We start from the raw sequence: 56499 nt of genomic DNA, 5'->3' as shown, positions 1-56499 counted from the left end.
GTGTCGAAGAAGATGCCGAGTTCCGCCTCCTGCTGCGCGACCTCGTCGGCCCAGTTGGCGAAGCCGAGCCCGCCCAGCCGGTGGTCCGACGCACCGGCCGGGATCGCGTACGGCACCCCGCCGGCGGACCGGATCTCCTCGAGCGCGTTCTCCCAGCTCTCCTTGAAGCCGATGCCGAAGCCGGCCTGCACCAGCTCGACCTCCGCGCCCATGATGCGCGACAGCAGGATGTTGCCGACGCGGTCGTTGACCGAGTCGGGCCAGTCGACCCAGCTCTCCTGCACGAGTCGCGCCTTGAGTCCCAGCTTCGCGGCCACCGCCGCGACCTGACGCGTGTGGTTGGACTGCACCCCGCCGATCGACACCAGGTGCGTCGCGCCCTGCGCCAGCGCATCCGGGACGAGGTACTCGAGCTTGCGGGTCTTGTTGCCGCCGAAGGCGAGACCGGAGTTGCAGTCCTCCCGCTTGGCCCAGATACGAGCCCCGCCGAGGTGCTCGGTGAGCCGCTCGAGCGGGTGCACGGGGCTCGGGCCGAACAGCAACGGGTAGCGGGAGAAATCGCTGAGCGCCACGGCGGGCTCCTGTCCTCGACGACGTGCGGGTCGACGCCGTCACGCTACTGCCCCGCCGCGCGCGGACCGGTGCCCTCACTCGTTCATGCCCGGGCGCCCCCGGCCGACAGTAAGGCGAATCGGACCCGGACGGAGAACTGATGACGGCAGCGCCCGAAGCTCGGTGGCGCCGCCGACCGACCCTTCGGACCGGCTCCTCCACACCGGCACATCCGGACAAACACCCGCGAACCCTCGGCTGGTTCGGCACCGCCGCGATCGCGATGGGCGGCAGCAACCAGAGCCTGTTCCTGATCTCGGCCCTCGTCCTCACCCAGGGCAGCGCGGCCGTGCCGCTGCTGATCGTCGGGCTGCTGCTCGCCTGGGCGGCCGCACCGGGCTGGACCGAGCTCACCCTGATGTGGCCCGAACGGGTCGGCGGCATCGCCGCCACCTGCGCCGAGGCGTTCCGGCGTTACAACCCGGTGCTCGCGAACCTCACCGGCGTCTGTTACTGGTGGGGGTGGGTGCCGACCTGCGGGCTCACGGCGATCCTCTCGGCGACCGCCCTGCACGACTGGTACCTGCCCGGCGTCCCGATCACCGCCCTGGCGATCGTGATCGTGACGGTCTTCGCGGCGCTCAACCTGTCCGGCATCACCCGCACCACGCGGATCGTCACCGTGATCGCCGTCGGCTCGGGCGCGCTCGCGTTCCTGTCCGCGCTCGTGCCGATCCTGCACGGCGACGTCCACACCCACCAGGCGCTGAGCTGGACCCTGCTGCAACCGTTCCGCGGCGCCTTCGGCAGCGTGTCCAGCGCGATGGCCGGTCTCTACCTGATCGGCTTCGCCGCGCCCGCGTTCGAGGCCGCGACCTGCCATGTCGGCGAGATGCGCGACCCGGCGAAGTCGCTACCGAAAGCGATGAAGGCCAGCGCCGGCATGGCCGGGCTCTACTTCCTCGTCCTGCCCCTCGTCTGGCTGGGCATGTTCGGCGCCGGCCCGCTGGGCGCGGCCGACGGCAACGGCGGACTGGCCCACCTGCTCGGCCCGACCTTCACCCCGTTGTTCGGCGCGGCCGGCCAGAGCGTCGCGGTCTGGTTCATGGTGCTCAACATGTTCCACGGGACGGCGCAGCCGCTGGCCGGCGCCTCCCGGACGCTGTCCCAGCTCTCCGACGACGGCCTGCTGCCGCGCCTGGTCGGGCGGCGCAACCGGCACGACGCGCCGCACATGGCGATCGTCCTGACCGCAGGCTTCGCGATCGTGTTCCTTGTCGCCGGTGATCCGGTCTGGCTCATCGCCGCCGCCAACTTCACCTACCTGATCGGCATCGCGCTGCCGAGCATCGCGGTCTTCCTGTTGCGCCGCGACTTCCCCGACTGGCCCCGGCCCTGGCGCGCGCCGCGCGGGACGGTCGGGCTCGGCGTGGCCGCGGCGGTCGTCTGGCTGGCCAGCACGGTGCTCGGCTTCCGCCAGTTCGGCCTGCCGGTGGTGCTGTTCGGGCTCGCGCTCGCCTACTCCGGCTGCGCCTTCTACGCGTGGCGCTGGCACACCGACCGCGTCGCCGAGGGGCGACCCGGAACCAAGCGCAGCCTGCACTTCAAGCTGACCGGATCGATGCTGGCCGTCATGGTGCTCGACGGCGCCGGCTACCTGCTCGCGGTGACGACCGGCTCGCACGTCAGCCCCGACCGGGTCGCGCTGCTCGAGGACATCTTCGTCGCCGTGGCCATCCTGACCATCAGCGTCGGGCTGATCCTGCCCGGCATGGTGGCGCACTCCGTCACCGAGGTGGCCGAGGCGGCCCGCACGCTCTCCACCGGCACGCTCGCCGACCTCAGCCGGGCAATGGATGCCCTCGGCCGCGGTGACCTGGACGAGGCCTGGGTGTCGCCGACCGCGCGCCCGGTGCAGATCACCTCGCGCGACGAGGTCGGCGCGATGGGCATCGCGTTCAACCAGATGCTGGCCGAGATCGGCCGCTCGGCCGCCGCCCTCGAAGGCGCCCGACGCGCGCTGCGCCGTTCCCGGGGCGACCTCGAGTACCTCGCCACGCACGACTCGCTGACCACGCTGCCGAACCGCCGGCACATCGAGCACGAGGCCCAGCGCATCGTCGACGCGTGCATCGCCGACGGGCGGCGCTGCGCCGTCGTCGCGCTCGACCTCGACGGGTTCAAGTACATCAACGACAGCCGCGGCCACGCCACGGGCGACCTGGTGCTCGCGCGAGTGGCCGAGCTGTTCCGGGCCCACCTGCGTCCGGACGACTTCGTCGGACGTCTGGGAGGCGACGAGTTCGCCGCGGTCCTGCCCGACATCTCGCAGGACGAGGCGCGGGCGACGATCACGCGGCTGCTCGACGCCCTGCGCCACGAGACCATCGACGTCGAGCACGGCCGCGGCCTGCAGGTCACCTGCAGCGCCGGGCTGGCCGTGCTCGCTCCGGGCGATCCGCAGACGGCCCAGGACCTGCTCGTCGAGGCCGACGTCGCGCTGTACCAGGCGAAGAACTCCGGCCGTGACCGCGTCGCGCTGTACTCCACGCTCGACCCGCGGCAGGCCGATGCGATCGGCCGCCACCCCTGGGTCGAGCGCATCCAGGACGCGCTCGAGAGCGACCGCTTCGTGCTGCACGCCCAGCCGATCCTGAACCTGCGCAGCGACAGCGTCGACCGCTACGAGGTGCTGCTGCGCATGATCGACATCGACGGGACGATCGTCATGCCCGGCCAGTTCCTCGGCGCCGCCGAGCGCTCGGGGCTCATCACCCGCATCGACCAGTGGGTGCTCACCGAGGCCTGCCGGATGCTGACGTGGGAGCAGCAGCGCGGGCGCGCGGTGCACATCGAGGTCAACCTGTCGGGCAGTTCGATGGGCGACCCGTCCGTCTGCGAGTTCATCGAGCAGCGCCTCGCCGACGTGCCCGACCCGCGCGGGCTGATCATCGAGGTCACCGAGACCGAGGCGATCACCGACCTCTACCGCGCCCGCACGTTCGCCCAGCGGCTCGCCGAGATCGGCTGCCAGTTCGCGCTGGACGACTTCGGCGCCGGCTACGGGTCGTTCTTCTACCTCAAGCACCTGCCGTTCGACTACCTGAAGATCGACGGCACGTTCATCCGCGACCTGCTCAGCGGCGGGGCGGACGAGGTGGTGGTGCGTTCGCTGGTGCAGATCGCCCACGAACTCGGCAAGGCCACGGTCGCCGAGTTCGTCGAGGACGCGGCCACGCTGGCCAAGCTGCGCGAGCTCGGCGTCGACTTCGCGCAGGGGCATCAGATCGGCCGGCCCGGACCGTTACCGGGATACGGGGCGGTGGCCGCGCGCCGTCGCACCCCTCCGGTGGTGCGGGTCGAGCACCGCACCCGACGGACCCTGGCCGATCGCGTGGATCCGGGCGCCTGAGGGCCCCAAGCAGCAGACGAGGACGCGATCCCGGGTGCTCTCCGGGTTCGCGTCCTCGTCCGGTCGATGCGATGTTCCGCCCCCCGCGGACGGAGCATCGTCGCCGTTGCCCATAGCTTTCCACGGAAGATTCTTTCGGTCAAGCGTCTTGCCCTGGACCGTTCCATTCCTCGAATCACTCACCTCCGGCGCCGGCCGGTCGATGAGATTCGTGAGCTGTGCCCCGTCGGCCCGGCCGAACGCGCGAACCGGAGGACCGAGCATGTCGTCTCAGCTGCAGCCCGAGGCCGGCAGAGGGCGTCGCGCCCCCCGCTCGGTGCTGTCCGGGATCACCGTCCTCGCCGCTGGGGCCGCTGTGCTCCTGGGACTTCCCTCGGCCGCCGGTGCTCGACCCGCCCCGGCCTGCGCGGCCGCCCCGCACGCCCGCGGCCCCGTCGACGTCGTCGTCGTGGGCCGCCCCGGCGGGAGCCGGGCGGTCGCGGCCGCGGTGCGCGCCGCCGGTGGCCGCGTCGTGCAGGACCTCGACCTGGTGGACGGTGTGCGGGCGACCGGACCGGCCCGCCTCCTCGACCGCCTCGCCTGCTCGTCCGCGGTGCGCTCGGTGGCGCCCAACGCGGCCGTGCGCTTCCAGGGCCGCCCCACCGATGCAGCCGACGCCGTGACGACGGCGTCCGACTTCGTCAAGGACACCGGCGCGAGTTCCATGTGGCGCCAAGGCGTCACCGGTCGGGGCGTAGGGGTCGCGGTCATCGACACCGGCGTCTCGCCGATGCAGGACCTCGCGGGCCGGGTCGTCCACGGGCCCGATCTCTCCGGTGAGGACACCTACCTCGACTCGTACGGCCACGGCACGGTCATGGCCGGCATCATCGGCGGCGACGGGGCGGCCGACCCCGCCGCCGGGCACACCGGCATCGCTCCCGACGCGACGCTCGTGTCGGTGAAGGTGGCCGGACGCAACGGCGCCACCGATGTCTCCACGATGCTCGCCGCCATGCACTGGGTGTCGGCCTACGCGTCGGAGTTCAACATCCGCGTGCTGAACCTCTCGTGGGGCACGCCGTCGACCCAGTCGGCGACCGTCGACCCGCTCGACTATGCCGTCGAGCGGCTGTGGCGCCAGGGCATCGTCGTCGTGACGGCCGCGGGCAACTCGGGACCGGCCGCGGGCACCGTGCTGAAGCCGGCCGACGACCCGATGGTGCTCACCGTCGGCGCGTACCAGCAGGATGCGCCCGGCCGGTCCGGCGCCTCGGTTCCGGACTGGAGCTCGAGCGGCCCGACCGTCGACGGCTACCCCAAGCCCGACGTCGTCGCCCCGGGGCGCACCCTCGTCGCGCTGCGCGCGTTCGGCTCGCAGGTCGAGCAGGACAACCCGTCGGCCCTCATCGCGCCGAGCTACATCAAGGGCAGCGGCACCTCGGAGGCCACGGCCGTCACCTCCGGTGCGGTCGCCCTGCTGCTGCAGGCCCGACCCGACCTGACGCCGGACCAGGTGAAGACGATCCTCACCCGCGCGGCCAAGCCGATCGCCGGCACCGCAGCCGACCGCCAGGGCGCGGGCCGGCTCTCGCTCGCCGGCGCGCTCGGCCGCCCGGCCGGGCCTGCGGCCACCCAGACCCCGATCGCCACCGGCCTCGGCTCGCTCGAGGCGAGCCGCGGCGGCCACCACGTGCAGACCGACTGCAACGGCGTCACCACCGTCATCCAGGGCGAGATCGACGTGCGGTGCCAGCCGTGGGACGGCGCGTCCTGGACCGGGGCCTCGTGGACCGGCGCCTCGTGGACGGGCGCATCCTGGACCGGCGCCTCGTGGACCGGCGCGTCCTGGACCGGCGGTTCCTGGACGGGTGCCTCGTGGACCGGCGCATCCTGGACCGGCGCGAGCTGGACCGGCGGGTCGTGGTTCGGCGCGTCGTGGACCGGGGCCTCGTGGACCGGCGCCTCGTGGACCGGCGCGTCCTGGACCGGCGCGTCCTGGACCGGCGCGTCCTGGACCGGCGGCAGCTGGACCGGCGGCAGCTGGAGCAGCGGCCTCGGGGGCACCCCCTTCCTCACCGCATGGTGGGGCGACGAGCCGGCGGCCGACCAGCACATCGCGGGCGAACCGACCCCCTGACCGCACCTGCGGCCGACTGAGGAATCAACTCCATGACCGAGAACAGCGCTGCGCCGTCGGCTCGCCCGTCGCCGTCGAAGCGACGCCTGTACTCGGTCGTCGTCACCGTCATCGCGCTGGGCGCGGTGAGCATCGGGGCGACGTGGTTGCTGCCCGAAGGCCGGCACCAGATCCCGAGCCTGTGGGCGATCGCGCTGACGGTCGGGCTGACCGCGCTGAGCGACACGGCCGTCATGCACCTGCGCTACGGCCGGGAGAACTACACGCTCACCTGGTCGGAGGCGGCGATCGTCGTCGGCCTCGTGCTGACCCCGTGGCCATGGATCGGGCTGGCCTGCCCGCTGGGCGTGATGATCGCGCAGCTCGCCGCCCGCCGTGACGCGCTGAAGATCGCGTTCAACGCGGCCACGGTGGCGATCGAGGCGGTGGTCGCCTCGGCGTGCGTGTCGTTCATCGCCGGCAGCGACGACCGGGACGCGGCGGGGAACGTCCGCTTCGGCATCGCCCTCGCCGTCGCGTCCGTCGCCGTGTTCGTCTGCAACACCGTCTCGGTCTCGGCCGTCATCGCGGCCGTGCAGGGCCTGCCCGTCCTCGCCGTGGTGCGTGCGGGTTTCGCGCTCAAGGTCGGGCTGCTGCTCGGCAACACCACCGTCGCGCTGCTGCTGGTCTACGCGTCGTGGCAGGGCAGCGCCGTCGTACTCATCCCGTTCTGCATCGTGGTGCTCTTCCTCGCCTACCGCGGCTACCACGGCGCGCTCGAGGAGGGCGACGTGTGGCGCCAGCTCGACGCCGCGGCCAAGGAACTCACCCATCTCGACGCCGCGACGGTGGCAGCCGCCGCGGTCGCCCGGGCGGTGCCGCTGTTCAACGTCGAGTTCGCCGAGCTCGCGCTCAGCCACCAGTCGCTCGACACCGCACGGGTGTTCCGGCACCACCGTGACGGCACCACCACCGTCGCCCACGACCTCGGGTCCTTCGCGACCCGCGACCTGCCCGCCGACACCGTCGTGGACGTGCCGCTCGACGTGCTGACCGGCAGCCGGACGACCACGATCGGGCTGCTGCGCCTGGGTCTGCTCGACGGGCAGCCGCTCTCGGCCCGGCACGAGCGAGTCGTGCCGACCTTCGCGCACAGCGTCGCGGCCAGCCTGCAGAACGCGCGCCTGTACTCCGAGATGCGCTACCAGGCCGATCGCAGCGCCTACGAGGCGACCCGCGACAGCCTGACCGGCATCGCCAACCGCAAGGTGCTGCACACCCGGGCCGAGATGGCCCTCGCCGCCGCGGCGAAGACCGACGAGGTCGTCGGCCTGCTGCTCGTCGACCTCGACCACTTCAAGGAGATCAACGACACCCTCGGTCACCACGCGGGCGACATGGTGCTGTGCAAGGTCGCCGAACGCCTGAGCGACCTGATCGGCGACGACGACCTGCTGGCCCGTCTCGGCGGCGACGAGTTCGCTGTCCTGCTGCGCGGTCTCACCGAGCCGGCCGAGGCCGAGCCGATCGCCGCCCGCGTGCTCGCCGCCGTCGGCGAGATCGTCGACTACGAGGGCCTCGGCCTGACCATCGGCGGCAGCGTCGGCATCGCCTGCTACCCGGACGACGGCGCGACCGCCGAGGACCTGCTGCGCCGCGCCGACATGGCGATGTACCAGGCGAAGGCCGCGCGCGGCTCGATCGCCCGCTACCGCAGCGATCTCGACGACCACAGTGTCCGGCGCATCACCCTCGCCGCCGAGCTGCGCAACGCCATCGCCGAGCGGCAGTTCCTGCTGCACTACCAGCCGCAGGTCGACCTCGCGACGTACCGCGTGATCGGCGCCGAGGCGCTCGCCCGCTGGAACCACCCGACCCGAGGCCTGCTCGCACCGGGCGAGTTCATCGACCTCGTCGACCGCTCGGGACTCACGCAGCGCTTCGCCCACACCGTGCTGGAGCAGGCGATCGAGCAGGCGGCCGCCTGGTACGCCGACGGGTTGACCGTCCCGGTATCGGTGAACCTCTCCGCCCGCAACCTGCTCGACCTCGAACTCGCCGACGAGATCGCCGAGCTGCTGGCCCGCTTCGGCCTGCCGGCCGACCGGCTGGTCGTCGAACTCACCGAGACGACGATGATCACCGACGCGGAGGCGGTCGAGACGGTGCTCGGCCAGCTGCGCCGCATCGGCGTCCAGCTCTCGGTCGACGACTTCGGAACGGGCTACTCGTCGCTCGCGTTCCTGCAGCGCATCGCGGTCAACGAGATCAAGATCGACAAGTCGTTCGTGATCGCGATGACGCGGGCCGAGAGCGACGCCGCCATCGTGCGCGCGACCATCGAGCTCGCCCACGGACTGGGTATCCGCGTGGTCGCCGAGGGCGTCGAGACGCAGACCCATGTCGACGCCCTGCAGGCCTTCGGCTGCGACGTCGCGCAGGGCTGGCACTTCGGCCGGCCGGGCTCGGGCACGCTCATCGCCGAGGCGGTGCGGCGCCAGGCCGCCCGGGCCACGCGTCCGGGCCGGCGCTCGCCGCACCCGCTCGCGCTGGGCCACCGATCGTCCGAGTCGACCGACCAGACGTTGCCCGCCCGCTGAGCTCTGGCAGCATCACCCCGCGTGGGCTTGTCGGTGCTCGTCGTGTGCAGCGCGAACATCTGCCGCTCGCCGATGGCCGAGCACCTGCTGCGGGCCCGTTCGGGTCTCGACGTCGCCAGCGCCGGCACCGCCGCCCTGGTCGGGCGGCCGATCGACTCCGCCTCGGCCCACGCGCTGCGCGAGCTCGGCATCGACGCGGGTGACCACGTAGCGCGTCAGCTCGGGCCGGCGCTCGTCGACGCCGCCGACCTCGTGCTGACCGCGACCCTGCGGCACCGCGCCGAGGTGATCGCCGACTCACCCACGGCCACGTCGAAGACGTTCACGATCCGCGAGTTCGCCCGCCTCGCGGCGTCGACCCGGCTCACCCGTCCGGCGCTGATCGCGGCGCTCCACTCGCGCCGGGAGCCGCCGCGCCCGGCGCTCGACGACATCGGCGATCCGTTCGCCGCGCCCTACACCCAGATGCGGGCGTGCGCCGCCCAGCTCAGCGCAGCGGTCGACGACATCGTCAAGGCGCTTGACCGCTGACCGGTGGAGGTCAGCCGACCGCGGTGCCGAACAGGTGACCGATCCCGTAGGTCAGGGCGAGGCCGGCCGCCCCGCCGATCACGACCCGCAGCACGGCCAGCCGGATCGAGCTGCCACCGATCCGCGCGCTCACCGCGCCGGCGAGGCCGAGCGCGATGAGCACGGCCACGACGGTGACGGCCACCCGCGCGCCCGGGGGCGGCAGCAGGATGGCCAGCAGCGGCAACGCCGCCCCGACGAGGAACGAGATCGCCGACGCCGCGGCGGCGTGCCAGGGGTTGGCGAGGTCGTGCGGGTCGACCTTGAGCTCGGCCTCGGCGTGCGCGGCCAGGGCGTTGTGCTCGGTCAGCTCGACGGCCACCTGCTGCGCGGTCTCGGGACGGAGCCCCTTCGTCTCGTAGATCGCGGCGAGCTCGGCCAGCTCGGCCTCGGGCGACTCGCGCAGCTCGGCCCGCTCCTTCTCCAGCAGGGCCGTCTCGCTGTCGCGCTGGCTGCTCACCGAGATGTACTCGCCGAGGGCCATCGACACCGCACCGGCGACGAGGCCCGCGAGCCCGGCGGTGAAGATCGGCCCGCGTTCGGAGGTCGCGCCCGCCACGCCGACGACGAGACCGGCGACCGACACGATGCCGTCGTTGGCTCCCAGCACGCCGGCCCGCAACCAGTTCAGCCGACCGGCCATCCCGGCGACGTGCGGCTCGTGCGGGTGCGTCGCGGACTCGGGCAGATCGGTCGAGGCGTCGGTCATGCCGTCAGTCTGCCCCCGAACGGGACGGCTTCATCCGGACGGTCGTTGCGACCGCTGGCATAGTGAGCAAGGTCCTGCTGCCGACGAGTCGCGGAGCCCGATGACTGACACGAAAGCGCCCCCGAGCCCGCCTGCCCTGCGGCTCTACCTCAGCGAGCCGGCGCGCGGAGCTCTGCAGGTGGGCGCGCTGCCAACCGCCGCCCCCTGGCTGCGCCGCGCCCCGAAGGGCGAACCGCACGGCGTCCTGGTGCTGCCGGGCTTCCTCACCACCGACTCGAGCACCGGGTTGCTGCGTCGCTTCCTGCACGGCCTCGGCCACACGGCGTGGGGCTGGCGCCTCGGCCGCAACCTCGGTCCGACCTCGGCGATCCTCGACGGCATGCCCCGCGCGCTCGAACAGCTGGCCGAACGCACCGGCGGCCCGGTGTCGGTCGTCGGCTGGTCGCTCGGCGGCATCTTCGCCCGCGAACTGTCCCGCAAGCGTCCCGAGCTCGTGCGGCAGGTCATCACGCTCGGCAGCCCGTTCGCGCTGAGCGACCCGCGGCAGAGCCGGGTCAACCGGCGCTTCGACAAGCACGCGCACCGGCACACCGACGGCGGGCTGAACTGGCAGTCGATCCTGCGGCCGATCCCGGTTCCGTCCACGGCCGTCTATTCCAAGCGGGACGGCATCGTGCACTGGCACTCGTGCATCGAGCCCGTCTCCGCGCGGCACGACAACGTCGAGGTCCGCTGCGCGCATCTCGGCTTCGGCGCCGACCCGGCCACGCTGTGGGTGGTCGCCGACCGGCTCGCCCAGGCCGAACCAGGGCGCACCCCGTTCCGGCCGCCGGGCCTGCTGAAGGTCATGTACCCCGGCCGGGGCTGAAGATCGAGGCGGAAAGACCCTGCCGCCCCGAGGCCACGGGCACCAATAGTGGGGCGATGGCGAAGAAGCAGCGGCACCTCGACGCGCCGGCCCGGCTGAGCGGGACGCGCTACACCGCCGAGCTCGCGCGGCTGCAGGCCGAGCTCGTCACGATGCAGGAGTGGGTACGCAGCGAGCGGGCGCGACTACTGGTGATCTTCGAGGGCCGCGACGCCGCTGGGAAGGGCAGCGCCATCAAGCGGGTGGCCGAGTACCTGAACCCCCGCATCACCCGGATCGTCGCGTTGCCGTCCCCGACCGAGCGCGAGCGCGGGCAGTGGTACTTCCAGCGCTACGTCGCCCACCTGCCGACCGCCGGCGAGATCGTCCTGCTCGACCGCTCCTGGTACAACCGCGCCGGGGTCGAGCGGGTGATGGGCTTCTGCACGCCCGACGAGTACCGCCGCTTCCTCGCCCAGTGCCCGGTGTTCGAGCGGCTGCTCGTCGACGACGGCATCCTGCTGCGCAAGTACTGGTTCTCGGTCAGCGACGAGGAGCAGGAGCGGCGCTTCCGCTCCCGCCACGACGATCCGATGCGACGGTGGAAGCTGTCACCGATGGACGTCGAGTCGATCGTGCGGTGGGAGGACTACTCGCGGGCGAAGGACGAGATGTTCGTGCACACCGACATCGCCGACGCGCCGTGGTGGACGGTCGAGGCCGACGACAAGCGCCGCGCCCGCCTGAACCTGATCAGTCACCTGCTCTCGACCGTGCCGTACCGCGCGATCGAACCGCCGCGCATCACGTTGCCGAAGCGGCCCGCGTCGACGACCTACGTGCGGCCGCCGCGCGAGCTCTACCGCTCCGTCCCGGACCACTCAGCCACCCTGGAGTGACGCCTCAGTCGCCGATCAGCCCGCCACCGGCGCCGACGGCCTCGACGAGCGTGTCGGTGTCGGCGAAGGTCTTGGCGATGACGGCGGTGCGCTTCACGTAGTGGCCCACCGGGTACTCCATCGTCATCCCGATGCCACCGTGCAGCTGGATCGCCTCCTGACCCACGTGCCGCGACGACCCGTCGACCTGGATCTTGGCCGCCTGCACCGCGCGACGGCGCCCGGCGATGTCGTCGTCGGCCAGCGCCAGCCGGGCCATGAGGGCCATGCTGCGCGCCTGCTCCAGCGACACGAACATGTCGGCCGCGCGGAACTGCAGCGCCTGGAACACCGAGATCGGCTGGCCGAACTGCTGCCGGGTCTTCAGGTAGTCGACGGTCAGCCACAGCATGCGGTCCATCGCGCCCACGGCCTCGGAGCAGAGGACCGCCGTGGCGACGTCGAGCACCGACTCGACGTGGCCGAGAGCGTCGGCCACGCTGCCCAGCGGCTCGGCCGCGGCGTCGGTGAACAGGACGTCGGCGCCCCCGAGACCGTCCTGCTGCTTGTACGCGTCGCGCGCGACGGCGTCGCCGCTCACGAGGAACAGCCCGATCGAGCCGTCGCCCGTCCTCGCCGTCACGATGAAGGTGTCGGCGACATCGCCGCCGAGCACCGCGATCTTCTCGCCCGACACCGTCCACGACCCGCTCGACTGCGTCGCGGTGGTCTCGAGGTCGGTCAGCGACCAGCGCGAATTCGCCTCGGTGGCCGCGAACGCCAGCAGCCGCTCGCCGCCGGCCACGCCGGGCAGGATCGCGGCCTTCTGCTCCGGCGTGCCGGCCGCGGCGACGAGCTGGCCGCCCAGCACCACCGTGGCGACGAAGGGTTCGAGCACGAGCGCGCGGCCGAACTGCTCCATCACCACGGCCAGCTCGCCGACGCCCATGCCGGCACCGCCGTACTGCTCGTCGAAGGTCAGCCCGAGCAGGCCGAGCTCGGCGTACTGCTTCCAGAGATCACGGCTCCAGCCCTCGTCGGACTGCAGCAGCGCGAGGCGGGCGTTGGCGTCGTATCGCTTGTCCAGCAGGGACTTCACCGCATCGGCGAGCATCCGCTGTTCGTCGGTCAGATCGAGTTCCACGGTTGCGTCTTCCCCTCAGAACTTCAGGATGGCTTTGGCGATGATGGTGCGCTGGACCTCGTTCGAGCCGCTGTAGATCGAGGCCTTGCGCCAGTTGAAGTACGTCGGCAGAGCGTCGACCGCGCCGTCACGCAGCTCGGCGAAGCCGTCCGGGACGTCGGCGGTCTCGCGGTAGCCGAGCGCGGCCGGGCCGAGCACGTCGACGAGCAGCTCGGTGGCCTCCTGCTGCAACTCCGAACCCTTGAGCTTGAGCACGGACGACACCGGGTCGGGCTTGCCCGACCCGGTGCGACCCTCGGCGTCGAGCACGCGCAGCACCGACATCTCGATGGCGGTGACCTCGACCTCGAGGCGGGTCAGCTTCGCCCGGAACAGCGGGTCGTCGAGCAGCGTCCGGTCACCGACCTTGGTCTCGGCCGCGATGCGCTTGATGCGCTTGATGCGGGCCTTGGTCTGCCCGACCGCGACGACGCCGGTGCGCTCGTTGCCGAGCAGGAACTTGGCGTAGTCCCAGCCCGCGTTCTCCTGGCCGACGAGGTTCTCGGCCGGCACCCGCACGTTCTCGAAGAAGACCTCGTTGACCTCGTGGCCGCCGTCGATCAGCTGGATCGGGCGGACGGTGACGCCGGGCGTGGCCATGTCGATGAGCAGGAACGAGATGCCGCGCTGCTTCTTGGCGTCAGGGTCGGTGCGCACGAGGCAGAAGATCCAGTCGGCCCACTGGCCGAGCGTCGTCCACGTCTTCTGGCCGTTGACGACGTACTCGTCGCCCTCGCGGACGGCGGTGGTCTTCAGCGAGGCGAGGTCCGAACCGGCGTTCGGCTCGGAGAAGCCCTGGCACCACCAGATGTCGAGGTTCGCCGTCTTGGGCAGGAAGCGTTCCTTGATCTCCTGGCTGCCGAAGGTCGCGATCACCGGGCCGACCATCTGTGTGTTGAACGCGAGCGGCGGCGGCACGTGCGCGAGCAGCATCTCCTCGGCGTGCAGGTGGCGCTGCACCGGAGTCCACCCCTGGCCGCCCCACTCGGTCGGCCAGTGGGGAACGGCCAGGCCGTGCTCGTTCATGATCCGCTGCGAGGTCACGATGTCCTCGCGCGTCGCATGCTCGCCACGGGCCAGGCGCGACCGGATGTCAGCCGGGATCTCGGTGGTGAAGAACGTGCGCATGCGCTCGGCGAACGCGCGCTCCTCCTTGCTCAGGGCGATGTCCATCTCGGCGCTGCTCCTACCTGTCGGTAACCGGTAGTGCCAGCATGCCCTCCGCCGCGGCTCCGCTCTACCCTGACCCCCATGTCCCACCTGCGCGAGCGCGACGATGCCGGGCCCACGCACGACCACGACGATCACGACGACCATCACGGCGGGCACCACCACGATCACGACCACGACCACCCGAGCACGGGTCTCGGCCGGCTGCGGCACGCGCTGTCCGAGCTCGTCGGCGGTCACTCGCACGACACGGCCGACCAGATCGACGACGCCCTGGAGGCCGATGCCGCCGGTCGGCGCGCCCTCGTCATCAGCCTCGTCGGGCTGGCCGTCACGGCGGCGATCCAGGCCGTCGTCGTCGTGCTCTCGGGCTCGGTCGCCCTGCTCGGCGACACGCTGCACAACTTCGCCGACGCGTTGACCGCCGTCCCGCTGCTGGTGGCCTTCACCCTCGCGCGGCGCGCCCCGACCAAGCGCTACACCTACGGCTACGGCCGGGCCGAGGATCTCGGCGGCCTCTTCGTCGTCGCCATGATCGCGCTGTCGAGCGGGCTCGCCGCCTACGCCGCCATCGAGCGGCTGATCCATCCGCGGGCCGTGACGCACCTGTGGGCCGTGGCCGGCGCGGCGGTCGTCGGCTTCCTCGGCAACGAGACCGTCGCCCGGTACCGCATCCGGGTCGGGCGGCAGATCGGCTCGGCCGCGCTCGTCGCCGACGGCCTGCACGCGCGCACCGACGGGTTCACCAGCCTGGCCGTGCTGTTCGGCGCCGGCGGGGTCGCGCTCGGCTGGCGCTGGGCCGACCCGGTCATCGGCCTGGTCATCACCGTCGCGATCCTCGGCGTGCTGCGCTCGGCGGTCAGCCAGGTCGGCGCCCGCCTCATGGACGCCGTCGACCCCGCGCTCGTGGACCAGGCCGTCGCCGCCATCGGCACGGTCGACGGCATCGACGCCGTCCGCGACCTGCGCATCCGCTGGATCGGGCACACGCTGCGGGCCGAGGCCGACGTGACCGTCGACGACTCGCTCACCGTCAGCGCGGCACACGACCTCGCGCACCACGCCGAGGAGCACCTGCTGGTGCACGTCCGGCGGCTCACGGCCGCGACGATCCACGTCAGCCCGGTCGGCGCCCACTCGCCTGCACCCGGGCCGGCGCGGTCGTCAGACGGGCGATGACCGGCTGCACGATGTCGGCCATGTTCCGAGCGAGGTAGGCCTCGCCGCTGCGGTCCGGATGCTCGCCGTCGGATCCCACGTAGACCGACGCGGCCGACTGGAACCACCGCAACGCCAGAGCGTCGACGAAGGACGCCGCGAACGCCGTCGCCGCAGTGTGCAGCGCGTCCGACAGCGGCTGCAACTGCGACCGCGACTGCGCCGGCGGTGCGGGCGGCCCCACCACGATGACCCGCGCCGACGGGGCGAGGGCCCGCACCCGCGACAGCGTCTGGATCGCAGCCTGGCCGACCTGCGGCTGGCCGAGGTCGTTGTCCGAGCCGAAGACGATCACGATGCGGGTTCTCGGCGACACCACGTGATCGACCTCGTCGGCGAAGGTGTCGCCGTAACTCCCGCGGGCGACGTACCCGGCACCGTTCTCCGCTGCGTTGACGAAGTACACCTCCCGGCCGTCGCGATCGAGCATGGGCAGCGCCTCGTCGGTCCACGCGTCGCCCGGTGTCATGGCACCGGTGCTCAGCGAATCGCCGATCACCGCGATCTCGACGGCCGCGGCCGCCGCGACCGGAGGAGGAGGCGGCGGGGGGGCCGCCCCGCCCAGGCCGAGGACCCCGAGCACGCCGGCCGCCGCGACGACCGGCCGCGCCCGCCGCAGCCGTGCGCCCGGCCGGCGGGGCGGCGCGGCCGGGATCGACACCATGCAGGGCTCCAGGGAGGTCGGGTGGTTACAGCCTCACCCGGCGACCCTCGCCTGAGCAAGCTCCAAGCCGCCGGGACGACCGGACTTACGCCGCCGGGACGACCAGCCGCAGGCACTCGGCGAAGCCGGGATGCCACACCCGCCACTGGTGGCCGCCCGGGTAGGTCCGCAGGACGTAGGGGTGCCCGGCGCGGCGCAGGGCCGCGATGTAGGCCAGCGTCTGCGTGCGCGTCTGGGTATCGGTCGTGCCGTAGACCAGCAGCACGACGGGCGGGGCATCCGCCGCGTGCAGCTCGGGGGTGTACGGGATCCGCTGCGACGCGGTGTAGTTCTGCGGTATCGGCGGCATGCGCGAGTCGTAGAACCCGGAGAGCCCGCACTCGCCGTACACCGGCGCCTGGGGCAACGTCGGCAGGTAGCCCGCCGCGTAGCCCCCGGTCGACAGCCCGGCGTAGGTCCAGCGGTCGGAAATGCGCAGGTGGGCCGCGGCCCAGCGACGCAGGTCCTGGGTCACCGCCGTCCCCATCGCCTGGCCGGGGATGTTCGCCCACCAGCTGTCATCGATGAGCGGGCCGCTGCCGTCGGGCATCAGGCCGATGAAGGGGCCGATGCCGGGCCCGGCCGCTGTCTCCGCGACATCGCCCTTGGTCCGGGTGAACAGGTCGAGCGGGCTGCCCGGGTGGCCGTGCAGCATCTCGACGACGGGGAACCGACTCGTCGCCCGGCGGTAGTACGCGTCGGGCAGCATGACGATCAGGCGCCGCTCGAGACGCAACGCCGGCGACCAGTAGATCGTGCTCACCAGCCGGAAATGGTGCGCGGCGGCCAGGCTGCGGTCCGCGGCCGGGATGACGATCGGGGTGACGGTCACCCGCGCCGTTGCCGTCCGCTCCGACGTGGTCGACGCGGTCGAAGACGACGCCACCCTTCGTGCCGTCGCGGTGCTACCGGCCGGCCTCGACGCCGCGGACGCCGTGCAGGCCGCGAGGGTGAGCGCGAGGCCGGCGGTGGCCGCGGCGAGCGCCCGTCGGGGGGTCAGGGTCGAAGTGGGTTTCATCGGGCTCCCTTGGTGGGGACCGGGGTCGGGGTGGCCCGGGTCGGGTCGGTGCGCGGCCAGCGCAGCACCACTTCGGTACGCCCGTCGGCGCGCGTACCGATCGACGCCGTGCCGTGGTGGGCGGTCATGATCGAGCGGACGATGGCCAGGCCGAGGCCGCTGCCGACCGGTTGGTCCGGGCCGGCCTCGGCATCCCGCCCGCGGGCCTCGTCGGCCCGGCTGAAGCGCTCGAACGCGACCGGCAGGAACGCCTGCGGGAAGCCCGGCCCCTCGTCGGATACGGCGATCCGGACGTCCGCGTCGTCGTCGTCCACCTCGACCGTGATCGACGAGGCCGGCGGCGAGTGGCGGATCGCGTTGGACAGCAGGTTGTCGACGGCCTGGCGGATCGCCTCGGCGTCACCGTCGGCGGACACCTCGGTCGCCTCGGCCGGGACCACGATCGTCACCCGCTGCGCCGCCGCGGTGGGGGTCAGCGCCCGTGCGGCCGAACGCACCACCGCGGCGACGTCGAAACTGGCGTGCGCGGGCGCGTCGGTCTCGCGTGACCGGCCGATGCGCAGCAGGTCGTCGGTGAGCCGCACCAGGCGGTCGGTCTCCTGCGCCGCCACCTCGATGGTCTCGGCCAGCTGCTCGCGCGTGCGCCCGGGCCGCCGGGCCAACTCGAGCTCGCCCTTGAGCACCGTCAGCGGCGTGCGCAGCTCGTGTCCGGCATCGGCGACGAACTCGCGCTCGCGGGCCACCGCCTGCTGCAGGCGGGCGAGCAGACGGTTCAGCGTGTGCCCGAGCCGGGCGATCTCGTCGCGGGTGTCCGGCACGCGCACGCCGGCACCGGCGTTGCGCTCGTGCAGATTCGCCGCCTCCCGGCGCATCCGCTCGACCGGTCGCAGCGCGGCACGGATCAGCAGCCACGCACCGAGACCGGAGAGCACGAGCACGACCGAACCGAAGATGACGAGCTGCTGCCGGGCGCGCCCGGCCGCCGTGTCGACCTCGGTCCGGGCGATGCCGACCGCGACGATGATGTCGGACGATCCGGCCCGGCGGGCGTAGACGCGCATGGCCACGGTGCTCCCGGCGTCGGCGTCGGTCTCGTCGCTCGCGCTCAGGTGCACGTCCTCGTCGACGAAGACCGGCTTGCGCTGGGCCACCGCGGCGACCGACGGCGAGACCAGCCGGTCGATCCGGGTGGCCCGGGTGCTGTCGAGCACGATGCCATGGACGTCGACGAGTTGGGCGACGACGCCGTTGATGGGGTTCAGGCGGATCGGCGCGCGCCGGACATCGGTCGAGGTGAGCGACCGCCCCTCCACGGTGGCGATGATCGTGCTCGCGCGGGCCTCGAGGGTCGTGTTCAGGTCGCGCTCCAGATTGGACTCGAGGCTGCGCACGAACACGAACTCCGAGAGCCCCAGCATGGCCAGGGTCGCAACCACGAACACCAGCGCGAGCCGCAGCCGGATGGTCATGACGCGTCGCCGTCGGCCGGGACGGGTGTGCTCCGCAGCCGGTACCCCGCCCCCCGGACGGTCTCGAGTTGGTCCACCCCGAACGGCCGGTCGATCTTGCGGCGCAGGGCGCTCACGTACTGGTCGACGACGTTGCTCGACACGTCGTAGCTCGAATCCCACGCGTGATCGAGGATGAACGTGCGGCTCAGCACCTCGTCGGGCCGGCGCAGCAGCAGTTCGAGCAGCGCCAGCTCCTTCGTCGACAGCTCCAGCGCGACCGTCCCCCGCCATGCCTGCCGCGTCGCCGGGTCCAGCCGCAGCGACCCGGCCTCGAGCACGGTCGGGCGGGCGGGGGCGCCGCGCCGGACGAGCGCCCGCAGCCGGGCGGACAGCTCCTCGAAGCTGAACGGCTTGGCGAGGTAGTCGTCGGCGCCGCCGTCCAGGCCCCGGACCCGGTCCGGGAGGTCGGCGCGGGCGGTAAGCATCAGGATCGGGGCCCAGCGCTCGGCGGCCCGCAGCCGCCGGCACACCTCGAAACCGTCGATACCCGGCAGCATCAGGTCGAGGACGATCGCGTCGTAGGTGTTCTCGCACGCGCGCCAGACCGCATCGAGGCCGTCACCGGAGACCTCGACGGAATAGCCGTCCTCGGTGAGCCCGCGCCGGAGCATGCTCGCCGTCCGGGCGTCGTCCTCGACCACCAGTACCCGCACGGGTCGCAAGGTAAGTCCTGAGCGTTGTGGGGCCCCTGTGAGGCCCAGGACACGCTGAGACGTACACATTCCTTACATCTTCGATCTTCCACCGTTATCTCGTACCGCCCGACCCGGGCGGTGCGAGGCGAACGGAGCTGCGATGTCCCTCGATCTTGCCGGATTCAGTCCGGCCGACACCACCGAGATACGCCGCCGGCTCGAGATCGTTCGGAGCAGCCGCGAGCGCGCCCGGTTGGCCGCTGAGCACGGGCGTACGGGAGTGGCCCCGTTCCTGGCCAGCCCGGACGTCGAGACCGTCGAACTGGTCGGTGGCGCCGGGCTCAGCGGGTACGCCCGCCGCGGCCGCTGGGCCGTCACGCCGGGCGATGTCGTCGCCCCGGAGCACTGGACCGAGGAGGCGCTCGACGAGTACCTCGACGTGCTGCGCTCCCGCCGCTTGCGCCCGGCGTTCCTCGCCGTGGCCGACGTCGAGCCGCTGCGCCGGCGCGGGTTCGACGTGACCGAGATCGCCGACGAGGCCGTCATCGACCTGGCCTCGTTCAGCCTCGCCGGCTCGAAGCGGGCGAACATCCGCCACTCGACGACCTCGGCGCGGCGCGCCGGACTGGTCGTGCGGCCGTTCGACGAGCGCGACGCCCCGCAGATCGAGGAGATCTCGCGCGAATGGCTGCGCACGAAGCGCGGGGGCGAGATGGGTTTCACGCTCTCACGCTACGAGGAGGTGTCGGACCAGGTGCACGACCACTCCGCCGATCTCTGGGTGACCGTCGACGCCTCCGACCGGGTTCAGGCGTGGTGCACGTGGCGGCACTACCTCGGCGGCCAGGGGCGGGTGCTCGACGTGATGCGTCGCCGGCCCGACGCGCCCAACCCGGCGATGGACGGGCTGATGGCGACCGTCCTCGAGAACTACCGCGACGCCGGCCTGAGCCTCGCCAGCCTGGCCAGCGTGCCCCGTGGCCACGGCGACCTCGCCGAGCGCGTGTACCCGACGCGCAGCCTGCGCGCCTACAAGCAGAAGTTCGCTCCACGATGGGAGACCCGATGGCTGGCCGTGCCGGCAGCGAGACAGCGCTTGTTCGCCCTCATGGCAGTGGGCCGGGCGTACTGCCCGGGCGGCCTGGGCCGGGCCCTGCGCCCCAACCGCTGAGCGACCGCGCCCGCGAGGCCGCCCGCGTCCTGCGCCGGCGCCTGCCCGGTGATCTCCGGACGGCGGCCGCCGCGGTGCGGGCCCGGCCGCCGCTGTTCACCATCGCGCTGATCGTCTGCGAGATCGTCACCTACCTGCGGCTCGACCCGGGTGGCAAGCTGCCGCCGCTGCTGTTCGACGCCGACGCCTACTCGCCGCGGGCGCTCGTCCAGGGCCACCTGCGGCTCCTCGCGACGTCGACCCTGCTGACCTACAACATCTTCATGGTGGTCAGCATCTGCCTGAGCCTGCTGTTCGCGGTCGGCACCTACGAGGTGATCGCCGGCCACCTGCGAGCGATCGCGCTGTCCATCGTCGCCGCCGTGCTCGGCCCGGCCCTGGTCAGCGCCGGCCTCGGGCTGCTCGTGCTGATGGGCAGCACCTGGGCCGAGACGCGACTCGGCACCCTCGACATCGGTTCGTCCGCGCTGATCGCGTGCTGCTCCGGCGGGGTCGCCGGCATCGCCCGGAACAAGTGGTTCACCACCGGGCTGGTGCTGTTCCTCGTCGGCGGGCTGATCGTGCACCACCGCATCGCCGACTGGGAGCACCTGCTGATCTTCCCCGTCGGCCTCGGCCTCGGTCGCTGGTGGGGCCGCGCCCGGCAGCGGGCGACCGCCCCGCTGCGCCGGCGCGTGACCCAGCTCGGCGGGTTCGGCGCCCTCGTCGCCATCGGCCTGCTCGGCTGCGCCTGGATCTTCCCGGCCGCCGCCGTGCAGTACGGCGCCAACGGCGTGGCGCTGAGCCCGCAGCGCGTGGTCGACACGTTCTACCCGACACCCTCGCTCGGCGGTCAGCGGCGGGTGCTGATCCTGCTGCCCCCGGGCTACGACAGCACGCACAACCACTACCCCGTGGTCGAGCTGCTGCACGGCTACCCCGGCCGTCCGGACGACATGTTCTCCCTCGGCCAGCTCCAGAACACGGCCCTCGAGTCCGGTGTCGCGCCGTTCATCGCGGTCATCCCGGACGGCAACGGCCCGCAGCACACCGACAGCTGGTTCGCGAACATCCCGAGCCAGAAGATGGGTACGGCCGCGACCAACGACCTGCGTCCCTGGATGGCGAAGAATTTCCGGATCAACTCGTCGTGGAGTTACGCCGGTCTCTCGTCGGGCGGGTTCGCAGCGGCCTACCTGCCGCTCGTCGACACCCGACCGGTGCACGCCGTCTGCGGGCTGTCCGGGTACTACACCGCGTACTCGGTGCCGTTCCCGCACGGGACGAGCCAGGCCGTGCGCAACGTCGACAGCCCGATCGCGCATCTCGGCCGCGCCCCGCACACGGTCTTCCTGGCCTACGGACGCGGTGACACCCGAACGGCGGGCGAGGCCGCCCGCTACTCCGCCGCGCTGCGCAGAGCGGGCCGGCAGGTGACGGTAGTGGGGTACCCCGGCGACCACGCGTGGTCGGTGTGGCGCCCGGCCTTCGCCGCCTGCTTCCGGACGATCCTGCCGGCGTCCGGCCACTGATCGGCGCGCGCTTCCCCGTTCCGCGCGCCGGTCAGGGTCGGACGCGACCGATCCCTGACACGATTCTGATGCGGACGAGACCCGCCCGACCCCGGCCCGCCACTACAGTTCGGACGTGTCGACCGCCCCCAGGGACAACCGGCCGCGCGGCCTGATCCTCGTCGTCGAGGACGAGCCGGCGATTGCCGAACTCATCCGCCTCAACCTCGCGCAGTCCGGCTACGGCGTGCACCTCGAGTCCGACGGCGCCCGCGCCCTCGACACGGTGCGACGGCTGCGACCGGCGGCGATCATCCTCGACGTCGGGCTGCCCGGCCTGGACGGCATCGAGATCTGCCGGACCCTGCGCGCGGCCCAGGACTGGACGCCCGTCCTGTTCGTCACCGCGCGCGACGACGAGGTCGACCGCATCGTCGGCCTCGAGCTGGGCGCCGACGACTACGTGACCAAACCCTTCTCGCCGCGCGAGCTCGTGGCCCGCGTCGGTGGCGTGCTGCGCCGCACGCACGGGGTGCCCGACGCGGCGCCGCAGACGGTCGGCGCGGTGACCCTCGACGCGACGCAGCACCGCGTGTTCGCCGGCGACGACGAGCTCGCGCTCACCGCCACCGAGTTCGACCTGCTCGCCCACCTCATGCGCCGGCCCGGGCGCGTCTTCACCCGCGAGCAGCTGCTGAGCGAGGTGTGGGGCTACTCGTCGGTGGCCGGAACCCGCACCGTCGACGTGCACGTCGCCCAACTGCGGGCCAAGCTCGGCGGGGCCAGCCCGATCCGCACCGTCCGTGGCGTCGGCTACGCCGCGGAGGGCGGCGCATGAGGTCGACGCTCGCGACGCGGATCTCGCTGCTGAGCGTCGGCATCGCCGTCGTCACCGCCCTCATCGCCGGCGCGCTGGCCACCGGGCTGATCCGCAGTTCGAGCACGAGCACGGCGCAGGCGACGCTCGCCCGGCTTGCCGACGTCAGCCAGTCGGTCGCCACGGACGCAGGTTCGGGCACCGCCCCGCTCCAGCGCCTGCGCAAGGCGCTGCAGGGGCTCAACGTGCGCAGCGGCGTCATCCGGCCGGGAGGGGGGATCGCGACGACCTACCCGCTGGTGCGCCGCGCCGTGACCATCGCCGACATCCGCACCGTGCTGGCCGGCGGCACGGTCTCGGCCGTCCGCAGCGTCGGCGGCGCGCCGGTGCTCGTCGAGGCCCGCCCGGCCGGCGCGGGCGGCATCGTCATCGTGCAGCGCCGCGCCGATGCGGTCGCGCCCAACGAGCGGGCGATCCGCCGCCTGGTCATCGCGCTGCTGATCGCGGGGGCGCTCGCCGCCGGCATCGGGCTGCTCGTCGCGGCCCGGCTGGCCCGCCCGCTGCGGCGCACCGCCGCGGCCGCTCACTCGCTCGCCGCCGGCAACCGGGATGTCACGCTGCCGGCCCAGGGACCCGCCGAGGTCGTCGCGGTCAGCGAGGCGGTGAACTCGCTCGCCGGCGCGCTGCGCCATTCCGAGGCCCGGCAGCGCGAGTTCCTGCTCTCCGTCTCGCACGACCTGCGCACGCCGCTCACCTCGCTCTCCGGTTTCGCCGAATCGCTGGCCGGCGGCGTCGTGCCCCCGGATGACACCGCGCACGTCGGCGAGGTCATGCTCGGCGAGGCACGTCGCCTCGAGCGGCTCGTCGGCGACCTGCTCGACCTCGCTCGCCTCGGCGCGCACGACTTCCGGCTCGATCTCGCGATGGTCGACGTCGCCGGCGTGGTCGACGCCGCCGCCCGCGTGTGGTCGACCCGCTGCGCGGCGGCGGGCGTCACCTTCCGGGTCGAGCGGCCGGTCTCGCCGCTGTGGGCCCGCACCGATGCCGCCCGGCTGCGTCAGGTGCTGGACGGCCTGTTCGAGAACGCGCTGCGGGTGACCCCGGCCGGGGCTCCGATCGTGCTGGCCGCGCGGCCCGAGCGGGGCACGGTCGTCACCGAGGTCCGCGACGGCGGCCCCGGGCTGACCGATGCCGACCTGCCCGTCGCGTTCGAGCAGGGCGCGCTGTTCCAGCGCTACCGCGGGGTGCGTCAGGTCGGGACGGGTCTCGGGCTGGCCATCGTGCACGGGCTCGTCACCCGGCTGGGCGGGCACGTCGAGGCCGGACACGCGAGCGAGGGAGGCGCCCGGTTCACCGTGCGCCTCCCCGCTGCCTGATCGGCTTACTTGCCGCGGTCGACGATGTGCTTCGCCGTCATCGTCGCCGTGCCGGTGCCGGTCACGAGCACGGTGTCGCCCTGCGCCACCTTGTCGATGGTCGACGGAGCGCCCTTGCCGTTTGTGCGGAGCCGCACCTTGGTGTCCGCGTTCACGACGAAGGTCTCACTCGTCTTGTCCGCGGCCTGGACGGTGATCGAGGTGGCCGACACCGCCGTCACCGTGCCGGTGATCAGGTCGTGCGTGACGAACGAGCCGTCCTTGCCCTTCGTGACGATCTGGGCGTGGACGGCGCGGCGCAGCAGCTTGCCCTCGCCGCCCCGCTTCGCCTTCCCGGCGTGACCCGGTGTCGCCGGCGCGCTCGACGACGTGGTCGGCGTGCCGGCCGTCGTGTCGGAACTGGTGGTGGCCAGCGCGGCGGTACCGGCCCCGACGATCACCGCGGCGGTCGCGCCGGCGGTGAGGACTCTGCGGTATATCAAGGTGTGCTCCTCGTGGTTGCGAACTGATCGACGCCCTCCACTGTCATCCGCCGATGTTCACGATGCGACGGATTCGTGTTCGGATCGTGTTCGGGGACCGGGACGTCTAGATCAGGACGGCCGCGATCCCGCCGGCCAGCACGCAGTACGCCCCGAACACGCCGAGCGAATCGCGCCGGAACGCCCGCGACAGCAGGGCGGCGGCGAGATAGGCCGCGACCAGCGCGACCACTCCGGCGAGCAGCGCCTGCCCGCGCACGGCGTCGAACGCGCGGCCGGTGACATCGGGCAGCTCGCGCAGGCCCCAGACCAGCAGCAGCGGCGATATCACGATGAGGGTGATGCGCACGGCCTGCTCGTGGGTCATGCCCCACAGCACGCAGGCGGTGAGCGCCAGCCCGACCCCCGAGATGCCCGGGACGAGCGCGGCGACGGGCAACAGGCCGAGCAGGACCGCCTGGAACGGCCGCACGCCCTGGGCCACCTCGACCGCGAACGACCGGCTCTCCTCGGTGCGCGTGATGCGGGCCCGGTGCGAACCCGAACGCCCGCCCGAACGGGGCGACCGGCGCCACCAGAACCACACCCCGGCGAGCACCACGCCGTTGCCGAGCAGGCCGAGCGCGGCCGGCACGGGATGGGTCAGCAGTGACCGCGCCCGGGGCACGAGCACGGCGACGGCGACGCAGCCCGGGACGGTCGCGAGCAGGATCAGCGGCACCCACAGGTCGTCCTCGCGACGCCGCCGCGGCCGCCGGACCGAGCGCACGAGCCCGGCGGCGAAGCGCACCCAGTCACGCCAGAAGTAGGCGAACAGGCCGACGGCGACGGCCACGCGCAGCAGCGCGAACAGGTAGCGCGCGTTGGTCGGGGCGATGTCCCGGCCGACGCCGTTACCGATCGCGCCGACGACGACGGCATGCCCGAGCCCGCTGATCGGGAACACCGACGCGACACCCTGGAGCAGCCCCGTGCCCACGGCCTCCAACCAGCCCAGCTCGAGCGACACGCACTCTCCCGTCGTCCCACCCCAGGCCGCGACCGCCGGCCGGGACGGCCGTCTCGCTGGGCCTCATAATGTCAGGCAGCCATGAACATATCGCCGCAATGAACGATCTGGCCGAGAAGGCGCTCCACGGTCTGGACGTGGCGCGTCGGCGCGTGCGCGACCAGCCGATGCCCTACCTCGCCGGGCTCGGCTTCGTGACCTCGAGCGCCGTCGTCGTCGCCGGTGCCCGGGTCGGCGCCGCCCGCGCGACCCGTGGGCTCACCACCTGGCTCGGCCTGGAGAACCCGCGCGGGGCCCGCGCCGGTGACAGCCTGCCCGGCACGGTGATGCTCGCGGCGCTCGTCGCGCTGCTGCTGCTCTGGTTGCTCGTGGTCGAGCTCGTCCGCCGCACGCGCCAGCCGGAGAGCCGCGTGTGGATGGTCGGCCTGGTCTGGCTGGCACCGTTCGCCATCGGGCCGCCGCTGCTCGACACCAGCGTCTACAGCTACGCCGCCTACGGGCTGTTGCAGCGCGCCGGCCGCGACCCGTACGTCGACTCGCCGTCCGATCTCGGCCGGGCCCACCTCGTCGCGGCGATCGACCCCGGCGCGCGCGGCACCCCGAGCTCGGCCGGGCCGCTGGGCACGATGCTGCAGCACCTGTCGGTGTCGATCAGCAGTGGCAGCGCGCTCGGCGCGGTGCTCGTGCTGCGCGCGCTCGGCGTCGTCGCCGCGATCATGATCGGACGCCTCGCCGCCGAACTCGCCGGCAGCCGCCGGGCCGAGGCGGTGAGTCTGACCGCGCTGAACCCGCTGGTGCTGCTGTACGTCGTGTCGTCGCCCCACCTCGAGGGGACGATGCTCGCCCTGGTGCTCGCCGCCCTCGTTGCGGCCAACCAGCGGCGCTGGCTACGCGCGGTGGCGCTGGCCTCGGTCGCGGCCGCGATCACCGGCCAGGCGTTCGTCGTCGTCCTGGTCATCGTCGTCGCGCACCGCCTGGGGCGCCGCTCCGGCGGGTGGCGCCGGCTCGGTCGAGACGTGCTCGTCGCCGCGGGCATCACCCTGGCGGCCGCCGTCGGTCAGCCCGGCGGGTTCGGCTGGGTGCCGGCCATCGGCAAGCAGTTCTCGGCCCACCCGCCGTTCACGATCGCCGGCGCCATCGGCCGGATGCTCTCGCCGATCGTCCAGGACGCCTCGTTCGACGATCTCGCCGCCGGCGGGCGCATCACCGCGCTCGCGGCGGCGGCCTGCGCGATCGGCTACCTGCTCGTCACCGCCCGGCAGCGCGCGGTCGAGCGCACGGCCGGGTACGCGCTGCTGACGATCGGCCTGCTCGCCCCGGTGCTGAACCCGTGGTACCTGCTCTGGGGGACGCTCTGCCTGGCCCCCGTCGCCACCGGCCCGCGGCGCACCGCGGTGATCGCGCTGTGCGTGACCGGCTGCCTGCTCACGCCACCGGGCTTCTCCGGCGGCGTGTCCGACGCGATCACCGGCGTCGCCCTGGTGCTCGTCGCCGGTGTGGTCGCGGGCGTGCTCGTGGTCGGGCACCGCCGCGACGCGCGGGTGGCGATCAGCGCGGGAAGGTGACGACGCGGGCGCCGCGCGCCGGCACCGTGGTGATGTTGCGCGTCCGCGACATCTCCTCCCCGCCGGCGGGCGCGATGTCGACGCGCTGCAGCACCGCCTTCAGCACCGCAACGGCCTCGACGGTGGCCAGCGCCGCGCCGAGGCAGCGCCGGATGCCGCCGCCGAACGGGATCCAGGTCGCCGGGGGCGGGTTCTGCCCGAGAAAGCGCTCGGGCCGGAATTCCTGGGGTGCGTCGAAGACGTCGGCCCGCTGCTGCACGAGCTGGATCGACGGGAACACGACGACGCCGGCGGGCAGGTCGTAGCCCGCGACGGTGACCGGCTTAGCCAGCCTCCGGGCCACACTGCCGATCACCGGGCGCAGCCGCATCGCCTCCTTGATGACGGCCTCGAGGTAGACCTCGTCGTTCTCGTCGGCCGCCCGCTGCACCCGCGCCAGCAGCTCGGGGCGCCGGGCCAGGTCGTGGAACGTCCAGGCCAGCGTCGAGGCGGTGGTCTCGTGACCGGCGAGCAGCAGGGTGATCAGGTGGTCGCGCAACTCCTCGTCCGACTGCGACGCATCGGCCACGAGCAGCTTGGACAGCACGTCCGTACGCCCGTCGAGGTCGGCGACGGTGCGCCGCTCGGCGATCTCGGCGTAGATCAGCTCGTCCACGTGCATCTTGAGCCTGGCGAAGCGACGCCACGGCCCGACCTTCTGCAACCCCGGGTACATCCACCCGACGAAGATCATCGGGCCGATGCGGACGAGGCGTTGCAGCAGCGGGCGCATCTCGGCCAGCCGCGCGTCGTCGGTGACGCCGAAGACGATGCGCAGGATGACCTCGAGGCTGATGTCGTTCATGTGCGGGTGGACGGCGAACGGGACGCCCACCGGCCAGGATTTCAGGTTGTCGGCCGCGAGCTGTTCGAGCACCGGGCCGTAGCTCGTGATCGACTCGCCGCGGAACGCGGCCATCACCCGCTTGCGGCTCTCACGGTGCCGGTCCTCGTCGAGCAGCAGCACCGAGTGCTCGCCCATGATCGGGCCGAGGATCGCGTTGCCCTCGCCGGCGTGGAACGTGTCGGCCGGGCCGTTGAACACCTCGCGGATGTGCTCGGGCCGGGTCAGCACCACGCCCCGCCCGGCCGGCGCGACGTGCACCGAGAACACGTCGCCGTAGCGGCGCTGCCAGCGCGGCGCGGTGTAGGTGCGCAGGACGAGGAACAGGACCGTCTGCAGCGCCGCCGGCAGCTTCGGGCCCGGCGGCAGGCCGACGGTGGCCGGCTGCTCGCGGGTCGTGACGTAGCGGTCGATGAGGGTCATCGCGGTCTCCCGAGGTCGCGGTGGATCCCCGATATATACGCTTGTATAAGACATATGTCTAGACGGGGCGGCTACGCTCGGCGGCGTGGGACACCGCGAAGACCTGCTCGCCGCCGCCCGGCGCCTGCTCGAGGAGCGCGGCTACGCCCACATCACCGCGCGCGATCTCGTCGCCGCGTCCGACACCAACCTGGCGAGCATCGGCTACCACTTCGGCTCCAAGGCCGCGCTGCTCAACGCCGCCCTCGAGGCGTCCTTCGACGACTGGGGCGCGCAGCTGGCCGACTTCGCGATGTCCGATCCCGACGCCACGCCGCTCGAGCGGGCCGGCGCCACCTGGGTCGCCTCGCTGGCCGGGTTGCCGGCCCGCCGGCCGATCCTGCAGTCCTACATCGAGGCCCTCGCCCAGGCGATGCGGGTGCCGGAGCTGCGCACCCAGCTCGCCGCGCACTACGAGCGGGCCCGCGAGATGGTGGCCGAGCTGGTGGCCCGCAGCGTCGGCGAGGGCACGAAGCCGGACGACCCCCGCAGCCGGGCGGTCGCCGCGCTGGTCATCGCGGCCTGCGACGGCCTGGCGGTGCAGTGGATGCTCGACCCCGAGGGCGCTCCCGATCCCGAGGACCTGATGGCCGGGTTGCAGGCGGTGCTGCTCGCGTCGTTCCCGACACAGACGGGCTAGCGGCCGCCGGAGATCTCGCGCACGGCCGGCCGGACGTCGGCCAGGTACACCGCGGCCGCGACCACCGAGATCAGCGAGAACACCGAGACAACCGCGCTCGGCGCCAGCGGCGAGCTGAACAGCGTGCCGAGCAGACCACCGATCAGCAGGATGGCCACCCAGGCGGGCTTGGTCAGCTTGTTGACCGCGGTGAACGCCGCGCTCTTGCGGCTGACGCAGTCGGCCAGCGCCCAGACGCGCAGCGCGACGAGCGCCCAGTAGAGGACGTGATCGGTCCAGTAATAGAGCTGATCGACGGCGTCCACACCGGAAGGGTACCGACTTCGGAAATGACTCTGCCCCGTCCGGAACGGACGGGGCAGAGTCGCAGCGGCATCCCACTCCCCCCGGAAGGGACGCCGCAAGTTCGGCGATCAGGCCTTGGCGGCCTTCTTGGCCGGCGAGCGGCGCGGCGCGGACTTGGTGGCCGGCTTCGGGGCGGTCGCCTTCGTGGTGGTGGTGCTGGCCGCGGTGGCCTTCGGCGACGGCTTCGCGGCCGGCTTCGGGGTGGCGGGCTTGGTCGCGGCGGGGCGGGTGGCGGTCGACTTCTTCGCGGCCGGCTTCGCACCGATGCCGGTCAGCGAGACGACCGGCTTCACGACGCGCTCCTGCACGGTCTCGACGACGACGCCCGAGACATCGACCAGCTTGGCGACGCGCTTGTCGCCCTTGATGCCCGAGAACAGGTCCTCGGCGCGGTCGGTGACCTGCGTGCCGTAGCTCTTGGCCTGCGCGAGGTAGGGCTCGATCGCGGCCTTGATGGCCTCGAGGTTGATCGCCTTCTCGACCGAGGTGCGCAGCTCGCTGGTGGCCTCGACGGCCTTGTCGGCGATGTCGGTGACGTTGGCGCGGTACTTGCCGAAGGCGTCGTTGGCGGTGCCGGACACCTCGTTCAGCTGGGCCTGCGCGGTCTCGAGGGCCTGCTTGCCCTGGTTGACGGCGGTGTCGGCGTAGGACCGGAGGTCGCTGGTGATGGACATGGTGTTCTCCCCTGAGATGTGTGTGTCCGAGACGTGTGTGTCTCTGAGATTTGCGTGGGTGACGAGTCGGTGGTGCACGGTGGACGGGCGGCGGTACTCGGAGCTACTCGGCGGCCACGGGTTCGACGTCGGTGGTGCCGGCTTCGGCCCGCGCCTGCGCGTTCTCGCGCCGGAACGATTCGTAGATGTCCAGCAGCACCTGCTTCTGCCGCTCACCGAGATCCTGATCGCCCAGGATCGCCCCGACGAGTTCCTGATTGCCGTCGCGGAACTCGAGGAAGCCGGCATGGACGTAGAGCTGCTCGGCCGAGATGCGCAGCCCCTTGGCGATCTGCTGCAGGATCTCGGCACTCGGCTTGCGCAGGCCGCGCTCGATCTGCGACAGATACGGGTTCGAGACGCCGGCGAGGCGGGCCAGCTGACGCATCGACACCTGCGCCTGCTGGCGCTGATCGCGGATGAACTCCCCGATGGCGGCGCTGCTGCGCTTGGCCTGCTCCTTCGGCTTCTCGGCTATCACCCCTCCAGTGTGACTGAGTACTGCTAGCTATTGCAAGCAGCCAGCTAGCGACCTTGGTCACGCGGCGTGTCGCGCCCTGTACGCGCGCCGAATGAGGCTGCGATCCTCGCACGATGCACGCCCTCGGCCGTCTCGCCGTCCGCCGCCGCTGGTGGGTCGTCGGGGCCTGGATCGCCTTCATCCTCGGCAGCCAGGCCCTGGCCGCTGCCGGTGGCGGCGCCGACTACCACGACGTCTTCACCCTGCCGCACACCGAGTCGCAGGTCGTGCTCGACCTGCTCAAGGCCAACGGGCTCGGCAGCCGGGCCGGGCAGAGCGGCACGGTCGTCGCGCACGCCCGGTCGGGCCGCCTCGACCCGACCGCACCCCCGGCCGGCCTCGCCGAGACCGCCCGCGGCGTCTGCCGTCCCGCCTGGCACGTCGCGATCATCAGCTCGCCGTGGGGATCGTTCCAGTGCGCCGGCGGCGTCGCCGTCGCCGCACCGCAGGGCGCGGCGGCGACCGCGCACAACCCGCTGCTGAGCACCGACGACCGCGTCGGCATCGTCACCGTGGGGTGGCAGTACGGCCAGAACTCGATCGACAACTTCGCCGGGGTCCACGACGCGTTCGCGCGGCTGGGTTCGGCGAGCGTCGCCTACGAGTTCACCGGGCAGGCGTTCGACCAGCTCGCCACCGCGCCGCACGGCGTCCCGCCCGAGCTCTTCGGCTTCCTCGCCGCGCTGGTGATCCTGGCCGTCGTGTTCCGGACCTTCGGCGGCGCGATGCTGCCGCTGCTCAGCGCCGCGGCCGCGCTCGGCAGCGGCAGCGCGCTGATCGCGCTGCTGAGCCACGCGATGAACGTCGCGACGTTCGCCCCGCAGCTGTCCCAGCTCATGGTGATCGGTGTCGGGGTCGACTACGCCCTGTTCATCGTCACCCGGCACCGCCGCAACCTGATGCGGGGGATGAGCGTCGAGGATTCCGTGGCCAACGCGCTCGACACGTCGGGTCGCGCCGTGCTGTTCGCGGGTGCCACCGTGTGCATCGCGATCCTCGGCCTGTGCGCGCTCGGCGTCAGCTTCCTCTACGGCGTGGCCGTCGGGACGTCGATCGCGGTGGCCCTGACGATGGTCGCGTCGCTCACGCTGCTGCCGGCGGTGCTCGGTTTCCTCGGCCTGAACGTGCTGCCCCGGCGGGTGCGGCGAGCGATCCGGGCCGGCACGTACGTCCCCGCCACCAGGCCGACCCGCTGGACCCAGTGGTCGGAGTTCGTCGCCCGCCGCGGCCTGCTGCTGAGCATCGGCGCCGCAGCCGTCATCGTCGTGCTGGCCGTGCCGTTCTTCTCGATGCGGCTCGGGCACGCCGACGAGTCGAGCGACCCGACCGACTCGACCACCCGGCGCGGCTACGACCTCATCGCGCAGGCGCCCGGCTTCGGCCCGGGCTACAACTCCACGCTGGAACTCGTCGTCGCCGGCCCGGGCGCGACCGATCCCGCCTACCTGCGCAGCGTGGCGGCGCGCCTGGCGGCGGTGCGCGACGTGAACCCGACCAGCGTGCGTCCCACGCCGGTCGGCGCCCACCTGACCCTCGTCACGTTCAAGAGCACCACCACGCCGCAGGATCCCGCGACGACGAGGCTCGTCCGCTCGCTGCGGGCCGAGGTGGTGCCCACCCTCGAGAGCGGGACGGCCAACCGGGTCTACGTCTTCGGCCAGACCGCGATCTTCGTCGACTTCGCCAAGATCCTGGCGTCGAAGATCCCGCTGTTCTTCCTGGCCATCATCGGGCTGTCGTTCCTGCTGCTCGTGCTGGCGTTCCGGAGCCTCGTGCTCCCGCTGACCGCGGCGGCGATGAACCTGTTCGCCGCCGGCGCGTCGTTCGGGGTGGTCGTGGCGATCTTCCAATGGGGTTGGTTCGCCGATGTGCTCGGCATCGGCGGCGGGGGTCCGATCGACCCGTTCCTGCCGGTGCTGTTCTTCGCGATCCTGTTCGGGCTGTCCATGGACTACCAGGTCTTCCTCGTCAGCCGCATGCACGAGGAGTGGGTGCACACCGGCGACAACGCCCGTTCGGTGCAGGTCGGGCAGGCCGAGACCGGCGGCATCATCACCGCCGCCGCGGTCATCATGATCGCCGTGTTCGGCGGCTTCGTGCTGGGCGACGCGCGGGTCATCAAGCTGCTCGGCCTCGGTCTCGGCGGCGCGATCTTCATCGACGCCTTCATCCTGCGGACCGTGCTCGTCCCGGCCGTCATGCACCGGCTCGGACGGGCGAACTGGTGGTTCCCCGCCTGGCTCGACCGCATCACCCCGCACGTCTCGGTCGAACCGGCCGAGGAGAGCGACTTGTCCGCTCCAGTGGCTGTGAACGACCCCCCAGATCACAGCCACACGAGCGGACAAGAGCGTCTCGGGGACGTCAGAGGGCGGAACCGAGGACCCAGCCCAGGGCGGCCGCGCCGAGGGCGGCGGCCACGCTGACGACAACGTTGGTGACGGCGACGGATCGCCGGCCGTCCTGGGCGAGGCGCAACGTCTCGTAGCTGAACGTCGAGAACGTGCTCACCGCGCCGCAGAACCCGGTGGCGACGAGGGCCTGCACCTCGAGCGAGAGGTGCCCGACCGCCCCGGCGACGAAGCCGGAAACCAGCGACGCGACGACGTTGACGGTCACCGTGCCCCAGGGCAACGCCGTGTCGTGCCGGGACTGGACGGCGCGGTCGGTCAGGTAGCGCGCGGGGGCCCCGACGGCCGCCCCGAGCGCGATCAGCAGCACGATCACGCCGGATGCCCGACGACGAAGCGACCGAGCGCGCCACCGACGGCGACGGCGAGCAGGCAGGCCACGAGCGAGAGGGCGACGTAGCCGAACGCGACGGCGACCCGGTGGGCCAGGAGCAGGCCGTGGGTCTCGACGGCGAACGTCGAGAACGTGGTGAAGCCCCCCAGCACGCCGACGCCCAGGAACGGGCGGGCCAGGCGGGGCGGATGCTTGCGGGCCAGCAGCCAGGCCATGAGCACCCCGATGAGCAGGCAGCCGACGGCGTTGGTGACGAGCGTGGCCCAGGGCCAGGCGTGCGCGGGATGCGTGATCAGGCGGGCGAGCCCGTAGCGGGCCTCGGCCCCGACCACCCCACCCGCGGCGATCGCGGCGAGGATGTCCCATTCCCGGAACGCGGTCTCGGCCTCGTCACCGAGGTCGTGCAGGTCGACATCCGGGTCGACCACGTGGCGTAACGGCCCGGCGCCGTCGCGCGGTTCGACCATGCCTCACCCCTCCGCCGTCCGCCCGAGCCTAGCGAGCGGGACGGAGCACCCGGGGCCGGTCAGTAGTTGTTGCGGGGGGTGGAGTGCTTGGCCACGTTGCGCCGGTTGAGCATCGTCCCGAGCAGGATCAGGATGCCGGCGGCGATCAGCATCAGCAAAACGTTGACGCCGGTGAACGCGGTGCTGCCGGGGTTGCTCTGACCGCCCGCTCCGGCGGCCGCACCCGAGGTGGCGACGCCGCCGACGCCCGAGCCCTGGATGTGGAGCTGCGCAGCCGGGTCGACCGGGCAGCCCGCCGCGGTCAGGCCGCCGCCGACGGCCACGATGCTGTGGCTGCCGGTCACGCCGGCGGGCAGGGTCACCTGGGTCGAGAAGCTTCCGTCCACCCCGCTCGTCACCGTCTTCAGCGGATGGGCCGCCGAGTCCAGTTCGAGCCGCACCGACCGGTTGGGCTTGAAGTTCGCGCCGGTGACCGTGATCGACTCACCGACCGCGGGGGTGGTGGTACTGACCGCCAGCGTCGAGCAGGTCACGACCGGGTAGGCGTCGGCTGCCGCCACGGGCCCGAGAAGCGCGAAGCCCAGACCGGCCAGGACGAGCGCGATCGTCGCTCGAAGTCGCATGGACCCACCCTTCGCACTGGACCGCGGACCGGCCACTCAACGTGACCAACGCCCACGACCGGCAAAGGTTGCGCTGATTGACGGGAAAGGTTCCTGACGCCGATCCGACCCGGCCGGCGGTCAGCCGGCGTCGATCGCCGCCGTGTGGCCGTCGATGGAGAGGACGGTGTCATCGGGCAGCGACCGCTTGACGACGGCGAGCGCGATCGGCCCGAGCTCGTGGTGGTGCAGCGCCGTGCCGAGGAAGCCGGTGACGCGACCGCCGACCTCGATCGGGGTTCCGGGCGCGGGCAGCTCGTCGGACTCGCCGCCGAGGTGCAGGAGCACCAGCCGGCGCGGCGGTTTGCCCAGGTTCTGCACCCGGGCCACCGTCTCCTGGCCGCGGTAACAGCCTTTGTCGAGATGCACCGCCCGCCCGATCCAGCCCACTTCGTGCGGGATCGTCCGGTGATCGGTCTCGAAGCCGTAGCGGGGCCGGCGGGCCTCGACCCGCAGCGCCTCGAAGGCCCAGACGCCGGCCGCTCCGGCGCCGGCGGCGACGAGCGCGGCCATAAAGCCGGCGCTGCGTTCGCGAGGGATCACGAGGTCGACGGCGACGGCGCCGGGCCAGTCCATGCGCCGGACGAAGCCGCCGCCGGTGATCGCCAGCGCCCGGCCCGCAGCGTCGGGCACGGGCAGGCGGGCGGCGGCGAGCACGCGGTCGGTCGCCGGGCCGACCAGCGAGAGCACCGACCAGGCGGGGGAGACATCGGCCGGGTCGACCCGCTTGAGGAACTGCATCTTGCGCAGATACCCCAGGGCCTCGGTCGCAGCGCCCGGCTCGGTGTCGATCCAGACCGTCTCGTCGAGCTCGGTCACCTGCCAGTGCTGTTCGACGTGGCCGTGCGGCGAGAGCACCAGCGCCTCGGTCGAGCCGCCGTCGCGCAGGGCGGCGAGGTGCTGCGAGCAGATCGAGTGCAACCAGCCGAGCCGGTCCTGGCCCGGCACGACGAGCACGTCGCGGTGGCTTCGGTCGATCACCCCGGCGCCGGTCGTCAGCAGGCGCTGCTCGCCGAGCGGGTCGCCGTAGTGCCAGCTGACCCCGGCGTCGCGACCGGCGGCCGGGACGGCACGCTCCGAATAAGTGGTCATCTCAGTGGTTCATCGTCCGGGCGACCGGTTTTGTTCCGGAGGTGCCCTGCTCCGCGGCGGCACACGCGCGGCAGCGACCGAAGACGGTGAAGTGCGCCCGGTCGACCTCGAAACCGTCGCTCGCGCGCAGCCGGCGGACCAGGTCGTCGACGGCGTCCGGCGCGGCGTCGGTCACCGCACCGCAGGCGTGGCAGACGACGTGGATGTGCTGGTCCTCCGCCGGTCGGTACGACGGCGGGCCGTGGCCCAGGTGGGCGTGCCGGACCAGGCCGAGCTCCTCGAGCAGCTCGAGCGTGCGGTAGACCGTCGTGACGTCGACCCCGACGACCGACTCGCTGATCTGCTCGGGCGTCGCGTGCCCGAGGTCGCGAACCGCGGCGAGCACCAGCTCACGCTGCGGGGTCACCCGCATGCCCCGCGCGCGCAGCCGCTCGGCGAGGTCGCCGGCGGCCGGGTCCGGCGCGTCACGTTGCATCGACCCATCGTAGGTAGCCTGGGTCGGTGCCGACCACGGACGGATCCTCACCCGCTGCCGCTTCCGTCCTCGCCGTCCTCGGCGTCGGCGTCGTGGCGGCCGATTCCCCGGTCCTGCGAGCCGACGATGCCGCTGCGACGCGCGGCGACGGGTGCTTCGAGGGTTGCCGGCTGCGGCGCGGCCCGGACGGCGCCAACGCAGTCGACAAGCTCGACGCCCACCTGGCCCGGATGACCCGCAGCGCCGACGCGCTCGCCATCCCGTTCGACGAGCGGGCGTGGCGCCGCCTCATCGCCGAGGCGGCGGCCGCCTGGAACTCGCCCGACGAGGCGGCGGTCAAGCTGCTGCTCAGCCGCGGCACCCCGACGAGCGGCCCGACCGGCTTCGTCCTCATCACGCCGCTGTCGGCCGAGTCGCGCCGGCTGCGCGCGACCGGCCTGAAGGTGATCACGCTGGCGCGGGGGCTCGAGTCCGGCGCCTTCGCCGATGCGCCGTGGCTGCTCGGCGGCGTCAAGACGCTCTCCTACGCGGTGAACATGGCGGCCTTCCGTGAGGCCGAGCGTCGCGGCGCCGACGACGTCGTGTTCCTCAGCTCCGACGGCCTCGTGCTCGAGGCTCCGACGGCCTCGGTGGTCTGGTCGGTCGGCCGCACCCTGTTCACGACCCCGACCGGGGCCACCGGCATCCTCGGCGGCACCACCCAGCAGCTGCTGTTCGAGCGGGCCGCCACGGCGGGCTGGACAACCGCGGAGCGTCTCGTCACCCTCGACGAACTCCAGGCCGCGGACGTGATCTGGCTGGTCAGCAGCGTGCGAGGCCCGGTCGACGTCGTCGAGCTCGACGGCAAGCCGCGCACCCGCCACCCCGACCTCGACTCCGAGATCCGTCGCCTCTGCGGCTTCTGAATCCGGCGGCCGAAACCGGTTGCCGGGACCTAGGGCCCGTCGTACCGTGGTCGTACACGAGAGAGGGGGTGGTCCAGAGTTGAGTACCTGTCGGACACGTGAGGTGGCTTCCAGCTAACCGCCGCTAGATCAACGGACCTGCGTGGGCTTGCCCCCTGCCGCGAGATCGCGGCGGTGAGCACTACCTGGCAGCCACCCGGCCCCCGAGTCGTCGGCCCGTCCAGCCGACCCGCCCTGCGGAAGTGATTCGGGGGCCGTTCCACGTTCCGGCCCGGTTCGAGCTCCGGTTCAGACGAGGTGCGCGAGCGAGTAGATCGGCCGCGAGTACCAGGTGACCATGCCCTGCTCGTCCAGGAACTTGATGATCTTCTCGGCCATCCAGCGCCGCGTCTCGTGGTAGTTCGGGTTGCCCCGCGCCGCCCGGGTCGCCTCGGCCGGATCGAGCCCGACCTCGGCGTAGACGTCGGGGCTGATCAGGGCGGTGGCCACGAAGGACGCGACGACGGCGGACGCGAGGTTGCTGATGACCTTCGCGATCGGGCCGATGTCGCGCATCTGGCGCGCTACCTCCTCGCGGGCGAAGCGGACGTGCCGCGCCTCCTCGACCACGTGGATGCGGTTCACCATGCGCACGAGCGGGTGCACCGATTCGTCGTTGACCATCTCGCGCTGCAGGCGGTCGGTGATCTCCTCGGCGACGAGCACCGGCGCGAACAGGGCCGGGCCCGTCGCCGTCGCCTTGTAGATGCGGGCCAGCTGCCGGACGAGCGGGCGGGGGCGGTACGTCGGGGCCCCGAGCCGGGCGATCGCCTTGGCGAACATCAGGATGTGCCGCGTCTCGTCGCCGATCTCGGTGAGGGCGTACTGCGTGCGCGGGTCCTGCGGGTCCTGGTGGTAGGCCCAGCGGGCCAGCATCTCGACGAGGACCAACTCGAACCACAGCCCGGTCGAGGCGACGCTCGCGAGCTCCTGGCGGGACAGCTCGATGCGCTGCTGCTCGGTCATGCGGTCCCAGAGACCGGTGCCGTAGAGCGACGTCCGCTCGAACGGCATGAACTTCATGTCCAGCTCGACCGGCGCGTCCCAGTCGATGTCGAGGCCGGGGTCGTAGGAGTTGCGCGACGACGAGCCGAGCAACCGGGTCGCGGTCTTGCGGACACTGTCCAGCGGCGCAGCTGCGGTCATCGCGCACACTCCGGGTCTCGTCGGTGATAGCCATCACAAGGTGTACCAGTAACTTGATGCCCTGACAATCTGTCGCAGTAACCGTCCGGGACGGGCGAGTCCTAGGGTTGGGGCATGACCGAGAGCCCGTCCGCCGCCGTCTCCACGACGGCCGAAGACGGCACGCGCGACGGCCGCTCGACCCGGTGGGATCCGCATCGCAAGGAGCGGCGGCTGACCATCATCCAGGCCGCCATCGCCGCGATCGAGGAGTACGGGCCGGAGGCCCTGACCGCGCAGATCGCCGAGAAGGCCGGCGTGCCGCGCACCCACGTCTATCGGCATTTCGACGGCAAGCAGGCGCTCGACCTCGCGGTGTCGGGCTACATCGGCAACCAGATCGGCGAGCGCATCCGGGCCGGCCTGGCCACCCGGGGATCGGCCCGCGACATCATCAGCGCCTCGATCGAGGCCCACCTCGGCTGGATCGAGGCGCACCCGAACCTGTACCGCTTCCTGAGCCAGCACGCCTACGCCGTCCGGGCCACCGGCGCCCATGCCGCCGACGACGCCAAGGCTGCGTTCGCCGCCGAACTCACCGCACTGATCCACCGCTACATGCAGGCGCTGGGGGTCGACACCTCACCGGCCGAGCGCATCATCGTCGGCGTCGTCGGCCTGGTCGACGCGACCGCGGCCTGGTGGCTCGAGGGCCGCGACCCGCCGCGCGAACAACTCACCGCCGAGCTGACCGAGCGGGTGTGGCTGCTGATCGACTACAGCGCGCGCGAGCTCGGACTCACCCTGGATCCGGATCAGCGGCTGCCGCGACTCTGACCAGCCGGGCGTTCAGGTGCGGCGCGTACGGCTGCCCGCCCGGCGCCAGCTCGGTGGCGTAGACGAGTTCGGCCCCGCGGACGGCGTAGAGCCGGCGCTCGCCGTCGACCGCCATGCCACTCGGCGCGTGCACTGCCGACTGCGTCGCGACCTCCCACTGCTGATCGCCCGCGGTGCCGGTGAACATGAGGGCCTGGCCGGTGTTCGAGGCCAGCACCAGCTCGACGTCGTCCTCACCAGGGCCGGGGCGCCAGAAGCCGCTCTCGCGCCACGCCGGCCGGATCACCGCGCCGTCGGCATCGAGGAGCCAGGAGCGCGACTCGTAGGCGAGGAAGGGACGGCCGTCGTGGACGATGCCGACCTGCTGACCGAAGCGGAACTCGGCTCCGGTCGAGGCGACCACGCCGGCACCCTCGCCGCGCCAGACGCCGACGAGCGGCAGCAGCGCGAGCAGGGCGTCGTGCAGCGGTGGGCCGGAGCGCAGGTCGGCGGTGTCCGGGCCCGGCTGGGTCACGACCACTCCCCGAAAAAGATCGCTTCCATCGCCCGAACGTAGCGCAGGATGGCCCTATGACATCGACTCGCCGACTCGTCGTGAAGTGCACCTGCGGCGACGAGGCCCCCGAGCGCTGCGCGCAGGCCTTCACCGTCGCCTCGACCGCCCTCGCGGCCGGGGCGGAGGTGTCGATGTGGCTCACCGGGCCGGGCGTGTGGATGGCGGTGCCCGGACGCGCCGAGGCGTTCACCCTCGACCAGTCGGCGCCACTACCCGACCTGCGCGACGCGGTGCTCGGCGCGGGCACGCTCACGGTGTGCACGCAGTGCGCGGCCCGGCGCGAGCTCTCCCAGGACGACCTGCTGCCGGGGGTCCGGATCGCCGGCTCGACGAGCTTCGTCGACGAGATCCTCGCCGACGGCGCCCAGGCCATCGTCTACTGACGTGACAACGCCCCCTCCGGCGACGGCCGGAGGGGGCGTTTCGGGCCCGAGCTGTTACTGCAGTGCGAGCGGGACCTCGACGAGGCCGGGGCCGGTGGCCTCGAGCGAGCGGCGCACCGAGCCGTCCTTGTGCAGGACGGACAGCGTCCAGGCACCGGGGGCGGCGAAGAAGCGGTAGTCGCCGGTCGCCGAGGTCACGACCTCCGCCGTGAACTCGTCGGTGCCGTCGAGCAGCCGGACGTACGCACCCGGCACCGGGGCGTCACCCTTGCTGACCACGCCGTAGATGACCGTTTCCTTGGTGACGTCGATGCCCGGGGGCAGCGACGGCGCCTGAGCGGGAGCTCCACACATGTCAGATCACGCACCCTTCTCGATCGGGACGCCGACCAGCGAACCGTATTCGGTCCACGAGCCGTCGTAGTTCTTCACGTTCTGGTGGCCGAGCAGCTCGTGCAGGGCGAACCAGGTGTGGCTCGACCGCTCGCCGATGCGGCAGTAGGCGATGGTCTCGCGGCCGTCGTCGAGGCCGGCCTCGCCGTACAGCGCGGCGAGGTCCTCGTCGGACTTGAAGGTGCCGTCCTCGTTCGCGGCCTTGCTCCACGGCACGTTGAGCGCCGTCGGGATGTGGCCGCCCCGCTGGCTCTGCTCCTGCGGCAGGTGCGCCGGGGCGAGCAGCTTGCCGGAGAACTCGTCGGGCGAGCGGACGTCGACCAGGTTCTTCTTGCCGATCGCCTCGATCGTCTCGTCGCGGAACGCCCGGATCGAGAGGTCCTGCTCCTGCGCCGTGTACCGGGTGGCCGGGCGCGACACGGTGTCCTTCGACAGCTCGCGACCGTCGAGCTCCCACTTCTTGCGCCCGCCGTCGAGCAGCTTGACGTCGGAGTGGCCGTAGAGCTTGAAGTACCAGTAGGCGTAGGCGGCGAACCAGTTGTTGTTGCCGCCGTAGAGCACGACGGTGTCGTCGTTGCCGATGCCCTTGGCCGACAGCAGTTCCTCGAACTGCTCCTTGGACACGAAGTCGCGGCGGACCTGGTCCTGCAGGTCGGTCTTCCAGTCCAGCTTCACGGCGCCGGCGATGTGGCCGCCGTCGTAGGCGGAGGTGTCTTCGTCGACCTCGACGAACACCACCCCGTCGGTGTTCAGGTTCTCCTCGGCCCAATCGGCCGAGACGAGCACGTCTGCGCGGCTCATATGTGTTTCTCCTCTGTGGTGTGTGGACGATGGGCGCGATCGTGGGGCACGCACGCGCCACGGCACCGCTGGGTGATTGCCGAGATCGGACAGGCGCCGGCGGGCGCGGATCAGCCGCTCAGCTGCAGGTGACGTGACACAGGCAGCTGCCCACACGGCACAGGTCGACCGTGCGGCGGGAGGTGAGCAGCAGGCGAACGGGGGCACTGGCCGTCGGCGCAGTGCGGATCGCGGTGCTCATGAGGGTGAGCGTAGCCGCCGTCACGCGGGCGGCGCCACCCCGGGCCGATCACACTTCGGGACGATCGTCCCGGATATTGAGACGACGGAAGACGACCGCCTCGGCCGAACCGGCCACGACGAGACCGGACGGCGACGGTCGCAACTCGTGCAGACGCAGCCCGTACGGAAGCTCCGGGATCGGGATCGGGACGTTGAGCGTCGGCAGCAACTGGTTCAGCACGATCCCGGGCAGGCTGATTCCCGCCACCGACACACCCCGGATGCGCAGCCACACCGACCCGCCGTTGTCTAGCGAGAGGACGGCTTCCCCGCTCACCCGCGCCAGCTGGCTGATGCCGGGTACGGGCAGGGCGGCCGAGGCCACCAGCTGGTCGTCGACCAGCCGCAGTTCGAGGCCGGGGATGCGGGCCGCCCGGGCCAGCTCGCCGAACGGCAGCACGATCTGGCCGGTGACCTGCTCGCACGGCAGCTCGGTCGTGCGGCCGCCGAGCAGTTCGCGCAGCGGCAGGTAGATGTTGGTGAGGTGCGCGGTGAGGGTCGCGCCGGTCATGTCACCGACGCGCAGGCCACCGCCCGAGACGTCGACCTGGTTGTACCGGCCGCGCAGGGCCTGGGTCAGGAACGGCGTGCCGTGCACCCGCACGGTGGCCGGATGGCCGAACGGCTGCGACAGGTACTCCGACGCCTTGCGCTCGGCGAGGGCGACACACACGCGGTCGAGCAGGGCGACGGCCAGCGCGAGCACGGCCAGGACGGCCACCGCTGCCACGATCCCGAGCACCACGACGCGATCCCCCGGTCAGGAACGGACGGCAAGGCAGAGCAGGAAGGCGGCCGGGGCCAGGGCGCAGAGCGGGAAGATCGCGGCCACGGCCGGTCGCAGCAGCCGGCGACGGGCCGAGGCGGGCTCCGGAGTCGTGAAGAGGATGAACGACGCGGCGATCGCGAGCAGGCCGGCGGCGGCCCCGAGCGCCGCGCCGAGGAAGGCGCCCCGGCCGTCGGCGAAGTCGGCCGCCGCCGCGCCGCCGCGCAGCACGAGGTAGCTCACGCAGCCGCCCACCACGGCCGAGGCGACCAGGGCGATGAGCCCCCGCGGCACCTCGGGATCGAAGCGCGGTGTCGGCACGACCAGGTCGACGAGGTAGCCCACGACCATCGCGCCGGCCGCGGCCGCCACGACGGCGAGCACGACCCGGCCACCCTCGTCGGCGTCGAGGAACTCGTGCCGCAGCTGCAGCAGCGCCGGCAGCGCCAGCTCGGCGAGCACCAGCAGCGCGACGGCCGACAGCGACGACACGATCTGCACCCGCGCCGTGCCGCGGCCCAACTGGTGGACGAACATCATCGGCACCGCCAGGCCGAGCACCGCGAGCAACGGGCCGAGCCGGCCGTGCGGCCAGACGGAGGTGGTGACGTCGGCTGCCGTCGCGGTGGCCGCGGCCAGCATCAGCGCGCCCTTGCGCCCGGGCATGCCGGTGCCGAACACCCACGCCACCGCGAACGCGGCCTGCACGATCGCGACGCCCACGAGCAGGGCGAGCGCGCTCGCCACCGCCGTGGCGGCCAGGAGACCACCGGCGATCAGGCAGATCCCGAGGCTCGCCACCAGATTCAGCGCCACGCCGTTGACCGGCGTCGCCGCCGGACCCACGGCGGTGCCGGTCGGCGCCTGTGCGTCAGTCACGCCCGCCATCGTCGCAGACCGGCACCGCCGGGGCTGCGGCTGCGGTTCGGACCGGTGCCCGTGACGCAGGCCACGCCGCGGGTTCGCGGGCCGATGTGCGATCGACGTCAGGTAATCTGTGAACGCTTGAGGGCAGCGCAGCCCGCCGGGTACGGCGACGATGGCGCGCCCGGAGACCACACCCGCCGGAAAACCCAGACACCCGGAGGCGAGAGTGGAGCTCATTCTGCTCACCGGTGCCATGCAGCCCACCGCAGAGGTGCTGCCGGCGCTCGGCCTGCTCCCCCATCACGTGACCGTCCTGCCCCAGGACGCGAGTGCCCTCGTCGACCGCACGCTGGGCGACGTCGTGCTCGTCGACGCGCGCCGCGACCTCATGGGCGCCCGATCCTTCATCCGCCTCCTCACCGCCATGGGCACCTCGGTGCCGGTCGTCGCGGTGCTCACCGAGGGCGGGCTGATCGCCATCTCGGGCGAGTGGGCCGTCGACGACTTCGTCCTCGACACCGCCGGCCCGGCCGAGCTCGACGCCCGGCTGCGCCTCGTGGTCGAGCGGCGGGCCGCGACGACCGACGACACCAGCGGCCGGCTCGAGATCGGCGAGCTCACCATCGACGAGACCACCTACTCGGCCCGGCTCTCCGGCACCTCGCTCGACCTCACCTACAAGGAGTTCGAGCTGCTCAAGTTCCTGGCCCAGCACCCGGGCCGGGTCTTCACCCGCTCGCACCTCGTGCAGGAGGTGTGGGGCTACGACTACTTCGGCGGCACCCGCACCGTCGATGTCCACGTGCGGCGGCTGCGGGCCAAGCTCGGCGTCGAGTACGAGGCCATGATCGGCACGGTCCGCAACGTCGGCTACAAGTTCGTGCGGCCGGCCGATGTGGCGAGCAGCCGGCGCGACTCGGGCAGCAGCGCGCCGAGCGACGCGATCGCCGACCTGGAGACCCGCTTCACCGGCTGACGTCCCGCTACGGTCGGACGCGTGCCGCTGACCATCGAGACGACGACCCCCGACGACAACCTTCGGGCCGAGATCCGCGCGCTCGCGGTGGCGGTCGAGCGGGCGGACGGCAGCCCGCCTCTGTCGGACCAGACGCTCAGCCAGTTGGGCTCGCATGCGGTCTCGCACGTGATCGCCCGCGCCGGTGACGCGCTGGCCGGGTACGCGCAGCTCGACGGCGACGGTCTCGAGATCGCCGCGCAGCCCGACGCGATCGGGCCGCTGCTCGACGCCGTGGCCGAGCGCGACGTCCTGCTCATCTGGTCGCACGGGGGGCGCAGCCGGCTCGTCGCGGTGTTCCAGGCCCGCGGCTTCACCGCGATCCGCGAACTGCACCAGCTCCGGCGCCCACTCGACAGCGAGATCCCCATCCCGCCGGTGGCCGACGGCGTGCTCGTACGGACGTTCGTGCCCGGCCGCGACGACGCCGCCTGGCTCGCCCTCAACGCGGCCGCGTTCGCCGCGCACGCCGAGCAGGGGCAGTGGACGCAGGCCGATCTCGACGCCCGGATGGCCGAGAGCTGGTTCGACGCCGACGGCTTCCTGCTGGCCGAGCGGGGCGACACCCTGCTCGGCTTCCACTGGACCAAGGTGCACCCGGACGGCTCGGGCGAGGTGTACGTGCTCGGCGTAGCGCCGGACGCACAGGGCCTCGGGCTCGGCGCGGCGCTGCTCGCCCGCGGGTTGTCCCACCTGCAGTCGCGCGGCTGCCCGGAGGTGCTGCTGTACGTCGACGGTGACAACGCCGCGGCGATGCGGCTCTACGAACGCGACGGTTTCACCCGATTCGGCCGCGATGTCCAGTGGCGGACCGTCAGCTCACTGTGAGCCCGTTCACCTGGTGGCCACGCACACCATTCGCAGCGGACATCTGACCGGGTCGTGTCATTCACCCGTCGTTCACCCTGGCCACCCCGATGCGCCACTTACCGCTCCTAGCGTCCTGACTCGAAAGGTCAATCGACGAAGGAGAACCGATCGTGAAGCTCAACCGTGCCGGCCTGGCCGCGGGCGTGCTCGTCGCCACCGCGGCGCTCGCCGCCTGCAGCAGCAGCAGCACCGGGGGCTCGTCCACCTCGACGACCGCCGGGGGCAGTTCGACCCCCGCCACCACCTCCACCTCGGCATCCGCCTCGGCCAGCACCGCCGGTGCGGCGCCCACCTGTTCGACCGGGACGCTGAACGGCGAGGGTTCGACCGCCCAGACCAACGCGATGACCGCCTGGATCAACGCCTACACCAAGGCCTGCTCCGGAGCCAAGATCAACTACAACCCGACCGGCTCCGGCGCGGGCGTGAGCAGCTTCACCGGCGGCCAGGTCGACTTCGCCGGCTCCGACTCCGCCCTCGACCCGGCCAAGGGCGAGCCCGCCGCCGCCGCCAAGCGCTGTGGCAGCCCGGCCCTCGACCTCCCGATGGTCGTCGGCCCGATCGCCATCGGCTACAAGCTCAACGGTGTCAACAAGCTGGTCCTCACGCCCGAGCTGATCGCCAAGATCTTCACCGGCAAGATCAAGACCTGGAACGACCCGGCCATCGCGGCCAAGAACAGCGGCGTGAAGCTGCCGAGCACGGCGATCAACGTCGTCTACCGCTCGGACGCCTCGGGCACGACGCAGAACTTCGAGAAGTACCTGTCCAAGACCGACCCGGCCGACTTCACCGCCAAGCCGGCCAAGGACAACGCGGCCAAGGTGTTCGCCGGTCAGGGCAAGGCGAAGTCGCAGGGCGTCGCCGCGGCCGTCGGTTCGACCGAGGGTTCGATCGGCTACATGGAGTACTCGTTCGCGGCCGGGGCCAGCCTTGCGACCGTTTCGGTCGACAGCGGCGCGGGCCCGGTGGACGTCTCGAAGGACAGCGCCAGCGTGGCCGCAGGCACCGCGACGATCAAGGGCACCGGCGACGACCTCAGCCTGTCGATCGACTACAAGCCGTCCGCGGCCGGGGCCTACCCGATCATCCTGGTCACCTACGAGGTCGTCTGCACCAAGTACAAGTCGACCGCCACCGGGACGTTCGTCAAGAACTTCCTGAACTACACAGTGGACGGCGGCCAGTCGGCGCTCGCCGGCCTCGGCTACGCGCCGCTGCCGGCCGCACTGCAGGCCAAGGTCAAGGCGTCGATCGCCAAGATCAGCTGACGATCCGAACCGCTTCACACCTTGCCCCGCCGGTCCGCGCCGATAGCGTGGACCGGCGGGGCACACAGGATTCCGGCAGGTGATCCCCATGAGTGAACGAGAGATCATGACCGAACGCTCCGAGCCCCGCGAACCGCTGCCCGCTCCGCGGGTCGGTGGCGAGTCGGTCGAGCCTGTCGCGGCACACGACGGCCGTCGATTGGAGTCACCGATCGAGTCCGAAGTGGCTCTCGGTGGCCGACACACCGACGCGAGCAAGGTGTCCGGCTCGGGAATCGCGAGCGGCGGCGGCCGCGCCAGGTTCGGCGACCGGATCTTCCTGGGACTCAGCTCGGCGGCGGCCGTCACCGTCATCCTCATCGTCGTCCTCATCGCGACGTTCCTGCTCATCAAGTCGGTGCCCTCGATCGCCGACGACAAGGTCAACTTCCTGACCTCGACGGAGTGGGGTACCGACCCGGGCAACCTGCGGTTCGGCATCGCCAACCTGCTCTGGGTGACGGTCATCATCTCGCTGATCGCACTCGTGGTCGCGGTCCCGATCGCGGTCGGAATCGCACTCTTCATCACCCAGTACGCCCCGGCCCGCGTAGCCCGCCCGGTCGCCTACGTCATCGACCTGCTCGCCGCGATCCCGTCGATCGTCTACGGCATCTGGGGGGCGACCGTACTGGCCACGGCCCTCGAGCCGGTGCAGCGTTTCTTGGCGCACATCCCCCTGCCGCTGTTCGACTTCAAGCAGCCCAACAGCACGATCTTCGACGGCGCCGTGGTGCTGGCGGTCATGATCCTGCCGATCATCACCGCGATCAGCCGCGACGTCTTCGAGCGCACACCCATCGCCAACATCGAGGCCGCCCTCGCCCTCGGCGCGACCCGCTACGAGATGATCCGCATGGCCGTGCTGCCCTACGGCCGGGCCGGCGTGGTGAGCGGCTCCATGCTCGGCCTCGGCCGCGCCCTCGGCGAGACGATCGCGGTCTATCTCATCCTCTCGACCGTCGGCGGCCCGTTCAGCTTCTCCATCCTGCGCGGTGGCGAGACCTTCGCCTCGAAGATCGCGAACGGCTCGGCCGAGTTCAACAACCCGCAGTCCACCGGCGCCTACATCGCGGCCGGGCTGGTGTTGTTCGTGCTCACCTTCGTGGTGAACTCCGCGGCCCGGGCGATCGTCAACCGCCGGAAGGACTTCGCGTGAGCACGATGACCGCGCCGCCGTCGAGCGGGCTCACCTTCAGCAAGGCCCGCGGCCTGCGCAAGGTGAAGAACAACATCGCCACCGGGCTCGTGACGCTCGCCTTCGGCCTGGCGCTGATACCGCTGATCTGGTTGCTCTACACCGTGATCAGCAAGGGCTTCCACGTGATCGTGGACGCCGGGTGGTGGAACAGCGACCAGGCCGGCATCGACTTCAAGACCAAAGGCGGAGGAGCCTCGGCCGCCATCATCGGCACCGCCGAGCAGGTCGCGCTGTGCACGGTCATCTCGGTGCCGATAGCACTCCTCGTCGGCATCTACCTCGTCGAGTACGCCCGTGGTCCACTCGCCAAGATGACCACGTTCATGGTCGACATCCTCACCGGTATCCCGTCCATCGTCGCCGCGCTGTTCATCTACGCGCTGTTCGTGACCACCCTGCAGGGGTTCCGGGCCGGCTGGCTCGTGTCGTTCGCCCTGGTGATCCTGATGATCCCGGTCATCGTGCGCACCACCGAGGAGATGCTCCGGCTGGTACCCAACGAGCTGCGCGAGGCGTCCTACGCCCTCGGCGTGCCGAAGTGGAGGACGATCGTTCGCGTCGTGCTGCCGACCGCCTTCAACGGGCTCATCACCGGCATCGTGCTCGGCGTCGCCCGGGTCGCCGGCGAGACCGCGCCGCTGCTGATCCTGGTCGGCTACTCGACGACGACGAACACCAACCTGTTCAACGGGTTCCAGAGCTCGCTGCCGGGTCTCATCAACGATCAGTTCACCAACATAAACACGCCGACCGGGCAAGGCGTCTACCACCTTGACCCCGTCACCGGTAAGCGTGTCGCGGGAACCGTCGCGAACTACGCCCCCGACCGGCTCTGGGGCGCCGCCCTCACGCTCATCGTCATCGTGATGGCCCTCAACCTCATCGCTCGGCTCATCGGCCGACGCACCAAGGTCGCCTGACCGCGACCTCGATCAGGAGAAGCACTCACATGGCCAAGCGCATCGAGACCCGCGAGCTCGACATCTACTACGGCAAGTTCCTCGCCGTCAGTGGGGTGTCGCTCACCGTCGCCCCGCGCAGCATCACCGCCTTCATCGGCCCCTCCGGCTGCGGCAAGTCGACCGTGCTGCGCACGCTCAACCGCATGCACGAGGTGATCGCCGGCGCCCGCGTCGAGGGCAAGGTCATGCTCGACGGCGACGACATCTACGCCAAGGACGTGGACCCCGTCGACGTGCGCCGCACGATCGGCATGGTGTTCCAGCGGCCGAACCCCTTCCCGACCATGTCGATCTACGACAACGTCGTCGCCGGGCTGAAGCTGAACAGCAAGCGGATGAAGAAGTCCGAGACGGACACGATCGTCGAGAAGTCGCTGCGCGGTGCGAACCTCTGGGACGAGGTGCGCGACCGGCTCGACAAGCCCGGGGCCGGCCTCTCCGGCGGCCAGCAGCAGCGGCTCTGCATCGCTCGCGCGATCGCGGTCGAGCCGCAGGTGCTGCTGATGGATGAGCCCTGCTCGGCCCTGGACCCGATCTCGACGCTCGCGATCGAGGACCTCATCCAGACACTGAAGGAGACGTACACGATCGTGATCGTCACCCACAACATGCAGCAGGCTGCCCGGGTATCGGACCGCACCGCGTTCTTCAACCTCTCGGCGGTCGGCAAGCCCGGCCAGCTCGTCGAGATGGACGACACCGAGAAGATCTTCGCCAACCCGTCCGACCGGCGAACCGAGGACTACATCAGCGGACGGTTCGGTTAACCGCTCATCGCGGTGGTGCTCGATTCTCGGCGCTCACGACTTTCGCGGTCGACCTCCTACCCTCGGTTGCGTGGGCCCACCTGATCCAGAAGCTGTCGAGCTGGCGCATCGGTTGTTCGACTTTGCCCGTGACGGGCGGCTCGAGGATCTCGTCGCCTACCTCGATGCCGGTGTTCCGGTCGGGTTGACCGACGCCTCCGGCAATTCGCTGCTGATGCTGGCGGCCTACCACGGGCACGCCGCGGTCGTGGCCGCCCTGGCCCAGCGCGGGGCGGATGTCGACCAGCTCAACGACCGCGGGCAGTCGCCGCTGGCCGGGGCGGTGTTCAAGGGCGAGGACTCCGTCGTCGACACGCTGCTCGCGGCCGGGGCCGATCCGCGGGTCGGCTCGCCGTCGGCCGCCGAGACCGCAGCGTTCTTCGGCCGCGAGGTACCAAGTACCGATTGAAACTCGGGTTACCGGCCCGTAAACTGCGCACTTATTGAGTGCAAGTCAATAACGAGTGCGCGAGGTGTACCCCGTTGTCCCACTACGACGTCCTGGTCATCGGCTCCGGCTTCGGCGGGAGCGTCTCGGCGCTGCGGCTGACCGAGAAGGGCTACCGGGTCGGCATCCTCGAGGCGGGCCGGCGCTTCAGCGACGACGCGCTGCCCAAGAACTCATGGCACCTGCGCGACTTCGTGTGGGCGCCGAAGCTCGGCCTCAAGGGCATCCAGCGCATCCACGTCCTCAAGGACTGCGTGATCCTGGCCGGCGCCGGTGTCGGCGGCGGCTCGCTCAACTACGCGAACACCCTCTACGAACCGCCGGCCCCGTTCTTCGAGGACCCGCAGTGGGCCCACATCACCGACTGGCGCGACGAGCTCAAGCCGCACTACGACCAGGCCCGCCGCATGCTCGGCGTCGTCGCCAACCCGACCATCACGCCGAGCGATCTGCAGATGCAGCGCCTCGCGGCCCAGTTCGGCAAGGCCGAGACGTTCAAGCCCACCGACGTCGGCGTCTTCTTCGGCCGTGATGGTGCGCAGGAGCCCGGCACCACCGTGGCCGACCCGTTCTTCGGCGGCGAGGGACCGGAGCGCACCGGCTGCATCCAGTGCGGCGAGTGCATGACCGGCTGCCGGCACGGCGCGAAGAACACGCTCGTCAAGAACTACCTCTTCCTCGCCGAGAAGAACGGCGCCGAGATCCACCCGCTGACGACCGTCACCGATGTCCGGCCGCGGCCCAACGGCGGCTACGAGGTGACCACCGCGCGCACCGGCTCGTGGCGCAGGCGGACCTCGACCTTCACCGCGGACCAGGTGATCTTCTCGGCCGGCACCTACAACACCCAGAAGCTGCTGCACCGCCTCCGCGAGACGAGCCTGCCCAACATCTCGCGGCGGCTCGGTTACCTGACCCGCACCAACTCCGAGGCGCTGCTCGGCGTGAGTGTCGGTACCCGGGAGCACGACTACACCGAGGGCGTGGCGATCACGTCGTCCTGGCACCCGGACGAGAACACGCACATCGAGCCGTGCCGGTACGGCAAGGGCAGCAACGCCATGGGGCTGCTCAACACACTGCTCACCGACGGCGGCACCCGCCGGCACCGGTGGTGGCAGTTCCTGACCACCCTGGTGCGGCACCCGCTGCGGATGCGGATGCTCATCCCGCGCAAGTGGTCCGAGCGAGTGATCATCTTGCTCGTCATGCAGACGCTCAACAATTCGATAACGGTGATGCGCAAGAAGAGTCGGTTCGGCTTCTCGAAGCTGACGTCCGAGCAGGGCGAGGGTGAACCCAACCCGACCTGGATCCCGGTCGCGAATCGCGCGGCCGAGCAGCTGGCCGAGAACGTCGACGGAATCGCCGGTGGCACCTGGGGCGACCTGATGAACATTCCGATGACGGCGCATTTCATCGGTGGGTGCGCAATCGGCGACTCGCTCGATAACGGCGTAATCGACCCGTACCACCGTTTGTACGGTTATGACGGTTTGCACGTGGTCGACGGTTCGACGCTCTCGGCCAACCTCGGCGTCAACCCCTCGCTGTCCATCACGGCCCAGGCCGAGCGGGCGATGTCGCTCTGGCCGAACCAGGGCGAGCAAGACATTCGCCCACCGTTAGGGGCCAATTACGTGAGGATGCAACCAATCACTCCCCGTAGCCCCGCGGTTCCTGAATCGGCGCCCGCCGCGCTACGGTACGGCCCGGTGCCACTCGGCATGCCCGCCGGGCTTTCGGAGACTCGCACCGCGTAATTCCGCGTAAATGCGTCGTTATTTTCCCGCATCCAGAGTGACCGCCGCTCGTTGATGATGGAAAGCGCACACGACGCTGTTCGATCGCGTCGGTTCCGCCCCGTGGGGACCGCCCGGTGTCCCGTTAGTCGAGTGAGAGGCCCTGCATGTCCGCCACCCCCGCACGTTCCCCCCTAGGACGAGCCGCCCGGAGGCGCTCGGTACGCCTCATCGCTGCCGGTGCCGCCATCGGCGTCGCGACCACCGCGATCGTCAGCGCGGGAGGCCCGGCCGCCGGTGCGGCCACGCCGGCCGCACAGTCCGTCGGGCGGTTCGTCGACGGTTCGGCCGGCGGCAAACCGATCCAGGGTCTCGCCGATGTCGCCGACGCCCGGGCGCAGGCCGCGCCGGACGCCGACTCGCGCAACCCGCTCGACGTCACCGCGCTCAACGCGATCAAGCTCCCGCTGACCGGCGCCCTGCAGCTCCCGGGCGGCGGAGTCTTCACCCTCGGCGCGGTCAACCAGGTCGCGGTCGCCAAGACGACCGGTGCCTCCTACGGCGCCTCGGGCGCCGTCGCCAACTCCGGCGGGGTCTCCCTCGGCGGCTCGTCGGACTTCCCGGCCAACGCGACCATCGACCTGAGCTCGGCCGCCCTCGGCTCCGTCGCCATCCCGGGCCTTCCTGGCGGCTCGGGCAACACCACCGCCGCCGCCCTCGGGGGCGTCCAGGCCCAGATCGGCGCCGTGTCCGCGCTGGCCCAGACCGCCGCCGGCGGGGCATTCAACACCCCGCAATACCAGGTCGCCGGGCTGCGGCTCGTGCTCGGCTCGCCCGCGCTCGGTCAGCTGCTCCAGCAGCTCGCGGCCGGCGGCGCCCAGGTGAACGCACTGATCAAGCAGCTCACCGACGCGCTCGCCCTGCTGGGCGGACCCAGTCTGGGCAACGCCAAGTGCGCACTCACATCCGGCACGCTCCCGCCCACGATCAAGCTGGACCAGGACCCGACCGACCCGAGCAAGTACGCCGTGGTCGTCGATCCGTCCTCGGCAACCCTGACGGTCGACCTCGGCGTCCTGCTGCACGTGCTGCACCTCAACATCAACACGCTGCCGGCGAACACCGACCTGCTGGCCTACCTGCTCAACAACCTCGGCGACATCCTCGCCAACGGCCTGTCGGGTCTGATCTCGGGCATCACCACCCCGCTGCAGAAGCTGGGCAGCGGCTGCCTCGCGCTGCTGCCGTCGGCGGTCCAGACCGCGCTCGGCGCGTTGGTCGGGACGCTGACCACCGGACAGGCCCAGCTGACCACGGCCCTGAGCGGCATCGCCCAGTCGCTCAGCAGCGCCGGTGCGCCGGGCCTGAAGACGCTCACCGACCAGCTGTCGAACCTGCTGGCCATCGGCGTCAACGTCCAGCAGGGTGCGTTCCCGCTGAACGGTGCGGCCAAGCCGAAGTACGTCTTCACCAGCAAGCTCGCGGCCACCCCGAACCAGGCGACCTCGGTTGTCAGCGGCCAGGGTGTCGTCCGGGCCATCGAGATCGACCTGCTCGGCGGCAAGGCAGCCTCGCTCGCCCTGGCCAGTGCTGCGGCCGGCCCGAGCACCGCGGTCGTCGCCCCGACCACCAGCGCACCGGCTCCGACGATTTCGGCGCCGAACACGCAGCTGCCGACCGGCGTCCCCGCTGGTGCGGCCGGACACGGTGACAGCACGCCGGCCCTGCCGCTGGTGCTGGTCCTCCTCGGGCTGGTGCTCGCGGGTGGCGGCGCCACGTTCTACCGCACGCGGGGCAAGTTCAGCCGGTAACCCCGGTCGCTGAACCAGAACCGGCCCGCCATCCGTAACGGATGGCGGGCCGGTCTCGTTAAGCGGACGATAGGGGTGCGTGAGGCCGGCCGGTTCTCGGGGCATCCTGGAGTCGAGCCTGACGCCGCCGCCGACGCGACGCGGGCTCAGGGGGACGAATGACCAGCTTCTACGCCGACGTTCCGCGGACGCAGCGCATGGCCGACCGGCTCGGCCACTACTCCACGGGAATGCTGATGGGCGCGATCGGCGGCGCCATCGCCATCGGGCTGTTCCCGCCTCCCGGCCTCCTCGCCATCACCCTGCCGGTGCTCCTGTTCGCCTTCGTCATCGTCAGCTGGCTGCTGATGCGCCACCACGACCGCCGCCTGTGCGAGCACTGCGTGCTGTCGATGCCGCTGAACCCGTCCGAGCAGGCGAACCGGTTCCAGCGCCGCTTCTGGCTGGCCCACACCGGTTCCGAGCCCCGCTTCCTGATCCCCTACCTCGCCGCGCTGATCGGCTCGAACTTCCTCACGACCACGCTGGGACGCGTGGCCTGGGCCGTCATCCAGTCGTCGATGATCTACCTCGTGCTGGCCAACACCACCCACCGCCGGTTGCAGCCGTGGTGCCCGTGGTGCAGCGGCGGCGGCGGGGGCGAAGAGGTCGACGAGACCCCGCCCGTGCTACCCAACGACGACCGCCAGCTCGCCTGAGCCGGGTGCCGTCCGTTGCCGCGCAGCTGACCCCGGCCGCGCTCGAATTCCTCCGCGTACACCACCTGGCGTCGTTCACGAGCCTGCGAGCGGACGGCACACCGCATGTCACGCCGGTCGGGTTCACCTACGATCCGGATTCGCGGATCGCCCGGATCATCACCAGCGGCTCGAGTCGGAAGGCGCGCAATGCCGCCGCGGGCGGCCCGGTGGCGGTGTGCCAGGTGGACGGGCGCCGGTGGCTGACCCTCGAGGGCGCGGCCGCGGTGCACGACGCCCCGGACCGCGTCGCCGAGGCGGTCGCCCGCTACGCCGAGCGCTACCGGGTCCCGCGCGAGAACCCCCTCCGCGTCGCCATCGAGATCACGGTCGTACGGGTACTCGGCTCGAGCGAATTCATCACCCGCTGACTTCAGCCGGTCGGGCCGGCCATGTCCCACCCGTCGACGCGCATCGACCGGGCGATGTCGGCGGCGCGCACCCGCTCGCCGCACACCGCGCACACCGACCCGACCCGGAGTTCGTGATCGTGGTGGCGCACCGACACCGGCGGTGACTCCACCGCCCAGCGATCGCCCCATTCGCGCAGGACCTGCAGCACCGAGCCGAGCTCCCGGCCGGCCCGGGTCAGGTGATAGTCCGAGCGGGGCGGACTGGCCTGGTACTCGCGTTGCTCGAGGATGCCGGCCGCGACGAGCGCCTTGAGCCGCGCCGCGAGCCGGTCGCGCGGGGCACCCGTGTTGCGGGCGATCTCGCCGAAGCGGTGGTTGCCGAAGATCACCTCGCGCACGATGAGCAGCGACCACCGGTCGCCGATGATCTCCAGGGCTCCGGCGACCGAGCACGGACGTCCGGCGACGGCGGGCACGTCGAGAGGTTCGCGGGTCACCCGTCAAGGTTTGCATATCAAACTGACGGGCGCTACCGTCGCGCCATGCCAGTTCGAGATTCAAACCAACGTCGGTTGATCGTCCTGACCGTCATCGCCGCCGCGGTGTTCATGGCGAACCTCGATCTGTGGATCGTGAACGTCGCGTTCGTCGCCATCGGCACGAGCCTCTCCGCCTCGCTCGCCGATGTCTCATGGGTGCTCAACGCCTACGCCGTGACGCTCGCGGCCCTGCTCGTGCCGGCCGGTCGGCTGGGCGACCGCGTCGGTCACCGGAAGGTGTTCCTCGGCGGCGTCGTCGTCTTCACCCTCGCCTCGGCCGCCTGCGGGCTTGCGCCGAACCTGGCCGTGCTCGTCGTCGCTCGCATCGCCCAGGCCGCAGGGGCGGCGGCCCAGCTGCCCGCGTCCCTGGCCCTGCTCATGGCGGCCGTGCCCGCCGAGTCCCGGACGAATGCGGCCCGCAGCTGGTCGGCGATCGGCGCGGTCGCCGCTGTCTGCGGCCCGGTGATCGGCGGGCTCCTCGTCACCCTCGACTGGCGGTGGGTCTTCGTGGTGAACCTGCCGATCGGCATCGCGGCCCTGGCCGTCGGGCTGCGGGTCCTGCCGCACCCGGCGCCGCGCTCACGCGAGCCCATCCCCGACCTGGCCGGCGCCGCGCTGCTGGTGGCGGCGGTGGCGTCCCTGACCGGCGCGCTCGTCGAGGCCCCCGGCTGGGGGTGGACGTCCGGACGCACCATCGGTCTGCTCGCCGCCGGCGTCGTCGGCTCAGCGCTGTTCCTGTGGCGCTCGATGCGGCACGCCCACCCCCTCGTCGAGCTGCACCTGCTGCGGGTGCGCCGCTTCGCGATCGCCAACGCGGGCACCGTCGCGTTCAGCGCCGCGTTCGCGATCATGCTGTTGTCGAACTCGCTGTGGTGCCAGGCCGTGTGGCACTACTCGCCGCTGCGCACCGGTCTGGCGATGGCGCCCGGACCGCTGATGGTGCCGTTCGTGACCGCGTGGTCGGCCCGCCTCGTCCTTCGCGTGGGGCTCGGGCCGCTGACCGCCGTCGGCAGCGCGCTGTTCGCGCTCGGGCTGGTCTGGCGGATCGCCGCGGCGACCGCGACGCCCGACTACCTGCGCGACCTGCTCCCCAGCATGCTGATCGGTGGCGCCGGGGTCGGGCTGGCGCTGAGTTCGTTCATCGCGGCCGGCGCGACCGCGCTGCCCACCGAGCGGTCGGCCACCGCGTCGGGCACGGTCAACTCCGGTCGTCAGATCGCCTCGGCCCTCGGCGTCGCCGTGCTGATCACGATCCTGGGCGCGGCCGGCGGCACGGTGGCCCGCTACGACGCCGGCTGGTGGGTCGGCGTCGGGCTCTCGGTCGTCGCCGGCGCGATCGGTCTCGGGCTGGGCCGCGGCGGCCCGCGGACGGTGTCGCCGCGCTCACCTCGGGAGGCGCTGGCCGCCGCCCGCGATTAGATTTCCTCGCATGGTCGACATTCATCACGAGGGCATCTGCAACGCGCCGCTGCCGGTGGCGTTCGCGTACGTCGACGACTACCGCACGGCCACCTCGTGGATGTTCGGGCTGTCCCGCTTCGAGCCGGTCGGCGGCCTGGACCACGGCCTGGGCGCGACCTTCGCGGGCACGTTCGCGGTGAAGCCGGTGAAGCTGAGCTCGACGATCGAGGTCACCGAGTGGGAGCAGGACTCGGTCATCGCGTTCGACTCGATCAAGGGCTTCACGAACCGGTCGACGTGGCGCTTCAGCGCCGCGGGCGAGGAGCACACCA

At 71.9% G+C, this 56499-nt stretch carries 57 protein-coding genes (1 of these 57 only partly in view); 30 read left to right on the top strand and 27 right to left on the bottom strand.

Annotated features, from left to right (window positions below; all coding sequences use genetic code 11):
* Positions 1–572, bottom strand: partial view of a 1-aminocyclopropane-1-carboxylate deaminase gene (locus tag VGN18_RS12110; RefSeq protein ID WP_327539945.1) — the 5' portion only. It extends 439 nt beyond the left edge of the window; 572 of the gene's 1011 nt are visible here — the first part of the coding sequence; its start codon is at positions 570–572; its stop codon lies beyond the left edge, outside the window.
* A gap of 140 nt (positions 573–712) precedes the next feature.
* On the opposite strand from VGN18_RS12110, the gene VGN18_RS12105 reads away from it, so the two are divergent.
* The 4 genes from VGN18_RS12105 (at position 713) to VGN18_RS12090 (ending at position 9193) form a co-directional block, all read left to right on the top strand.
* Positions 713–3964 (top strand): amino acid permease, encoded by a 3252-nt coding sequence (locus VGN18_RS12105; RefSeq protein ID WP_327539944.1) that lies wholly within the window; start codon positions 713–715, stop codon positions 3962–3964.
* Positions 3965–4226: 262 nt separating this feature from the next.
* Positions 4227–6083: a S8 family serine peptidase gene (locus VGN18_RS12100; protein WP_327539943.1), complete on the top strand. Its 1857-nt coding sequence runs from the start codon at positions 4227–4229 to the stop codon at positions 6081–6083.
* Between the two features lie 32 nt (positions 6084–6115).
* On the top strand, positions 6116–8662 hold the full coding sequence (locus tag VGN18_RS12095; RefSeq protein ID WP_327539942.1) for a bifunctional diguanylate cyclase/phosphodiesterase: 2547 nt from the start codon (positions 6116–6118) through the stop codon (positions 8660–8662).
* Positions 8663–8683: 21 nt separating this feature from the next.
* The gene (locus tag VGN18_RS12090) at positions 8684–9193 is read left to right on the top strand and encodes a hypothetical protein (protein ID WP_327539941.1); all 510 of its coding nucleotides are present in this window, start codon (positions 8684–8686) and stop codon (positions 9191–9193) included.
* Positions 9194–9203: 10 nt separating this feature from the next.
* Here the strand turns inward: VGN18_RS12090 and VGN18_RS12085 are convergent, their stop codons facing one another.
* Entirely contained in the window at positions 9204–9941 is a 738-nt protein-coding gene (locus VGN18_RS12085) for a VIT family protein (protein WP_327539940.1), read from the bottom strand.
* 100 nt (positions 9942–10041) lie between these two features.
* Here VGN18_RS12085 and VGN18_RS12080 point away from each other — a divergent pair, with 100 nt between their 5' ends.
* Positions 10042–10809 (top strand): hypothetical protein, encoded by a 768-nt coding sequence (locus tag VGN18_RS12080; protein WP_327539939.1) that lies wholly within the window; start codon positions 10042–10044, stop codon positions 10807–10809.
* A gap of 56 nt (positions 10810–10865) precedes the next feature.
* Positions 10866–11687, top strand: coding sequence for a polyphosphate kinase 2 (gene ppk2, locus VGN18_RS12075; protein WP_327539938.1), 822 nt, complete (start codon positions 10866–10868; stop codon positions 11685–11687).
* A 4-nt stretch (positions 11688–11691) separates the two neighbouring features.
* Here the strand turns inward: ppk2 and VGN18_RS12070 are convergent, their stop codons facing one another.
* Together VGN18_RS12070 and VGN18_RS12065 are read right to left on the bottom strand one after the other, a co-directional pair.
* A complete protein-coding gene (locus tag VGN18_RS12070; RefSeq protein ID WP_327539937.1) occupies positions 11692–12810 on the bottom strand; it encodes an acyl-CoA dehydrogenase family protein in 1119 nt (372 codons plus the stop codon).
* Positions 12811–12825: 15 nt separating this feature from the next.
* The gene (locus tag VGN18_RS12065) at positions 12826–14022 is read right to left on the bottom strand and encodes an acyl-CoA dehydrogenase family protein (RefSeq protein WP_327539936.1); all 1197 of its coding nucleotides are present in this window, start codon (positions 14020–14022) and stop codon (positions 12826–12828) included.
* Between the two features lie 78 nt (positions 14023–14100).
* Between VGN18_RS12065 and VGN18_RS12060 the strand changes: the two genes are divergently transcribed.
* Complete coding sequence (locus VGN18_RS12060; RefSeq protein ID WP_327539935.1) at positions 14101–15198, top strand: cation diffusion facilitator family transporter; 1098 nt, start codon at positions 14101–14103, stop codon at positions 15196–15198.
* Here the strand turns inward: VGN18_RS12060 and VGN18_RS12055 are convergent.
* The 4 genes from VGN18_RS12055 to VGN18_RS12040 form a co-directional block, all read right to left on the bottom strand.
* Positions 15137–15901, bottom strand: coding sequence for an SGNH/GDSL hydrolase family protein (locus VGN18_RS12055; protein WP_327539934.1), 765 nt, complete (start codon positions 15899–15901; stop codon positions 15137–15139). The two genes, VGN18_RS12060 and VGN18_RS12055, sit on opposite strands and share 62 nt — an antisense overlap.
* An 85-nt stretch (positions 15902–15986) precedes the next feature.
* Positions 15987–16958, bottom strand: a complete 972-nt coding sequence (locus tag VGN18_RS12050) for an alpha/beta hydrolase-fold protein (protein ID WP_327539933.1) — start codon at positions 16956–16958, stop codon at positions 15987–15989.
* The gene (locus VGN18_RS12045) at positions 16955–18427 is read right to left on the bottom strand and encodes a sensor histidine kinase (RefSeq protein ID WP_327539932.1); all 1473 of its coding nucleotides are present in this window, start codon (positions 18425–18427) and stop codon (positions 16955–16957) included. The genes VGN18_RS12050 and VGN18_RS12045 overlap by 4 nt, the downstream gene beginning before the upstream one ends.
* A complete protein-coding gene (locus VGN18_RS12040; RefSeq protein WP_327539931.1) occupies positions 18424–19122 on the bottom strand; it encodes a response regulator transcription factor in 699 nt (232 codons plus the stop codon). Before VGN18_RS12040 ends, VGN18_RS12045 begins: the two co-directional genes overlap by 4 nt.
* Positions 19123–19264: 142 nt before the next feature.
* Between VGN18_RS12040 and VGN18_RS12035 the strand changes: the two genes are divergently transcribed.
* From VGN18_RS12035 to VGN18_RS12020, 4 genes are all read left to right on the top strand, one after another.
* Positions 19265–20275: a phosphatidylglycerol lysyltransferase domain-containing protein gene (locus VGN18_RS12035; RefSeq protein WP_327539930.1), complete on the top strand. Its 1011-nt coding sequence runs from the start codon at positions 19265–19267 to the stop codon at positions 20273–20275.
* Positions 20276–20349: 74 nt separating this feature from the next.
* Positions 20350–21786 carry an alpha/beta hydrolase gene (locus tag VGN18_RS12030; protein ID WP_327539929.1) on the top strand — a complete coding sequence of 479 codons (1437 nt, stop codon included), beginning with the start codon at positions 20350–20352 and terminating at the stop codon, positions 21784–21786.
* A 115-nt stretch (positions 21787–21901) separates the two neighbouring features.
* A complete protein-coding gene (locus VGN18_RS12025; RefSeq protein ID WP_327539928.1) occupies positions 21902–22603 on the top strand; it encodes a response regulator transcription factor in 702 nt (233 codons plus the stop codon).
* Positions 22600–23958, top strand: a complete 1359-nt coding sequence (locus tag VGN18_RS12020) for a HAMP domain-containing sensor histidine kinase (RefSeq protein ID WP_327539927.1) — start codon at positions 22600–22602, stop codon at positions 23956–23958. The genes VGN18_RS12025 and VGN18_RS12020 overlap by 4 nt, the downstream gene beginning before the upstream one ends.
* A gap of 5 nt (positions 23959–23963) precedes the next feature.
* Here VGN18_RS12020 and VGN18_RS12015 read toward each other — a convergent pair whose 3' ends face one another.
* Positions 23964–24440 carry a hypothetical protein gene (locus VGN18_RS12015; RefSeq protein ID WP_327539926.1) on the bottom strand — a complete coding sequence of 159 codons (477 nt, stop codon included), beginning with the start codon at positions 24438–24440 and terminating at the stop codon, positions 23964–23966.
* Between the two features lie 106 nt (positions 24441–24546).
* Entirely contained in the window at positions 24547–25449 is a 903-nt protein-coding gene (locus VGN18_RS12010) for an undecaprenyl-diphosphate phosphatase (RefSeq protein ID WP_327539925.1), read from the bottom strand.
* A 98-nt stretch (positions 25450–25547) separates the two neighbouring features.
* Here VGN18_RS12010 and mptB point away from each other — a divergent pair, with 98 nt between their 5' ends.
* A complete protein-coding gene (gene mptB / locus VGN18_RS12005; RefSeq protein WP_327539924.1) occupies positions 25548–27014 on the top strand; it encodes a polyprenol phosphomannose-dependent alpha 1,6 mannosyltransferase MptB in 1467 nt (488 codons plus the stop codon).
* Here the strand turns inward: mptB and VGN18_RS12000 are convergent.
* Entirely contained in the window at positions 26998–28320 is a 1323-nt protein-coding gene (locus VGN18_RS12000; RefSeq protein ID WP_327539923.1) for a cytochrome P450, read from the bottom strand. The two genes, mptB and VGN18_RS12000, sit on opposite strands and share 17 nt — an antisense overlap.
* A gap of 85 nt (positions 28321–28405) precedes the next feature.
* On the opposite strand from VGN18_RS12000, the gene VGN18_RS11995 reads away from it, so the two are divergent.
* A complete protein-coding gene (locus VGN18_RS11995) occupies positions 28406–28999 on the top strand; it encodes a TetR/AcrR family transcriptional regulator (protein ID WP_327539922.1) in 594 nt (197 codons plus the stop codon).
* On the opposite strand, the gene VGN18_RS11990 is transcribed toward VGN18_RS11995, so the two are convergent.
* From VGN18_RS11990 to VGN18_RS11980, 3 genes are all read right to left on the bottom strand, one after another.
* Positions 28996–29304, bottom strand: coding sequence for a DUF2516 family protein (locus tag VGN18_RS11990; protein ID WP_327539921.1), 309 nt, complete (start codon positions 29302–29304; stop codon positions 28996–28998). The two genes, VGN18_RS11995 and VGN18_RS11990, sit on opposite strands and share 4 nt — an antisense overlap.
* A gap of 108 nt (positions 29305–29412) precedes the next feature.
* Positions 29413–30018, bottom strand: a complete 606-nt coding sequence (locus VGN18_RS11985; RefSeq protein WP_327539920.1) for a hypothetical protein — start codon at positions 30016–30018, stop codon at positions 29413–29415.
* A gap of 103 nt (positions 30019–30121) precedes the next feature.
* Positions 30122–30538 carry a helix-turn-helix transcriptional regulator gene (locus VGN18_RS11980; RefSeq protein ID WP_327539919.1) on the bottom strand — a complete coding sequence of 139 codons (417 nt, stop codon included), beginning with the start codon at positions 30536–30538 and terminating at the stop codon, positions 30122–30124.
* Between the two features lie 113 nt (positions 30539–30651).
* On the opposite strand from VGN18_RS11980, the gene VGN18_RS11975 reads away from it, so the two are divergent.
* Complete coding sequence (locus VGN18_RS11975) at positions 30652–33003, top strand: MMPL family transporter (RefSeq protein WP_327539918.1); 2352 nt, start codon at positions 30652–30654, stop codon at positions 33001–33003.
* Here the strand turns inward: VGN18_RS11975 and crcB (VGN18_RS11970) are convergent.
* From crcB (VGN18_RS11970) to VGN18_RS11950, 5 genes are all read right to left on the bottom strand, one after another.
* Positions 32942–33304: a fluoride efflux transporter CrcB gene (gene crcB, locus VGN18_RS11970; protein ID WP_327539917.1), complete on the bottom strand. Its 363-nt coding sequence runs from the start codon at positions 33302–33304 to the stop codon at positions 32942–32944. The two genes, VGN18_RS11975 and crcB (VGN18_RS11970), sit on opposite strands and share 62 nt — an antisense overlap.
* Positions 33301–33789 (bottom strand): fluoride efflux transporter CrcB, encoded by a 489-nt coding sequence (gene crcB, locus VGN18_RS11965; protein WP_327539916.1) that lies wholly within the window; start codon positions 33787–33789, stop codon positions 33301–33303. Before crcB (VGN18_RS11965) ends, crcB (VGN18_RS11970) begins: the two co-directional genes overlap by 4 nt.
* 59 nt (positions 33790–33848) lie before the next feature.
* On the bottom strand, positions 33849–34412 hold the full coding sequence (locus tag VGN18_RS11960) for a hypothetical protein (protein ID WP_327539915.1): 564 nt from the start codon (positions 34410–34412) through the stop codon (positions 33849–33851).
* 120 nt (positions 34413–34532) lie between these two features.
* Entirely contained in the window at positions 34533–35543 is a 1011-nt protein-coding gene (locus VGN18_RS11955) for a folate-binding protein (RefSeq protein WP_327539914.1), read from the bottom strand.
* A 1-nt stretch (position 35544) separates the two neighbouring features.
* A complete protein-coding gene (locus tag VGN18_RS11950) occupies positions 35545–36018 on the bottom strand; it encodes a Fur family transcriptional regulator (RefSeq protein WP_327539913.1) in 474 nt (157 codons plus the stop codon).
* Positions 36019–36044: 26 nt separating this feature from the next.
* On the opposite strand from VGN18_RS11950, the gene VGN18_RS11945 reads away from it, so the two are divergent.
* Positions 36045–36923, top strand: coding sequence for an aminotransferase class IV (locus VGN18_RS11945; protein ID WP_327539912.1), 879 nt, complete (start codon positions 36045–36047; stop codon positions 36921–36923).
* A gap of 288 nt (positions 36924–37211) precedes the next feature.
* Here the strand turns inward: VGN18_RS11945 and VGN18_RS11940 are convergent, their stop codons facing one another.
* Entirely contained in the window at positions 37212–38108 is an 897-nt protein-coding gene (locus VGN18_RS11940; RefSeq protein ID WP_327539911.1) for a diiron oxygenase, read from the bottom strand.
* Positions 38109–38222: 114 nt separating this feature from the next.
* Between VGN18_RS11940 and VGN18_RS11935 the strand changes: the two genes are divergently transcribed.
* Complete coding sequence (locus tag VGN18_RS11935; RefSeq protein WP_327539910.1) at positions 38223–38924, top strand: TetR/AcrR family transcriptional regulator; 702 nt, start codon at positions 38223–38225, stop codon at positions 38922–38924.
* Here the strand turns inward: VGN18_RS11935 and VGN18_RS11930 are convergent.
* Positions 38887–39438: an FABP family protein gene (locus VGN18_RS11930; protein WP_327539909.1), complete on the bottom strand. Its 552-nt coding sequence runs from the start codon at positions 39436–39438 to the stop codon at positions 38887–38889. The two genes, VGN18_RS11935 and VGN18_RS11930, sit on opposite strands and share 38 nt — an antisense overlap.
* 56 nt (positions 39439–39494) lie before the next feature.
* Between VGN18_RS11930 and VGN18_RS11925 the strand changes: the two genes are divergently transcribed.
* A complete protein-coding gene (locus VGN18_RS11925; RefSeq protein WP_327539908.1) occupies positions 39495–39863 on the top strand; it encodes a DsrE family protein in 369 nt (122 codons plus the stop codon).
* A 54-nt stretch (positions 39864–39917) separates the two neighbouring features.
* Here the strand turns inward: VGN18_RS11925 and VGN18_RS11920 are convergent, their stop codons facing one another.
* From VGN18_RS11920 to VGN18_RS11900, 5 genes are all read right to left on the bottom strand, one after another.
* Complete coding sequence (locus tag VGN18_RS11920) at positions 39918–40217, bottom strand: DUF1416 domain-containing protein (protein ID WP_327539907.1); 300 nt, start codon at positions 40215–40217, stop codon at positions 39918–39920.
* Between the two features lie 6 nt (positions 40218–40223).
* Positions 40224–41057 carry a sulfurtransferase gene (locus tag VGN18_RS11915; protein WP_327539906.1) on the bottom strand — a complete coding sequence of 278 codons (834 nt, stop codon included), beginning with the start codon at positions 41055–41057 and terminating at the stop codon, positions 40224–40226.
* Between the two features lie 118 nt (positions 41058–41175).
* A complete protein-coding gene (locus VGN18_RS11910; RefSeq protein ID WP_327539905.1) occupies positions 41176–41298 on the bottom strand; it encodes a hypothetical protein in 123 nt (40 codons plus the stop codon).
* Between the two features lie 48 nt (positions 41299–41346).
* Positions 41347–42084: a DUF2993 domain-containing protein gene (locus VGN18_RS11905; RefSeq protein ID WP_327539904.1), complete on the bottom strand. Its 738-nt coding sequence runs from the start codon at positions 42082–42084 to the stop codon at positions 41347–41349.
* A 15-nt stretch (positions 42085–42099) separates the two neighbouring features.
* Positions 42100–42984, bottom strand: a complete 885-nt coding sequence (locus VGN18_RS11900; protein WP_327539903.1) for a hypothetical protein — start codon at positions 42982–42984, stop codon at positions 42100–42102.
* Positions 42985–43225: 241 nt separating this feature from the next.
* Between VGN18_RS11900 and VGN18_RS11895 the strand changes: the two genes are divergently transcribed.
* The 11 genes from VGN18_RS11895 to VGN18_RS11845 all read left to right on the top strand — a co-directional run bounded on the left by VGN18_RS11895 (position 43226) and on the right by VGN18_RS11845 (position 54245).
* Entirely contained in the window at positions 43226–43948 is a 723-nt protein-coding gene (locus tag VGN18_RS11895) for a response regulator transcription factor (RefSeq protein ID WP_349259893.1), read from the top strand.
* Between the two features lie 21 nt (positions 43949–43969).
* Positions 43970–44815, top strand: a complete 846-nt coding sequence (gene mshD, locus VGN18_RS11890) for a mycothiol synthase (protein WP_327539901.1) — start codon at positions 43970–43972, stop codon at positions 44813–44815.
* A 152-nt stretch (positions 44816–44967) separates the two neighbouring features.
* Positions 44968–46128, top strand: a complete 1161-nt coding sequence (gene pstS / locus VGN18_RS11885) for a phosphate ABC transporter substrate-binding protein PstS (RefSeq protein WP_327539900.1) — start codon at positions 44968–44970, stop codon at positions 46126–46128.
* A gap of 88 nt (positions 46129–46216) precedes the next feature.
* Entirely contained in the window at positions 46217–47326 is a 1110-nt protein-coding gene (gene pstC, locus VGN18_RS11880) for a phosphate ABC transporter permease subunit PstC (RefSeq protein ID WP_327539899.1), read from the top strand.
* Positions 47323–48288: a phosphate ABC transporter permease PstA gene (gene pstA / locus VGN18_RS11875; RefSeq protein WP_414655048.1), complete on the top strand. Its 966-nt coding sequence runs from the start codon at positions 47323–47325 to the stop codon at positions 48286–48288. The genes pstC and pstA overlap by 4 nt, the downstream gene beginning before the upstream one ends.
* Positions 48289–48317: 29 nt before the next feature.
* The gene (pstB, locus tag VGN18_RS11870; RefSeq protein WP_327539898.1) at positions 48318–49097 is read left to right on the top strand and encodes a phosphate ABC transporter ATP-binding protein PstB; all 780 of its coding nucleotides are present in this window, start codon (positions 48318–48320) and stop codon (positions 49095–49097) included.
* 70 nt (positions 49098–49167) lie between these two features.
* The gene (locus tag VGN18_RS11865) at positions 49168–49545 is read left to right on the top strand and encodes an ankyrin repeat domain-containing protein (protein WP_327539897.1); all 378 of its coding nucleotides are present in this window, start codon (positions 49168–49170) and stop codon (positions 49543–49545) included.
* A gap of 74 nt (positions 49546–49619) precedes the next feature.
* Positions 49620–51347, top strand: a complete 1728-nt coding sequence (locus VGN18_RS11860; RefSeq protein WP_327539896.1) for a GMC family oxidoreductase — start codon at positions 49620–49622, stop codon at positions 51345–51347.
* 146 nt (positions 51348–51493) lie between these two features.
* Positions 51494–53137 (top strand): choice-of-anchor G family protein, encoded by a 1644-nt coding sequence (locus VGN18_RS11855; RefSeq protein WP_327539895.1) that lies wholly within the window; start codon positions 51494–51496, stop codon positions 53135–53137.
* Between the two features lie 158 nt (positions 53138–53295).
* The gene (locus VGN18_RS11850) at positions 53296–53835 is read left to right on the top strand and encodes a hypothetical protein (protein ID WP_327539894.1); all 540 of its coding nucleotides are present in this window, start codon (positions 53296–53298) and stop codon (positions 53833–53835) included.
* Positions 53832–54245 (top strand): TIGR03618 family F420-dependent PPOX class oxidoreductase, encoded by a 414-nt coding sequence (locus VGN18_RS11845; RefSeq protein ID WP_414655049.1) that lies wholly within the window; start codon positions 53832–53834, stop codon positions 54243–54245. Before VGN18_RS11850 ends, VGN18_RS11845 begins: the two co-directional genes overlap by 4 nt.
* Before the next feature lie 2 nt (positions 54246–54247).
* Here the strand turns inward: VGN18_RS11845 and VGN18_RS11840 are convergent, their stop codons facing one another.
* On the bottom strand, positions 54248–54724 hold the full coding sequence (locus VGN18_RS11840) for a helix-turn-helix domain-containing protein (RefSeq protein WP_327539892.1): 477 nt from the start codon (positions 54722–54724) through the stop codon (positions 54248–54250).
* Between the two features lie 75 nt (positions 54725–54799).
* On the opposite strand from VGN18_RS11840, the gene VGN18_RS11835 reads away from it, so the two are divergent.
* Positions 54800–56185, top strand: coding sequence for a DHA2 family efflux MFS transporter permease subunit (locus VGN18_RS11835; protein WP_327539891.1), 1386 nt, complete (start codon positions 54800–54802; stop codon positions 56183–56185).
* Between the two features lie 10 nt (positions 56186–56195).
* Positions 56196–56499 (top strand): SRPBCC family protein (locus VGN18_RS11830; protein ID WP_327539890.1); only part of this gene is annotated, 304 nt, incomplete at its 3' end.

The organism is Jatrophihabitans sp. (genome assembly GCF_036000465.1).
Classification (GTDB): domain Bacteria; phylum Actinomycetota; class Actinomycetes; order Mycobacteriales; family Jatrophihabitantaceae; genus Jatrophihabitans.
The sequence above is the reverse complement of the archived record's forward strand: the minus strand, read 5'-3'. Positions and strand labels throughout refer to the sequence as shown.

Excerpts from the sequence above, each read along its gene's own strand:
- pstB (WP_327539898.1), top strand. The coding sequence starts at position 48,318 with ATGGCCAAGCGCATCGAGACCCGCGAGCTCGACATCTACTACGGCAAG.
- VGN18_RS12105 (WP_327539944.1), top strand. The coding sequence starts at position 713 with ATGACGGCAGCGCCCGAAGCTCGGTGGCGCCGCCGACCGACCCTTCGG.
- VGN18_RS12020 (WP_327539927.1), top strand. The coding sequence starts at position 22,600 with ATGAGGTCGACGCTCGCGACGCGGATCTCGCTGCTGAGCGTCGGCATC.
- VGN18_RS12060 (WP_327539935.1), top strand. The coding sequence starts at position 14,101 with ATGTCCCACCTGCGCGAGCGCGACGATGCCGGGCCCACGCACGACCAC.
- VGN18_RS11940 (WP_327539911.1), bottom strand. The coding sequence starts at position 38,108 with ATGACCGCAGCTGCGCCGCTGGACAGTGTCCGCAAGACCGCGACCCGG.
- VGN18_RS12035 (WP_327539930.1), top strand. The coding sequence starts at position 19,265 with ATGTCCCTCGATCTTGCCGGATTCAGTCCGGCCGACACCACCGAGATA.
- crcB (WP_327539916.1), bottom strand. The coding sequence starts at position 33,789 with ATGGTCGAACCGCGCGACGGCGCCGGGCCGTTACGCCACGTGGTCGAC.
- VGN18_RS12080 (WP_327539939.1), top strand. The coding sequence starts at position 10,042 with ATGACTGACACGAAAGCGCCCCCGAGCCCGCCTGCCCTGCGGCTCTAC.
- VGN18_RS11985 (WP_327539920.1), bottom strand. The coding sequence starts at position 30,018 with ATGTCCATCACCAGCGACCTCCGGTCCTACGCCGACACCGCCGTCAAC.
- pstC (WP_327539899.1), top strand. The coding sequence starts at position 46,217 with ATGAGTGAACGAGAGATCATGACCGAACGCTCCGAGCCCCGCGAACCG.
- VGN18_RS11935 (WP_327539910.1), top strand. The coding sequence starts at position 38,223 with ATGACCGAGAGCCCGTCCGCCGCCGTCTCCACGACGGCCGAAGACGGC.
- VGN18_RS11960 (WP_327539915.1), bottom strand. The coding sequence starts at position 34,412 with ATGCGACTTCGAGCGACGATCGCGCTCGTCCTGGCCGGTCTGGGCTTC.
- VGN18_RS12085 (WP_327539940.1), bottom strand. The coding sequence starts at position 9,941 with ATGACCGACGCCTCGACCGATCTGCCCGAGTCCGCGACGCACCCGCAC.
- VGN18_RS12100 (WP_327539943.1), top strand. The coding sequence starts at position 4,227 with ATGTCGTCTCAGCTGCAGCCCGAGGCCGGCAGAGGGCGTCGCGCCCCC.
- VGN18_RS11975 (WP_327539918.1), top strand. The coding sequence starts at position 30,652 with ATGCACGCCCTCGGCCGTCTCGCCGTCCGCCGCCGCTGGTGGGTCGTC.
- VGN18_RS12065 (WP_327539936.1), bottom strand. The coding sequence starts at position 14,022 with ATGGACATCGCCCTGAGCAAGGAGGAGCGCGCGTTCGCCGAGCGCATG.
- VGN18_RS11910 (WP_327539905.1), bottom strand. The coding sequence starts at position 41,298 with ATGAGCACCGCGATCCGCACTGCGCCGACGGCCAGTGCCCCCGTTCGC.
- VGN18_RS12050 (WP_327539933.1), bottom strand. The coding sequence starts at position 16,958 with ATGAAACCCACTTCGACCCTGACCCCCCGACGGGCGCTCGCCGCGGCC.
- VGN18_RS11925 (WP_327539908.1), top strand. The coding sequence starts at position 39,495 with ATGACATCGACTCGCCGACTCGTCGTGAAGTGCACCTGCGGCGACGAG.
- VGN18_RS12055 (WP_327539934.1), bottom strand. The coding sequence starts at position 15,901 with ATGGTGTCGATCCCGGCCGCGCCGCCCCGCCGGCCGGGCGCACGGCTG.
- VGN18_RS11920 (WP_327539907.1), bottom strand. The coding sequence starts at position 40,217 with ATGTGTGGAGCTCCCGCTCAGGCGCCGTCGCTGCCCCCGGGCATCGAC.
- VGN18_RS11950 (WP_327539913.1), bottom strand. The coding sequence starts at position 36,018 with ATGCAACGTGACGCGCCGGACCCGGCCGCCGGCGACCTCGCCGAGCGG.
- VGN18_RS11915 (WP_327539906.1), bottom strand. The coding sequence starts at position 41,057 with ATGAGCCGCGCAGACGTGCTCGTCTCGGCCGATTGGGCCGAGGAGAAC.
- VGN18_RS11955 (WP_327539914.1), bottom strand. The coding sequence starts at position 35,543 with ATGACCACTTATTCGGAGCGTGCCGTCCCGGCCGCCGGTCGCGACGCC.
- mptB (WP_327539924.1), top strand. The coding sequence starts at position 25,548 with ATGAACGATCTGGCCGAGAAGGCGCTCCACGGTCTGGACGTGGCGCGT.
- VGN18_RS11850 (WP_327539894.1), top strand. The coding sequence starts at position 53,296 with ATGACCAGCTTCTACGCCGACGTTCCGCGGACGCAGCGCATGGCCGAC.
- VGN18_RS12095 (WP_327539942.1), top strand. The coding sequence starts at position 6,116 with ATGACCGAGAACAGCGCTGCGCCGTCGGCTCGCCCGTCGCCGTCGAAG.
- VGN18_RS12000 (WP_327539923.1), bottom strand. The coding sequence starts at position 28,320 with ATGACCCTCATCGACCGCTACGTCACGACCCGCGAGCAGCCGGCCACC.
- VGN18_RS12045 (WP_327539932.1), bottom strand. The coding sequence starts at position 18,427 with ATGACCATCCGGCTGCGGCTCGCGCTGGTGTTCGTGGTTGCGACCCTG.
- VGN18_RS11895 (WP_349259893.1), top strand. The coding sequence starts at position 43,226 with ATGCAGCCCACCGCAGAGGTGCTGCCGGCGCTCGGCCTGCTCCCCCAT.
- VGN18_RS11855 (WP_327539895.1), top strand. The coding sequence starts at position 51,494 with ATGTCCGCCACCCCCGCACGTTCCCCCCTAGGACGAGCCGCCCGGAGG.
- ppk2 (WP_327539938.1), top strand. The coding sequence starts at position 10,866 with ATGGCGAAGAAGCAGCGGCACCTCGACGCGCCGGCCCGGCTGAGCGGG.